At 64.7% G+C, this 54,341-nt stretch carries 61 protein-coding genes and 2 tRNA genes (1 of these 63 only partly in view); 30 read left to right on the top strand and 33 right to left on the bottom strand.

What is annotated here, in order from left to right:
- The first annotated feature begins 52 nt into the window (after positions 1 to 52).
- Positions 53 to 682, top strand: a complete 630-nt coding sequence (gene mspA, locus AC5Y5C_RS20520) for a porin MspA (RefSeq protein ID WP_499976111.1) — start codon at positions 53 to 55, stop codon at positions 680 to 682.
- 26 nt (positions 683 to 708) lie between these two features.
- Here mspA and mscL read toward each other — a convergent pair whose 3' ends face one another.
- The 4 genes from mscL to AC5Y5C_RS20500 all read right to left on the bottom strand — a co-directional run bounded on the left by mscL (position 709) and on the right by AC5Y5C_RS20500 (position 2,847).
- Positions 709 to 1,104 carry a large-conductance mechanosensitive channel protein MscL gene (gene mscL, locus AC5Y5C_RS20515; RefSeq protein ID WP_499975819.1) on the bottom strand — a complete coding sequence of 132 codons (396 nt, stop codon included), beginning with the start codon at positions 1,102 to 1,104 and terminating at the stop codon, positions 709 to 711.
- A gap of 9 nt (positions 1,105 to 1,113) precedes the next feature.
- Positions 1,114 to 1,788, bottom strand: a complete 675-nt coding sequence (locus AC5Y5C_RS20510) for an SAF domain-containing protein (protein WP_499975818.1) — start codon at positions 1,786 to 1,788, stop codon at positions 1,114 to 1,116.
- A 64-nt stretch (positions 1,789 to 1,852) separates the two neighbouring features.
- A complete protein-coding gene (locus AC5Y5C_RS20505; RefSeq protein WP_499975817.1) occupies positions 1,853 to 2,188 on the bottom strand; it encodes an FmdB family zinc ribbon protein in 336 nt (111 codons plus the stop codon).
- Positions 2,189 to 2,277: 89 nt separating this feature from the next.
- A complete protein-coding gene (locus AC5Y5C_RS20500; protein ID WP_499976109.1) occupies positions 2,278 to 2,847 on the bottom strand; it encodes a 5-formyltetrahydrofolate cyclo-ligase in 570 nt (189 codons plus the stop codon).
- An 89-nt stretch (positions 2,848 to 2,936) separates the two neighbouring features.
- Between AC5Y5C_RS20500 and AC5Y5C_RS20495 the strand changes: the two genes are divergently transcribed.
- Genes AC5Y5C_RS20495 through AC5Y5C_RS20485 form a run of 3 tightly spaced genes read left to right on the top strand, consistent with a single transcriptional unit; the run spans position 2,937 to position 5,871 of the window.
- Positions 2,937 to 3,866, top strand: a complete 930-nt coding sequence (locus AC5Y5C_RS20495; protein ID WP_499975815.1) for a UTP--glucose-1-phosphate uridylyltransferase — start codon at positions 2,937 to 2,939, stop codon at positions 3,864 to 3,866.
- 15 nt (positions 3,867 to 3,881) lie between these two features.
- Positions 3,882 to 5,189: a molybdotransferase-like divisome protein Glp gene (gene glp / locus AC5Y5C_RS20490; RefSeq protein ID WP_499975813.1), complete on the top strand. Its 1,308-nt coding sequence runs from the start codon at positions 3,882 to 3,884 to the stop codon at positions 5,187 to 5,189.
- A gap of 28 nt (positions 5,190 to 5,217) precedes the next feature.
- On the top strand, positions 5,218 to 5,871 hold the full coding sequence (locus tag AC5Y5C_RS20485; RefSeq protein ID WP_078325037.1) for a GNAT family N-acetyltransferase: 654 nt from the start codon (positions 5,218 to 5,220) through the stop codon (positions 5,869 to 5,871).
- On the opposite strand, the gene AC5Y5C_RS20480 is transcribed toward AC5Y5C_RS20485, so the two are convergent.
- Positions 5,784 to 6,827, bottom strand: a complete 1,044-nt coding sequence (locus AC5Y5C_RS20480) for a DUF559 domain-containing protein (protein WP_499975811.1) — start codon at positions 6,825 to 6,827, stop codon at positions 5,784 to 5,786. The genes AC5Y5C_RS20485 and AC5Y5C_RS20480 overlap by 88 nt on opposite strands.
- A 269-nt stretch (positions 6,828 to 7,096) precedes the next feature.
- Here AC5Y5C_RS20480 and sepX point away from each other — a divergent pair, with 269 nt between their 5' ends.
- Together sepX and AC5Y5C_RS20470 are read left to right on the top strand one after the other, a co-directional pair.
- Positions 7,097 to 8,107 (top strand): divisome protein SepX/GlpR, encoded by a 1,011-nt coding sequence (gene sepX / locus AC5Y5C_RS20475; RefSeq protein ID WP_499975809.1) that lies wholly within the window; start codon positions 7,097 to 7,099, stop codon positions 8,105 to 8,107.
- Between the two features lie 50 nt (positions 8,108 to 8,157).
- Positions 8,158 to 8,233: transfer RNA gene (locus tag AC5Y5C_RS20470), tRNA-Ala, on the top strand.
- 60 nt (positions 8,234 to 8,293) lie between these two features.
- On the opposite strand, the gene AC5Y5C_RS20465 is transcribed toward AC5Y5C_RS20470, so the two are convergent.
- From AC5Y5C_RS20465 to AC5Y5C_RS20455, 3 genes are read right to left on the bottom strand one after another with little or no spacing between them, the layout of a single operon-like run.
- Positions 8,294 to 8,518, bottom strand: coding sequence for a hypothetical protein (locus AC5Y5C_RS20465; RefSeq protein WP_499975806.1), 225 nt, complete (start codon positions 8,516 to 8,518; stop codon positions 8,294 to 8,296).
- Between the two features lie 56 nt (positions 8,519 to 8,574).
- Positions 8,575 to 8,850, bottom strand: a complete 276-nt coding sequence (locus AC5Y5C_RS20460) for a hypothetical protein (protein WP_499975803.1) — start codon at positions 8,848 to 8,850, stop codon at positions 8,575 to 8,577.
- A gap of 16 nt (positions 8,851 to 8,866) precedes the next feature.
- Positions 8,867 to 9,622 carry an AraC family transcriptional regulator gene (locus AC5Y5C_RS20455; protein WP_499975800.1) on the bottom strand — a complete coding sequence of 252 codons (756 nt, stop codon included), beginning with the start codon at positions 9,620 to 9,622 and terminating at the stop codon, positions 8,867 to 8,869.
- A gap of 88 nt (positions 9,623 to 9,710) precedes the next feature.
- On the opposite strand from AC5Y5C_RS20455, the gene AC5Y5C_RS20450 reads away from it, so the two are divergent.
- The 5 genes from AC5Y5C_RS20450 (at position 9,711) to AC5Y5C_RS20430 (ending at position 13,720) form a co-directional block, all read left to right on the top strand.
- The gene (locus tag AC5Y5C_RS20450; RefSeq protein WP_499976107.1) at positions 9,711 to 10,520 is read left to right on the top strand and encodes a sulfite exporter TauE/SafE family protein; all 810 of its coding nucleotides are present in this window, start codon (positions 9,711 to 9,713) and stop codon (positions 10,518 to 10,520) included.
- Positions 10,521 to 10,530: 10 nt separating this feature from the next.
- On the top strand, positions 10,531 to 11,259 hold the full coding sequence (locus AC5Y5C_RS20445; RefSeq protein ID WP_499975797.1) for an MBL fold metallo-hydrolase: 729 nt from the start codon (positions 10,531 to 10,533) through the stop codon (positions 11,257 to 11,259).
- A 51-nt stretch (positions 11,260 to 11,310) separates the two neighbouring features.
- Positions 11,311 to 11,943 (top strand): sensor domain-containing protein, encoded by a 633-nt coding sequence (locus tag AC5Y5C_RS20440; RefSeq protein ID WP_499975794.1) that lies wholly within the window; start codon positions 11,311 to 11,313, stop codon positions 11,941 to 11,943.
- A 29-nt stretch (positions 11,944 to 11,972) separates the two neighbouring features.
- Positions 11,973 to 12,734, top strand: a complete 762-nt coding sequence (locus AC5Y5C_RS20435) for a phosphatidylethanolamine N-methyltransferase family domain-containing protein (RefSeq protein ID WP_499975792.1) — start codon at positions 11,973 to 11,975, stop codon at positions 12,732 to 12,734.
- 92 nt (positions 12,735 to 12,826) lie between these two features.
- On the top strand, positions 12,827 to 13,720 hold the full coding sequence (locus AC5Y5C_RS20430) for a metal-dependent hydrolase (protein WP_499975788.1): 894 nt from the start codon (positions 12,827 to 12,829) through the stop codon (positions 13,718 to 13,720).
- Between the two features lie 58 nt (positions 13,721 to 13,778).
- On the opposite strand, the gene AC5Y5C_RS20425 is transcribed toward AC5Y5C_RS20430, so the two are convergent.
- Both AC5Y5C_RS20425 and AC5Y5C_RS20420 read right to left on the bottom strand, forming a co-directional pair.
- Entirely contained in the window at positions 13,779 to 14,090 is a 312-nt protein-coding gene (locus AC5Y5C_RS20425; protein ID WP_499975784.1) for a hypothetical protein, read from the bottom strand.
- A gap of 270 nt (positions 14,091 to 14,360) precedes the next feature.
- Positions 14,361 to 14,684, bottom strand: a complete 324-nt coding sequence (locus tag AC5Y5C_RS20420) for a hypothetical protein (protein WP_499975781.1) — start codon at positions 14,682 to 14,684, stop codon at positions 14,361 to 14,363.
- A 96-nt stretch (positions 14,685 to 14,780) separates the two neighbouring features.
- Here AC5Y5C_RS20420 and AC5Y5C_RS20415 point away from each other — a divergent pair, with 96 nt between their 5' ends.
- Entirely contained in the window at positions 14,781 to 15,467 is a 687-nt protein-coding gene (locus tag AC5Y5C_RS20415; RefSeq protein WP_499975780.1) for a DUF5642 family protein, read from the top strand.
- Here AC5Y5C_RS20415 and AC5Y5C_RS20410 read toward each other — a convergent pair.
- Positions 15,464 to 16,075 carry an alpha-ketoglutarate-dependent dioxygenase AlkB family protein gene (locus tag AC5Y5C_RS20410; protein WP_499975778.1) on the bottom strand — a complete coding sequence of 204 codons (612 nt, stop codon included), beginning with the start codon at positions 16,073 to 16,075 and terminating at the stop codon, positions 15,464 to 15,466. The two genes, AC5Y5C_RS20415 and AC5Y5C_RS20410, sit on opposite strands and share 4 nt — an antisense overlap.
- Before the next feature lie 54 nt (positions 16,076 to 16,129).
- Here AC5Y5C_RS20410 and AC5Y5C_RS20405 point away from each other — a divergent pair, with 54 nt between their 5' ends.
- Positions 16,130 to 17,344, top strand: a complete 1,215-nt coding sequence (locus AC5Y5C_RS20405) for an arginine deiminase (RefSeq protein WP_499975774.1) — start codon at positions 16,130 to 16,132, stop codon at positions 17,342 to 17,344.
- Here AC5Y5C_RS20405 and AC5Y5C_RS20400 read toward each other — a convergent pair.
- Complete coding sequence (locus AC5Y5C_RS20400; RefSeq protein ID WP_499975771.1) at positions 17,341 to 18,882, bottom strand: dolichyl-phosphate-mannose--protein mannosyltransferase; 1,542 nt, start codon at positions 18,880 to 18,882, stop codon at positions 17,341 to 17,343. The two genes, AC5Y5C_RS20405 and AC5Y5C_RS20400, sit on opposite strands and share 4 nt — an antisense overlap.
- Positions 18,883 to 18,990: 108 nt before the next feature.
- Here AC5Y5C_RS20400 and rsmI point away from each other — a divergent pair, with 108 nt between their 5' ends.
- Entirely contained in the window at positions 18,991 to 19,824 is an 834-nt protein-coding gene (gene rsmI, locus AC5Y5C_RS20395; RefSeq protein ID WP_499975769.1) for a 16S rRNA (cytidine(1402)-2'-O)-methyltransferase, read from the top strand.
- Here rsmI and AC5Y5C_RS20390 read toward each other — a convergent pair.
- From AC5Y5C_RS20390 to metG, 5 genes are all read right to left on the bottom strand, one after another.
- Positions 19,808 to 21,061: an aminodeoxychorismate synthase component I gene (locus AC5Y5C_RS20390; protein WP_499976105.1), complete on the bottom strand. Its 1,254-nt coding sequence runs from the start codon at positions 21,059 to 21,061 to the stop codon at positions 19,808 to 19,810. The genes rsmI and AC5Y5C_RS20390 overlap by 17 nt on opposite strands.
- Positions 21,062 to 21,191: 130 nt before the next feature.
- The gene (locus AC5Y5C_RS20385) at positions 21,192 to 22,010 is read right to left on the bottom strand and encodes a GNAT family N-acetyltransferase (protein WP_499975767.1); all 819 of its coding nucleotides are present in this window, start codon (positions 22,008 to 22,010) and stop codon (positions 21,192 to 21,194) included.
- 41 nt (positions 22,011 to 22,051) lie between these two features.
- Positions 22,052 to 22,957, bottom strand: coding sequence for an RNA polymerase sigma-70 factor (locus tag AC5Y5C_RS20380; RefSeq protein WP_499975766.1), 906 nt, complete (start codon positions 22,955 to 22,957; stop codon positions 22,052 to 22,054).
- Between the two features lie 2 nt (positions 22,958 to 22,959).
- Positions 22,960 to 24,117 (bottom strand): NAD(P)/FAD-dependent oxidoreductase, encoded by a 1,158-nt coding sequence (locus AC5Y5C_RS20375; protein WP_499975764.1) that lies wholly within the window; start codon positions 24,115 to 24,117, stop codon positions 22,960 to 22,962.
- A gap of 87 nt (positions 24,118 to 24,204) precedes the next feature.
- Positions 24,205 to 25,794: a methionine--tRNA ligase gene (gene metG / locus AC5Y5C_RS20370; protein ID WP_499975763.1), complete on the bottom strand. Its 1,590-nt coding sequence runs from the start codon at positions 25,792 to 25,794 to the stop codon at positions 24,205 to 24,207.
- A 31-nt stretch (positions 25,795 to 25,825) separates the two neighbouring features.
- Here metG and AC5Y5C_RS20365 point away from each other — a divergent pair, with 31 nt between their 5' ends.
- The 3 genes from AC5Y5C_RS20365 to rsmA all read left to right on the top strand — a co-directional run bounded on the left by AC5Y5C_RS20365 (position 25,826) and on the right by rsmA (position 28,789).
- The gene (locus tag AC5Y5C_RS20365; RefSeq protein ID WP_499975762.1) at positions 25,826 to 26,725 is read left to right on the top strand and encodes a TatD family hydrolase; all 900 of its coding nucleotides are present in this window, start codon (positions 25,826 to 25,828) and stop codon (positions 26,723 to 26,725) included.
- 73 nt (positions 26,726 to 26,798) lie between these two features.
- Positions 26,799 to 27,926 (top strand): resuscitation-promoting factor, encoded by a 1,128-nt coding sequence (locus tag AC5Y5C_RS20360; protein WP_499975760.1) that lies wholly within the window; start codon positions 26,799 to 26,801, stop codon positions 27,924 to 27,926.
- On the top strand, positions 27,890 to 28,789 hold the full coding sequence (rsmA, locus tag AC5Y5C_RS20355; RefSeq protein WP_499975759.1) for a 16S rRNA (adenine(1518)-N(6)/adenine(1519)-N(6))-dimethyltransferase RsmA: 900 nt from the start codon (positions 27,890 to 27,892) through the stop codon (positions 28,787 to 28,789). Before AC5Y5C_RS20360 ends, rsmA begins: the two co-directional genes overlap by 37 nt.
- A gap of 3 nt (positions 28,790 to 28,792) precedes the next feature.
- Here rsmA and AC5Y5C_RS20350 read toward each other — a convergent pair whose 3' ends face one another.
- From AC5Y5C_RS20350 to AC5Y5C_RS20335, 4 genes are read right to left on the bottom strand one after another with little or no spacing between them, the layout of a single operon-like run.
- Positions 28,793 to 30,277 carry an amino acid permease gene (locus AC5Y5C_RS20350; protein ID WP_499975758.1) on the bottom strand — a complete coding sequence of 495 codons (1,485 nt, stop codon included), beginning with the start codon at positions 30,275 to 30,277 and terminating at the stop codon, positions 28,793 to 28,795.
- Between the two features lie 19 nt (positions 30,278 to 30,296).
- Entirely contained in the window at positions 30,297 to 31,106 is an 810-nt protein-coding gene (locus AC5Y5C_RS20345; RefSeq protein ID WP_499975756.1) for a serine/threonine-protein kinase, read from the bottom strand.
- Positions 31,107 to 31,152: 46 nt separating this feature from the next.
- Positions 31,153 to 34,110, bottom strand: coding sequence for an MMPL/RND family transporter (locus AC5Y5C_RS20340; protein ID WP_499975755.1), 2,958 nt, complete (start codon positions 34,108 to 34,110; stop codon positions 31,153 to 31,155).
- Positions 34,107 to 34,502, bottom strand: coding sequence for an MmpS family transport accessory protein (locus tag AC5Y5C_RS20335; protein WP_499976104.1), 396 nt, complete (start codon positions 34,500 to 34,502; stop codon positions 34,107 to 34,109). The genes AC5Y5C_RS20340 and AC5Y5C_RS20335 overlap by 4 nt, the downstream gene beginning before the upstream one ends.
- Positions 34,503 to 34,698: 196 nt before the next feature.
- On the opposite strand from AC5Y5C_RS20335, the gene AC5Y5C_RS20330 reads away from it, so the two are divergent.
- Positions 34,699 to 35,361: a TetR/AcrR family transcriptional regulator gene (locus tag AC5Y5C_RS20330; protein WP_499975753.1), complete on the top strand. Its 663-nt coding sequence runs from the start codon at positions 34,699 to 34,701 to the stop codon at positions 35,359 to 35,361.
- Here AC5Y5C_RS20330 and AC5Y5C_RS20325 read toward each other — a convergent pair.
- On the bottom strand, positions 35,358 to 36,278 hold the full coding sequence (locus AC5Y5C_RS20325) for a bifunctional helix-turn-helix transcriptional regulator/GNAT family N-acetyltransferase (protein ID WP_499975752.1): 921 nt from the start codon (positions 36,276 to 36,278) through the stop codon (positions 35,358 to 35,360). The two genes, AC5Y5C_RS20330 and AC5Y5C_RS20325, sit on opposite strands and share 4 nt — an antisense overlap.
- Before the next feature lie 83 nt (positions 36,279 to 36,361).
- On the opposite strand from AC5Y5C_RS20325, the gene AC5Y5C_RS20320 reads away from it, so the two are divergent.
- Positions 36,362 to 37,312 carry a 4-(cytidine 5'-diphospho)-2-C-methyl-D-erythritol kinase gene (locus AC5Y5C_RS20320; protein WP_499975751.1) on the top strand — a complete coding sequence of 317 codons (951 nt, stop codon included), beginning with the start codon at positions 36,362 to 36,364 and terminating at the stop codon, positions 37,310 to 37,312.
- 231 nt (positions 37,313 to 37,543) lie between these two features.
- Positions 37,544 to 39,193: a fatty acyl-AMP ligase gene (locus AC5Y5C_RS20315; RefSeq protein ID WP_499975749.1), complete on the top strand. Its 1,650-nt coding sequence runs from the start codon at positions 37,544 to 37,546 to the stop codon at positions 39,191 to 39,193.
- Here AC5Y5C_RS20315 and AC5Y5C_RS20310 read toward each other — a convergent pair.
- Positions 39,190 to 39,825: a maleylpyruvate isomerase family mycothiol-dependent enzyme gene (locus AC5Y5C_RS20310; RefSeq protein ID WP_499975748.1), complete on the bottom strand. Its 636-nt coding sequence runs from the start codon at positions 39,823 to 39,825 to the stop codon at positions 39,190 to 39,192. The genes AC5Y5C_RS20315 and AC5Y5C_RS20310 overlap by 4 nt on opposite strands.
- Positions 39,812 to 40,711 (bottom strand): alpha/beta hydrolase, encoded by a 900-nt coding sequence (locus tag AC5Y5C_RS20305; RefSeq protein ID WP_499975746.1) that lies wholly within the window; start codon positions 40,709 to 40,711, stop codon positions 39,812 to 39,814. Before AC5Y5C_RS20305 ends, AC5Y5C_RS20310 begins: the two co-directional genes overlap by 14 nt.
- A gap of 78 nt (positions 40,712 to 40,789) precedes the next feature.
- On the opposite strand from AC5Y5C_RS20305, the gene AC5Y5C_RS20300 reads away from it, so the two are divergent.
- Both AC5Y5C_RS20300 and AC5Y5C_RS20295 read left to right on the top strand, forming a co-directional pair.
- Entirely contained in the window at positions 40,790 to 41,416 is a 627-nt protein-coding gene (locus AC5Y5C_RS20300; RefSeq protein ID WP_499975745.1) for a TetR/AcrR family transcriptional regulator, read from the top strand.
- Entirely contained in the window at positions 41,413 to 42,588 is a 1,176-nt protein-coding gene (locus AC5Y5C_RS20295) for a carboxylesterase family protein (RefSeq protein WP_499975743.1), read from the top strand. Before AC5Y5C_RS20300 ends, AC5Y5C_RS20295 begins: the two co-directional genes overlap by 4 nt.
- Here the strand turns inward: AC5Y5C_RS20295 and AC5Y5C_RS20290 are convergent, their stop codons facing one another.
- From AC5Y5C_RS20290 to AC5Y5C_RS20275, 4 genes are all read right to left on the bottom strand, one after another.
- On the bottom strand, positions 42,589 to 43,611 hold the full coding sequence (locus AC5Y5C_RS20290; RefSeq protein ID WP_499975742.1) for a beta-ketoacyl-ACP synthase III: 1,023 nt from the start codon (positions 43,609 to 43,611) through the stop codon (positions 42,589 to 42,591).
- Between the two features lie 30 nt (positions 43,612 to 43,641).
- Positions 43,642 to 44,208 (bottom strand): aminoacyl-tRNA hydrolase, encoded by a 567-nt coding sequence (gene pth / locus AC5Y5C_RS20285; RefSeq protein WP_499976102.1) that lies wholly within the window; start codon positions 44,206 to 44,208, stop codon positions 43,642 to 43,644.
- A 33-nt stretch (positions 44,209 to 44,241) separates the two neighbouring features.
- Positions 44,242 to 44,892 (bottom strand): 50S ribosomal protein L25/general stress protein Ctc, encoded by a 651-nt coding sequence (locus AC5Y5C_RS20280; RefSeq protein ID WP_499975740.1) that lies wholly within the window; start codon positions 44,890 to 44,892, stop codon positions 44,242 to 44,244.
- Between the two features lie 169 nt (positions 44,893 to 45,061).
- Entirely contained in the window at positions 45,062 to 45,946 is an 885-nt protein-coding gene (locus AC5Y5C_RS20275) for an oxidoreductase (RefSeq protein ID WP_499975737.1), read from the bottom strand.
- Positions 45,947 to 45,986: 40 nt separating this feature from the next.
- Between AC5Y5C_RS20275 and AC5Y5C_RS20270 the strand changes: the two genes are divergently transcribed.
- Entirely contained in the window at positions 45,987 to 47,165 is a 1,179-nt protein-coding gene (locus tag AC5Y5C_RS20270) for an erythromycin esterase family protein (protein WP_499975735.1), read from the top strand.
- On the opposite strand, the gene AC5Y5C_RS20265 is transcribed toward AC5Y5C_RS20270, so the two are convergent.
- The 4 genes from AC5Y5C_RS20265 to AC5Y5C_RS20250 form a co-directional block, all read right to left on the bottom strand.
- A complete protein-coding gene (locus AC5Y5C_RS20265; protein ID WP_499976101.1) occupies positions 47,152 to 47,751 on the bottom strand; it encodes an LpqN/LpqT family lipoprotein in 600 nt (199 codons plus the stop codon). The genes AC5Y5C_RS20270 and AC5Y5C_RS20265 overlap by 14 nt on opposite strands.
- A 76-nt stretch (positions 47,752 to 47,827) precedes the next feature.
- Positions 47,828 to 48,814, bottom strand: a complete 987-nt coding sequence (locus AC5Y5C_RS20260; RefSeq protein ID WP_499975733.1) for a ribose-phosphate diphosphokinase — start codon at positions 48,812 to 48,814, stop codon at positions 47,828 to 47,830.
- A gap of 175 nt (positions 48,815 to 48,989) precedes the next feature.
- Positions 48,990 to 50,438: a bifunctional UDP-N-acetylglucosamine diphosphorylase/glucosamine-1-phosphate N-acetyltransferase GlmU gene (gene glmU, locus AC5Y5C_RS20255; protein ID WP_499975730.1), complete on the bottom strand. Its 1,449-nt coding sequence runs from the start codon at positions 50,436 to 50,438 to the stop codon at positions 48,990 to 48,992.
- A gap of 16 nt (positions 50,439 to 50,454) precedes the next feature.
- A tRNA-Gln gene (locus AC5Y5C_RS20250) sits at positions 50,455 to 50,526 on the bottom strand.
- A gap of 151 nt (positions 50,527 to 50,677) precedes the next feature.
- Here AC5Y5C_RS20250 and AC5Y5C_RS20245 point away from each other — a divergent pair.
- The 7 genes from AC5Y5C_RS20245 to AC5Y5C_RS20215 all read left to right on the top strand — a co-directional run bounded on the left by AC5Y5C_RS20245 (position 50,678) and on the right by AC5Y5C_RS20215 (position 53,474).
- Positions 50,678 to 51,271, top strand: a complete 594-nt coding sequence (locus tag AC5Y5C_RS20245) for a TetR/AcrR family transcriptional regulator (RefSeq protein WP_070936308.1) — start codon at positions 50,678 to 50,680, stop codon at positions 51,269 to 51,271.
- A 128-nt stretch (positions 51,272 to 51,399) separates the two neighbouring features.
- Positions 51,400 to 51,579, top strand: coding sequence for a hypothetical protein (locus tag AC5Y5C_RS20240; RefSeq protein WP_499976100.1), 180 nt, complete (start codon positions 51,400 to 51,402; stop codon positions 51,577 to 51,579).
- Positions 51,580 to 51,673: 94 nt separating this feature from the next.
- The gene (locus AC5Y5C_RS20235; protein WP_096499596.1) at positions 51,674 to 51,973 is read left to right on the top strand and encodes a hypothetical protein; all 300 of its coding nucleotides are present in this window, start codon (positions 51,674 to 51,676) and stop codon (positions 51,971 to 51,973) included.
- Between the two features lie 104 nt (positions 51,974 to 52,077).
- Positions 52,078 to 52,341 (top strand): hypothetical protein, encoded by a 264-nt coding sequence (locus tag AC5Y5C_RS20230; protein ID WP_499975725.1) that lies wholly within the window; start codon positions 52,078 to 52,080, stop codon positions 52,339 to 52,341.
- 129 nt (positions 52,342 to 52,470) lie between these two features.
- Positions 52,471 to 52,734: a hypothetical protein gene (locus tag AC5Y5C_RS20225; RefSeq protein WP_499975723.1), complete on the top strand. Its 264-nt coding sequence runs from the start codon at positions 52,471 to 52,473 to the stop codon at positions 52,732 to 52,734.
- Positions 52,735 to 52,816: 82 nt separating this feature from the next.
- A complete protein-coding gene (locus AC5Y5C_RS20220; protein ID WP_499975722.1) occupies positions 52,817 to 53,116 on the top strand; it encodes a hypothetical protein in 300 nt (99 codons plus the stop codon).
- A 34-nt stretch (positions 53,117 to 53,150) separates the two neighbouring features.
- Positions 53,151 to 53,474 carry a hypothetical protein gene (locus AC5Y5C_RS20215; protein WP_499975720.1) on the top strand — a complete coding sequence of 108 codons (324 nt, stop codon included), beginning with the start codon at positions 53,151 to 53,153 and terminating at the stop codon, positions 53,472 to 53,474.
- Here AC5Y5C_RS20215 and lysA read toward each other — a convergent pair.
- Positions 53,471 to 54,341, bottom strand: the 3' portion of a protein-coding gene (lysA, locus tag AC5Y5C_RS20210; protein WP_499975718.1) for a diaminopimelate decarboxylase. The gene runs 476 nt beyond the window's last position; 871 of the gene's 1,347 nt are visible here — the last part of the coding sequence; the start codon falls outside the window, past its right edge; it ends in the stop codon at positions 53,471 to 53,473. The genes AC5Y5C_RS20215 and lysA overlap by 4 nt on opposite strands.

Below are 54,341 nucleotides of genomic sequence, written 5' to 3'. Positions count from 1 at the left end.
AGGGAACTAAATGAGAACAGTTGCCATCTGGCAGGTTATGCACAACACCCTCATGCGAGTGGTACTCGTCGTCGCGGGCGTGGTTGGCCTGGCAGTCATCGGGGCGGGTACGGCGACGGCGGGTTTGGATGATGAGCTGACCCTGGTCGATGGCAAGGGGCGGACGCTTCGGATTCAGCAGTGGGACACCTTTTTGAACGGTGTGTTCCCGCTTGACCGCAACCGCCTGACGCGTGAGTGGTTCCATTCGGGCCGCGCGGTCTATGAGGTGACGGGTCCGGGGGCCGATGCGTTCGAGGGCACGCTGGAGCTGGGCTATCAGGTGGGTTACCCCTGGTCGCTGGGTGTGGGGCTGAACTTCAACTACACGACGCCGAATACCTCGATTCTCTACGGTATTCCGAACGCATTCGGCGGCACCCCGGAAGCTTCGTATGTGCAGACCACGAACTTGTTGCCCTCGGCGGGTATCAACGTTGACCTGGGCAATGGCCCCGGCATCCAGGAGGTCGCGACGTTCTCGGTGGCCATCGCGGGCCCCAAGGGTGCTGTCGCGGTATCCAATGCGCATGGCACGGTGACCGGTGCCGCCGGTGGTGTGCTGCTACGCCCCTATGCACGGCTGATCAGCAGCGCGGGTGACAGCGTCACCACCTACGGCGAAACCTGGGACATGAAATAGCCGCACCGGCGGGCCGGGCAGAAGGGCTAGGACGCCTTCTTCTGCTCGGCCAGCAGGTCGCGGATCTCGACGAGTAGCTCTGCCTCGGTTGCCGCCGCGGGGTCCTCACCGGACTTGGCCAGGCGACTCTTGAGCGTGTTGTACGGCAGCACCACCAGGAAGTAGACGACCGCCGCGATCAGGATGAAATTGATGGTGGCGGTGATCAAGACGTTGAAGTCCAGATACTGCCCACTGCCGATACTGACTCTGAGCGCAGGGTGATCCGAATCAGGGCCGGTGCCAATCCGATTGATCAACGGCTGGATGATGGCGTCGCTGAACTTGGTGACCACCGCGGTGAAGGCGGCGCCGATGACTACCGCGACCGCGAGGTCAATGACGTTGCCGCGCAGCAGGAAATCTCTGAATCCTTTGAGCATGCTCTGACACTAACGCAAGGTCAGCGTTACCGCCTGCACTAGCGCGATTGCAGCGACACGATTTGCCTGTTGTGGCGGCAATGCGACCATTACCACCCGCTGCGTCCCAACGCCTTTGGTGGCGGGTTTCGGTGACACCAACACGACCACCGCGCCGGTTGCCAGGACGGCGGCCTCAGGTGGCGAGGCATCTGTCGCACCCGGGCCGTGGTCGGCCACGGTGAGGATGTCGACGATATCTCCGGTGCGGATCATGTCGAGTGTCGCGGCGTCGCCCAGTGGTACCGGGACGATGCGCGCGTCTGTGCCGGCGGCCGACTCGGCCAATCGCGGCCCGAGCACGCGTAAATCGGTCAGCATTTCCCCGCGACGGACCGGCCCGGCCAGCGTCGCACCCACGACGACTCCTGCATCGGTACTTGCACCGTCGGGAAGAATTGTCGTAGAACGCTTTTCAAGACGCACATCGTCGCCGGTCAGAATCGTGCCGGGAGGGATGTCATGGACGGCTATCACCACATCGGTGCGGCCGTTGGCCGGGTCGGGGCGGAATGCCAAGACCGCCGCGAACAGCACCAAGATAGCCGCGGTGATTCTGCGAGCCAGTGCTGTCCGTGCCCAATCAGGGCGAAGTGCCGCCGATACGCGCTGCAGCACAGTGGGATCGAGGGGCGAACGAGCCATGCCCTCACGCTAGGACGGCAGGTGTCCCCGCGTCACCGGGCAATTCGCCGCTGTGGATAACTCGTCAGCCGGCGGCCGCGGACGCGGTGGCCGCGGATTTTGAGCTGGAGGAGCTGGACGTGCTCGACGCCGCCGACGAGCTGCTCGCTGACGTCTCGGACGAGGAGGGCTTGGATTCGCTCTTGGCACCGGAATCACTCTTCGCGGCGGCGTCCACGCTGCCCGAGCGGCTGTCGGTGCGGTAGAAGCCGCTGCCCTTGAACACGATGCCCACCGAGTTGAACAGCTTGCGCAGCTTGCCCGAGCACTTTTGACACACAGTCAGCGCATCGTCAGTGAACGCCTGGACGATGTCGAACTTGTCGCCACAGTCGGCACATGCATAGGAATAGGTGGGCATGAGGGGTCCTCCAGGAACTGACAAGCCGTGAATGCCACTAGCACTCTACCGTTTGGAGTGCTAGATCCGCCACCGAGCGGCCTGGGGATTCAGCCAAGTGTGACCAATCCGTCGGCGGTCAGCGCGTGAGTCACCGGCACATCGTGTGAACCCGCCGGGATTTCATCGAGTATCTCACCGGCATACAGGGGTGCGATGAGGGCCACGGACGGTGCGGCGAACCCCAGCGATCGGTCGTAGAACCCGGCACCCCGGCCCAGCCGGTTACCCTGCCTGTCCACCGCGAGCGCCGGAATCAACACCAGCTCGGCGTCGGCGAGGGTGGCCGGACCGAACACCGGTGGCGCCGGTTCCCGCAGGCCGAAGGTGGCGTCCACCAGCTCTCCCGGGCGGTACTGGCCCCAGCTCAGCGCCGTCGGAGTCCCTGTCGGGTCGTTGCGCGCGACCGGCAGCAGGACCTGTACGCCCCGGGCCAGCAGGGCGTCGAGCATCTCGACGGACCCGGGCTCGGATCCCACCGGCAAGTAGGCGGCGATCACCGCAAGCCCCGAGGTTGCCGTCACGACATGCGCGGTGAGCGCGTCGTTCTGAATTTCGCGGTCAGCACGCGGCATCGCCCGTCGTGCCTGCACAATCTGTTGCCGCAGGACGTCCTTGATGTTCTCTGGGGTGCTCTGGGGATCGCCGATTCCGTGACGGTACCGCCTTGCCAGCGCAATTCCGTGGTCAGTGGTTAGGGTGAGTGGCTATGACGGCCCCTGACGTGTCCATCCCGCGCACCGCCGTGGTGCCCGCCGCAGGTCTGGGCACCCGGTTTCTGCCGGCTACCAAGACCGTGCCCAAGGAACTACTGCCGGTGGTCGACACCCCGGGGATTGAGCTGGTGGCCGAGGAGGCCGCCGAGGCCGGCGCCGAACGCCTGGTGATCGTCACCTCGGAGGGCAAGGACGGCGTTGTCGCGCATTTCGTTGAGGACTTGGTGCTTGAGGGCACGCTCGAAGACCGCGGGAAGCACGCCATGCTCGAGAAGGTGCGCCGCGCGCCCGGACTCATCAAGGTGCAATCGGTGGTTCAGGCCGAGCCGCTTGGCCTCGGACACGCCGTGGGCTGTGTGGAGCCGGTTCTCGACGACGACGAGGACGCCATCGCGGTGCTGCTACCCGATGACCTGGTGTGGCCGCGTGGTGTGCTGGTGACCATGGCCAAGGTTCGGGCCAAGCGTGGCGGCTCCGTGCTCTGTGCCATCGAGGTGCCGCCGGAGGAGATCAGCTCCTACGGCGCATTCGACGTCGAGATTGTCCCCGATGCTGCCAACCCAAATGTGTTGCGCGTCAAGGGAATGGTGGAGAAGCCGAAGGTTGAGGACGCCCCGTCGAACTACGCTGCGGCCGGGCGCTACCTGCTGGACCGGGTGATTTTCGATGCGCTCAAGCGGATTCCGCGGGGTGCTGGTGGCGAGCTACAGCTCACCGATGCCATCGCGCTGTTGATTGAAGAGGGGCATCCGGTGCATGTCGTCGTGCATCGCGGATCCCGACACGACCTGGGAAATCCCGGCGGCTATCTCAAGGCTGCTGTTGACTTTGCGTTGGACCGCGACGATTACGGTCCGGGCTTGCGGAAGTGGCTGGTCGAACGGCTGGGTCTGGGACCGACCACGCTGCCGGATTCGGAGTAAGTAAGAAAGGCACCAGTGCGTTCGGTCGAGGAGCAGCAGGCCAAAGTGACGGCGGCTGCGGTCGCACCGCGCCCGGTTCGGGTGGCGATCGCCGAGGCCCAGGGTTTGTTGTGCGCCGAGGAAGTGGTGACCGTTCGGCCGTTGCCTGGATTCGATCAGGCTGCCATCGACGGATATGCCGTGCGCAGCGTCGATGTGCAGGCCGCCGGTGGCGTTGTGCGCGTGATCAGCCCGGGTGAGGGCAGTGTTCCGGATGAGGAAGACGACGTAGAGGAATCCAACGGCGAGATCGGAACGGTCGAGCTACCCGTCGTCGGCACGGTGCGGGTGGGGGAGCGCACGCCCACCCGGCTGCAACCCCGTCAGGCAGTGCGGGTGCAGACCGGTGCCCCCATGCCGACATTGGCGGATGCGGTGCTGCCGTTGCGCTGGTCCGAGGGCGGTGAGTCGCGGGTCAAGGTGCTGCGCGCGGTGCGTTCGGGTGACTACGTGCGGCGCACCGGTGATGACGTGCAACCCGGCGATGTCGCCGTGCGGGCGGGCACCATCATCGGTGCGGCCCAGGTCGGGCTGCTGGCGGCGGTGGGACGTGATCGAGTGCTGGTGCATCCGAGGCCGCGGCTGTCGGTGATCAGTGTGGGGGGCGAGCTGGTCGACGTCGATCGCACACCGGGGAACGGGCAGGTGTACGACGTGAACTCCTATGCGCTGGCGGCCGCCGCCCGCGATGCGGGCGCCGATGTGAACCGGGTCGGCATTGTCAGCGCGGAGCCCGCAGCGTTCCGCGAGGTGCTTGAGGGGCAGCTGAACCGGGCAGAGGTTGTCGTCGTCTCCGGTGCTGTCGGCGGGGCCGCTGCGGAGGGTATTCGCGAGGCACTCTCGGCGCTGGGCGATATGGAAGTCGGGCGCATTGCCATGCATCCGGGTTCGGTGCAGGGCTTCGGTCAGCTGGGCCGCGACGCGGTGCCGACCTTCCTGCTGCCTGCGAACCCGGTCGGCGCCTTGGTGGTTTTCGAGGTCATGGTGCGGCCGCTGATCCGGTTGGCGCTGGGGCGCCGGCATGCGCAGCGCCGAATTGTGCGGGCGCGCACCGTGTCTCCTATTACCTCTATCGCTGGGCGCAAGGGTTTTCTGCGCGGTCAGCTGATGCGTGACCAGGACACGGGGGAGTATCTGGTGCAGATTCTGGGTGCGCCGGGTGCGTCCTCGCACCTTCTCGCGACGCTCGCGGAGGCGAATTGCCTCGTGATCGTGCCCGCCGAAGTGGAACAAGTCCGTACCGGGGAGATCGTCGAGGTCGCGTTCCTGGCGCAGCGCGGATGAGCGTCTGGCGCGAAGACCAGGAGCCCGGATGAGCGTCTGGCGTCAGGAGAGTGCGCATCCCGGTTGGCCGATGTCGCTCGGGAAACTGCGTGTACCTGCAGGGGTGGTGTCGGTGCGGCCTATCCGGTTGCGGGATGGGATGGCGTGGAGCCGGGCGCGGCTGGCCGACCAAACGCATCTGCAACCGTGGGAACCGTCCTCGGAGGTCGATTGGATGGCGCGCCATGGCGTGTCCTCATGGCCCGCGTTGTGTTCGGGTCTGCGGGCCGAGGCCCGTAAGGGGCGGATGATTCCGTGCGCGATCGAACTGAATGGTCATTTCGTCGGGCAGCTGACGATCGGCAACATCGCGCACGGTGCGCTGCGTTCGGCGTGGATCGGGTACTGGGTGGTCAGCACGGTCACCCGGCAAGGAGTGGCGACGGCGGCGCTCGCGCTGGGGCTCGATCATTGTTTTGGGCCTGTCACCTTGCACCGAGTGGAGGCAACGGTGCGGCCGGAGAACGGGGCCAGCCGTGCGGTGCTGTCGAAGGTCGGCTTTCGCGAGGAGGGGCTGCTCAGGCGGTACCTCGACGTCGACGGTGCCTGGCGTGATCACCTGCTGGTGGCGATGACGGTCGAAGAGGTGCGGGGTTCGGTGGCCGCGATGCTGGTGCGTTCCGGAAATGCCGCCTGGGTCTGAGCTCGCTCTGTTCCTCCCGTGTCTCCTGTATCTCCCCGCGAGTCTGCGTCTGACGACGCTTTTGAGCGGGAAACCGTCGTGAGGCGCAGACTCGCGATCTGAAGTGCTTCGTCGACGCGGCTGACGATCGTGCCTGGACGGTGCCGAAGCAGCTCCGAGGTCACCCGGATGATCGTCCAGTCTTCATCCGTGAGTGCGGCGGCACGGTCGATGTCCCGGGATCGTTGGCGCGCATCCGTCCAATGTTGCGCACCGTCGAATTCGATACCGACCTTGGCCTCCTCCCATCCCATGTCGACTCGTGCGACGAAGTCCCCGAACCGGTCGAATACTCGGATCTGTGTCTGGGGTTTCGGGAAGCCGCTGCGCACCAGGAGCAGGCGCGTGCGGGTTTCTTGTGGTGACTCGGCTCCCGCGTCGACGAGTTCGAGCACCTCGCGTAGGCGCACGACCCCGCGGACGCCCGGATGGGCGGTCAGCACCGCGTCTACCCCGGATGTGGTCAGGCCGGTCACGTTCATCAGGGCATCGATCCGTTCTACGGCGTGGCTAACAGCCAACCGGCGCCCTAGGTCGAACGCCGTGCGTGCGGCCGTCGTGGTTTTCATGCCGTCGACCTCGGTGATTTCGTTGGCGAGTAACAGATCCCGATGGACCGTCAATCCGGACGGTGTTCGGTAGTTGCCAAACACGAGTTCAGCAGGACGATCGCCGTCGATCCATTTCGCACCGTGCAGTGCAGCTGCCGACAGCCCAGCGACAACACCGCGGCGTCGCGACCAGTGCCAGGCCGCGACGGCCCGCTCGGTTGCGGTGATCTGTGCATCTTTCGGCACAAACACGCCCGGATACAGCTGCCGATACCACCGGCGCAGCCGGCGTTCGGAGATTGCGCCGGATGCGAGTACATCGGCTGATCGGAATGGCCAGGCGGGTAATGCTGGAATCTCCCCCATGACGGCAGCGTCCCACCGCGCTCCGACACCCCCGCCGCGAGTCTGCGTCTCACGACGTTTTCCCGCTCAAAAGTGTCGTGAGACGCAGAATCGCCGGATATTACTGAGACAGATGTGACTATTGGGGCCTGTGATGCTTGCCCCTGTAGAATTACAGGTGTGTAATTGGTATCGGCGCGCCTCATAGCGTGCGCAGATCGCCAACCTAGCCTTGACCTGAGGCTTAGGCGCAAGGCACACCTGACGCGCGCAGAAAGGAGCAGGCCGAGATGCCGAGCATCCCCCAATCGGTGTTGTGGATCGGACTGGTCGTGCTGTGGCTGTTTGTCCTGGTGCCGATGTTGATCAACAAGCGTGACGTGGTGAAGCGCACGAGTGATGTCGCCCTGGCGACCCGGGTCCTCAACGGGAAAGCAGCCAAGCTGCTGCGCCGCACCGGTCCCGCTGCCGGTCACCGCAGCGACCCGGACTTCCGTCGCGAGGACATCGACGAACTCGAGGACGAGGACGACGAAGACTCGACCGGAGTGATCGCGAGTGCGCCCACCGAGGAAGACAAGGACGCGGCGCAGGCCGTGAAAGCCATGGCGGTGCGCAAGGTTCGTCCCGAGAAGGTCGAGACCGACGAGCCCGTCGACGTCGATGTTGTCGACGAGAATGCGACCGCATTGCCCGCCGGCGATGCCGCGCTGTCCGATGACCTTGAGGACTTGGAGGAGGCGCCCAGCGCGCACACCGGAGCCGAAACCAATTCGGGCACCTACGAGTACGTCGACGACACCTCGGGTCTGGCCATCCCCGCCGAACCGACGCGGGAACGCCACCAGGCTCCGCCGGTGTACAGCTCGTCGCGGCGCCGCCGGTTTGACCCGGACACCATGGCCAGGGAGAACGCCCGTAAGTTCGCGTTCCGGAAGCGTGTGCTGATCGGTCTGGTTGCGGCAATGACGATCGCCGGAGTGGTGGCCGCGACCGCGACCAGCTCCGCGTGGTGGGCGTGCGGCGCGCTGGCCGTGATGGCGGTGCTTTACCTGGGCTACCTGCGCCGTCAGACCCGCATCGAGGAGCAGCTGCGCCGTCGCCGTGCGGCGCGCTACCAGCGTGCGCGTGTGGTCGGCGTGGAGAACGTCGCGGACCGTGAGCTCGATGTGGTTCCGCAGCGCCTGCGCCGTCCGGGAGCGGCCGTCCTCGAAATCGACGACGAGGACCCGGTTTTCGAGCACCTGGATTACTACGATGAGCCGCGGCAGTACCGCATGCCGCACGCTGTCGGCCAGTAGGTATCTGATTCGGTCTGGCGCGGGACCGGCTGGTAAGGTCTTAGCGTCTTGGGGCTATAGCGCAGTTGGTAGCGCGTCTCGTTCGCATCGAGAAGGTCAGGGGTTCGATTCCCCTTAGCTCCACCATGAACCCCCGGCTTGCCGGGGGTTTTTCTTTACCGCGACACGCGCGAGACGGAGCCCAATTCAGTCCGTGGATTCGTCGGGTGATTCGGCTTCCGTGCGAGATTTCGCGGTGCGGCCCGGGTTACCGATACGGCGGTTGAGTGCATACACAGGAGCTGCTGCCCGGGCCACCAACGGCGGTATCGCCTGTCGTGCCCTGCGGGTATTGAAGAGCCCAGCGTTCATGCCGATACCGATAAAGGTCATCGCCACGATCACTGCTATCCCGACGAACGTTGTCGTCATACGCCCCACAGTATCGTCAAGCGCTGACCTGTGCTTCGAGGCTGTGGCGTGGGTAGTCAGGACCGCGCGAGGCGCCGAGCACCAAGCCAGCCGATCCCGGCAACCGCCGCCGGGACCCCGAACACCGCCAGCAACACCGGGAGCTCCTCGGCAACGCCATATCCGGCCTCGAAGACGCCCACGCTCATGTTGAATACGGCAACGCTGGCCCAGGCAACCAGGAAATGGGTGACGGCGTCCTGAATTCCGACTCTCTTGACCAGAGCGCCGACGGCGAGGAACACCAGTGCTGCGATAACTCCGACGATGATGATGATCGCGGTCCGGCTCATAGCCGTGAACTCTAGGTCATCGGATCCGCGACGGGGCTATGTCGAACGCTCGGGTGAAGGCGTAGGAGAAGGCGGCGGGTGTGGCATAGCCGAGCCGCCCGGCAACCTGGCTCACCGACTGCTGCCGCAGCAGCGGTACCGCTGCGAGTAGTCGCGCCCGTACCCGCCACGCCGCTGGGCTCATCGCGACCTCATCGCGGAACCGGCGAGTCAGCGAGCGCTCGCTGGTGTTCAGGCGGTGCGCCCATTGAGCATTGGAGACCGAGACATCCGGAGCGTCGAGGTACTCGTGACACAGCCGCGCCAGGTCGGGTGACCGCGGCACATCGACATGCAACGGCAGCGCGGTGAAGGACGCCAGTTCATGCAGCAGGAGTGCGGTAAGCGCTCCGTCGCGTCCCGCGAGGTCGTAGTCGGCGGCCAGATCTGCTGCTGCGCTGAGAAGTTCGTGCATCAATGGGCCGACGTCGACGACCACGCACGATGACGGCCACCACGGAACGGCCGACGGCTCAATATAGAGGCTGCCGGTGCGCACCTCCAGCATTCGCACTCGATGACGGGTGCGCGCGGGGATCATGACGGCGCGACGCGTGGGCACCGTCCAGGTTCCGGCATCGGTGTCGACGATCATCGTGCCGGTGGTTCCGTAGAGGAACTGGGCACGTCGATGCTCGTGCCAATCCAAGAGCTGCCCGTTGGCGTAGTCGGTGCTGATGGGCAATACGTCGTGGGGCAGGTGGTCGACATCGGCGAGCGGTACGTTCCGCATCCCACCAGGATATGGCTGAAACTCGAATGAATTGAGCCAGCATTCGATTGTCTGCACGCGTCATGCCGGTTGGACTGGTCCAATGAGCGTGATCGTGTTGGTGGTGATCGGAGTTCTGACGGGGCTCACCACGGTGCTGTTCGGTTTCGGCGGCGGATTCGTCACCGTCCCAGTGATTGTCTGGGTGGACGGTGCATGGGGTGGGGCAGCGATGCACGTGGCCGTGGCGACCTCGGCGGTCGTCATGGTGGTCAACGCGGCGGTAGCCACCGTGGCGACCTCACGTACTACGTTGGTGTACTTGAGAAGTGCGGTAGCGCTCATTGCCTTGCTGGGGTGCGGGGGTGCTCTCGGAGCGGGACTGGTCAGGCTGGCGCCTCCGCACCTCACCACGTGGGGATTCGTGGCCTATCTGATGATCACGATCGCCGATGTGCTGCTGCGCCCCGGATTCCTGCACCGCCCCACCGTGATTGACGGCCCCCAACGGGAGTTCGCCATCTCGCCCATGTTGGGCGTCCCCATCGGTGCGACCGCCTCATTCCTGGGGGTGGGGGGCAGTGTGATGACAGTTCCCTTGCTCCGCCGCAATGGTCAGCCGATGAATACGGCTACCGCGCTGGCGAATCCGTTGACGCTGGCGATCAGCGTGCCGGCGTTGGCGGTCTTTCTTGGAAGCGCGTCCGCTGCGGTGACGCATGAGCCGTACCTCGTCGGTGCGGTGGATTTCCGCTCTGCCGCTGCGCTTCTGATCGGTGCGCTGCCGGTGGTGGTGTGGCTGCGGCGGCGGCCGCCCCGGCTTCCCGACACCGCGCATGCCTGGGCATATGTCGGACTGCTGATCATGTCGGCCGTTGCCATGGTGCTGTCTCCTGGCGCGTTCTGGCGCGCCACGTAGCGTCGTGGGCATGCCGTCTCTCGACCTGCAGCGGCTCGCGCCCTCGCTCTACCGTCTGCGTATTCCGGGCGGTCGGGCGCATCTACTGAACTGCTATCTCTGGCTGGGGCCCGACGGGGTGACGCTCGTCGATACCGGGTGGCCGGACAGCGCGGCGTTGATCGAACAAGCACTTCACCGTCTCGGTAAGGACCGCGCGGATCTTGCCCGGATCGTGCTCACGCATTTTCACGAGGACCATGTCGGGGCCGCCGCGGAGATCGCCGCCTGGTCGCAGGCCGAAGTGATTGCGGGGGAAGATGACTCACCCTTTGTCGCAGGAGAGGGGCGCGGTCCGCTACCTGTGTTGACCGCCGGGGAGCGGGCCCTGCGTCCGGGGTTCGAGGAGCCGCCGCATGGACCGGCATGCCGCATCGATCATCCGGTGCGGGACGGTGACGTCCTGGACTTCGCGGGCGGTACCCGCGTCATCGTGGTGCCGGGCCACACCCCGGGCAGCATCGCCCTCTACCTGCCCGCGGCCGATGCCGTGCTGACGGGTGATGCGGCGGCCGAGTTCAACGGACAGGTCATCCTCGGTGTCTTCAATACCGATTGGGAGGCCGCGGTGAACTCCCTTGCCAGACTGGCTGCCACCGGAGCGAACATCGCCGGATTCGGCCACGGTGAGGCCGTCCTGCAGAACGCCGCCGCTCAGATTGCCGCGGCGGCGGACGCCTTCGCTCCAGATTTCACCTGATCGACGCCGATCACCCAGGGATTTCCCAGGTTGACCCTCCATAATCTTCAGATGGCGCGGACAGCATGGGTCGGATCAGGCCTTCTCACCCTTGTCGCGGTTGCCGGCTGCTCTCATCCCGTCAGTCCGGTCACGCAAACATCCGCTCCAGAGGTGACCGAGCTCAAAGTCAATGCTGCGGCAGCAGATTCGCTGTTCGCCGGGCTCGATGAGATCAAATCCCTCGGCTTTCCCACGGCAGACAAGACACAGACCGACTCGGCGCCGATCTACGGGCCCGCCGTCGACCCTGGGGATCCGTGTGGGTTGTTGCACGCGACATCACAAGGCGACGTGGGCGATGGCTGGCAAGCATTCCGTCAGCTCAATGTCGGCAGCACGACCGACCCGCATCAGATGCTGCACGAGGTCATCGCGATCTATCCTGACAAGCCCGCTGCCCAATCGGAATTTCGGCGGCTGACAGAGGCATTCACCAAGTGCAGGGCGCAGTCGCCCGATGCGTACACCTTCGGTATGCATAACCCGATCACGATCACGTGGGCCGACAGCACCGGTGCCACGCGCGTGCACACCACGGGCAATGTGGTGTACGGGGTGACCTCCTCGGGCGCCACCGACAACGCCGAGGTCGCCGGTCAGGTTGCCAACCAGTTGAAGACGAACATCATCGACCCTGCTTAGAACCACCGTTCACTCGGTACTGTCCCGGTGTGCTTACCGAGCTGTATCACGGTGCGATCATCTTCTTAGTAATCCTGGCCGTCGTCACCTTCGTCAGTGGTTTCTGGTTCACCAATCCCTACGGCCGGTTCGCCAAACCGGACGAGAGGTTCACCGCCCCCGCGAAGATCGGTTGGCTGATCTTCGAATGTCCGCAGTGGTGGGCGTTCACGGTCACCTTCTGGATCGTCGCGCATCACCACGGTGCACCGGCGCTCGTGCTGTACATCCTGTGGCAGTGCCACTACCTGTATCGCGGACTGATCTATCCGCTCTCCCGCAAGGGCAGCGGAAAACGTTTCCCCTACAGCGGGATCGCGTTCGGCTTCGTCTTCAACGCGGTCAATGGTTTCGCCAACGGATACGCGGTCGCCTTTGCCGCGCATCTGCAGAGCTCCGCCTGGTTCACCGATCCCCGGTTCTTCCTCGGTGCACTTGTCGCGGTCGCCGGCTGGATCGTGAACTTCCAGGCCGACCGCATTCTCATCAACCTGCGATCCGATGGCTTCGAGGGGTACCGCATTCCGTACGGCGGTGCGTTCACATGGGTGTCGGCGGCCAACTACTTTGGCGAGATCATCCTCTGGGCGGGCTGGGCGCTCATGGCGTGGACGCTGCCCGGGCTGGTTTTCGTGTTGTTCTCGATCGCCAATCTGCTGCCGAGGGCGCTGTCGATCCACCGGTGGTATCGCGAGACCTTCCCCGACGAGTACCCGCGCGAGCGCAAGGCCATCGTTCCCGGGCTGCTGTAAGGACCTAAGCCCTTAACTTTTACGCACTACTTCAAAACGTAAGCGTTTCGTGTAACACTGAGTTACACGATCAATGTGGAGGTGTGTGCGAGATGGCTGCTCCGGTAACGGCCTCATACCCGAAGACGCGGCGCATCAGATTTTGGTTTGGTGACCCCGTCCCGATGCGAAGGCACTTCGCCGACAACGACATCGCGTTGAGCCATGTACTGGCGGGCGCCTCCGCGGTGTTCCCGCCTGGGGAGGAGTTCTTCGTCCGATCGGTGCGTCGCTACGCCGACAGGATCACCGAGCCGACGCTCAAGAAACGCGTCGCCGGGTTCATCGGTCAGGAAGTCACTCACGGCCTGCACCATCGCGAGCTCAACGAGAAGCTCACGGAAATGGGTTATCGCAGCAAGATGGTCGAGACAATAGGGCGGCGCTCCGGCAAGGTTGAAGACCTCGTCGACAAGTACCTGCCCAACATGGACCGCCTCAAGTACGTCCGACTGACCATGCTCGCCGCCACCGCAGCGCTTGAGCACTACACCGCGGTTCTGGCCGAGCGGCTGCTCGAGAGCGGGGAGCTGCAAGGCATGGTGACCGACGACGAGGTGCGGAATCTGTTGTACTGGCACGCCATCGAGGAGTTGGAGCACAAATCGGTGGCCTTCGACGTCTACCGTGCGGTCGGCGGGCCCGAATGGCTACGGCGTGCGGTGATGGCCGTCATCTGGACAGGTACGGTGCCATTCGCCACGGCGGGCTCGTGGTTCTCCATCGCGTGGAGTGATCCGGACGGCCGGCGCCAGCCTGGACGGGTGCTCCGCGAAACGGTCGGCCTGGTCCGGGGACCGCTGCTGAACGACGGGATGATCGGCAGGTTGGCCGTCTATATGAAGAAGGACTTCCACCCCGACGATCTCGACACCGAGGCGCTCCTGGACCAGTGGCGCGCCGAACTGTTCGGCGCCGAGGGCGCATTGGTCGATCATCTGAAGTAGAGACAACAATGCCCCGGGCTTGTGGCCCGGGGCATTGTCAGGTTACTGCTGTGTTTGTTCAGCAGCTCAGCGCGACATGCGCGACCTTGCGATCGACCGTCGGCACGGTGGTGGGGTTGTTTCGCACGTCACGTGCTGCTTGCACGTTGTTGACGGGCGACTCCTGTGTGACCGACTCGACGGTGCACTTGGTCAGGTCACCGGCACCCGTCTTGGAGACGATCACTCGGTACCCGTTGGACTTGAGGTCATTGATGACGGCGTTGGCATCGCCCGATCCGCTTGGTCCGGCGAGTGCGACACTTGCCGATCCCAGCGATGCACCGATGATGCCAGCTGCGGCAATACCTGCAAATAACAATTTCTTCACGATTTCACTCCTCTCGCCTCGTTCCCCGTGGCCCACGTGTTACGCAGATGTGTCCGCATACCACACAAAGACCCAATTCCCGACTCGCTGAATCATCAACGTTCGTGAATCTGTCCAGTCCAACGCGGTAATACCCAGATTGATTCCCGGTCGGCGAAATTAACGCCAAATTCACAGCCGGGGCTTCGCGCCCTCTTAGGCGGACCGCGTAACGGGACCTGCGAGCGCGCAGCACTCAGCGAACCGGCAAATCGGGTTAGGTAAGGCTAACTAGACGTTGCAGTTAAGGGATATGTACACCAATTTGTGGTCAAGCACCCGAACCGGCAGCACCAGCCATTTGCCGCTGGGCATCCAGGTGCGCTGATACTCGGTGCGATAGACGTCCTGCCCGTTGCGGATGTTGGACACCGTGCACTTGTTGGTTGGGGCGGAGCCGTTTCGGTCGATGATGACTTGGTAGCCCTGCGACTGGTACTGGTTGATGACCGACTGTGCGTCATCGGCGAGTGCCGTCCCGGGGGTCAGGGTCATCAACGCGCCGACGCCCACTGTCATCAGACACAACCGTGTCAGCCTAACCACCGTCTTCATCTCACACCGTCCTCACAGTTTCTAACTCTTGGCCACACAGACATTGTTCCCTATAGGTGCCATCGATTTTTCGGTCTGAATCGATACAGTGGCCGGGTGTCGAAGCCGGTGACCGTCAAGAGCTGGGGAATCTGGGCCACCTGTGCGCTTGCGCTCGCGGTGCCGGGTTGTAGTCGAACCGTCCAGGATCCCGTCAATCACAATGTCAAGATCGGCAACATTGCCGCGCTGAAGAGTCAGTTCGGGCCGGAGTTCGCCATCAAGACGATGGAACCAGCGGGGATGGATCCCAAGCTGCTCTCGCCCGCGCCGCTACCGGCGGGGATGACGGTGGACCCCGCAGGCTGTGCCAAATACAGCGGCGGCAGTGCCGTACCGGCCGGGCTCAAGGGAAACATGGCCGCGCTCACCGCCACGGGGGCGGGAAATCGGTATGTGGCGGTAGCGGTGGAGACTTCCCAGGAGGTCCCGTTCGATCCTGCCGTGTCGGAGGAATGCAAGAAGGTTGGTTTCCGCGGCAACGGAATCGTGGGGCAGACCGAGGTGGTCGACGCACCCGCCATCGACGGTGCCCGCACGCTCGGCATGAAGCGTGACGTACTCAGTGGTACCTCGGGCAAGGCCGTCGGCCAGGAGGTGCTGAACTACTCGGCATATCTCGGCCGCTACATGGTGGTGGTCACGGTCAGTCCGGTCGCGGTGGGCAATGTGCCGCCCGCGCTGCCGGACGGCAAGCGCGCGTCGGATCTACTGGTCAAGGCGGTAGCCGCCGTCCGTTCTTAGCGCACGTCGCGGGGCCGGTACTGCAGGCTGATCCGCGGACCCACCGGTTTGGACGTCTTCGGGATGGCATGTTCCCACGTTCGTTGGCAGGTGCCTCCCATCACCAGAAGATCGCCATGGCCCACGGCGATGCGGACCGAGTCTCCGCCGAGCCGCGGCCGTAGCGCGAATGTGCGCGTCGCGCCGATGCTTACGATCGCCACCATGGTGTCCTCGCGGAGGCCCCGCCCGATGGTGTCGCCGTGCCAGGCGACGCTATCGGTGCCGTCGCGGTATTGGCACAGGCCCACTGTGGTGAACGGCTCGCCGAGTTCGGGGCCGTACTCGCTGTTGAGGCGGTCGCAGATGGCCTCCAGCACCGGGTGCGGCGGGGGGCCCGCGCTCAGATCGTGGAAGCTGACCAGCCGGGGGACATCGAGGGTGCGGTCGTACATGCGGCGGCGCTCGGCACGCCACGGCACCTGTGCCAACAACTGGCCCAGGAGGTGGTCCGCACGTCCGAGCCATTCATGGTGCACCTCAAGCCAAGCGCCGCCCGCCAATTCGCGGCGCGGGACCGGTGGTGCGCCGAACAGGGATGCCTGCACAGCGTGTGGAGAGGCTGTCACCCACTCATAGTATCGCACACATGTTCGATTTGCCTGACAGGCTAGCGTCTTCTCATGACGGATGCTCCAGTGCTGGGTGCCAATTCAGAGGTGGGGCGGCTGCGGGCGGTCGTGTTGCACCGGCCCGGCGACGAGCTCAAGCGGCTGACTCCGCGCAACAACGACCAGCTGCTGTTCGACGGGCTGCCCTGGGTGGCGCGTGCTCAGGAGGAGCACGATGCCTTTGCCGAGGTGCTGCGTTCGCGTGGTGTGGAGGTGTTGCTGCTCTCCGAATTGTTGCGCGAGGCGCTGGTCAGTGGTGCCGCCCGAGTGCAGGGCATATCGGCGGCGGTCAACGCGCGCAGACTGGGTTACGCTCTGGCGCAAGATCTTTCGGGGCATCTGAGGTCGCTGGAGGCCGCGGACCTTGCCTACGTGCTGATGTGTGGGATGACGTTCGACGAGCTGCCGGTGGGAGGCAAGGTGGCACAACCGTCGTTGGTGCGCACCATGCACCATGGATCGGATTTCGCCATCGAGCCGCTGCCCAACCTGCTGTTCACCCGCGATTCGTCGTTTTGGATCGGTCGCAAATTCGCGATCACCTCGCTGGCTCTTCCGGCGCGGATGCGCGAGACCTCGCTCACCGATCTGATCTATGCGCATCACCCGCGGTTCCTCGGAGTGCGCCGGGCCTATGAGTCGCATTCCGCCCCTGTCGAAGGTGGCGACGTGCTGCTGCTGGGCCCCGGGGTGGTGGCGGTCGGCGTAGGGGAGCGCACCACGCCTGCCGGTGCGGAAGCCTTGGCGCGCAGCCTATTTGACGACGATCTCGCCCACACTGTGCTTGCGGTGCCCATAGCGCAGGAACGGGCGTCGATGCATCTGGATACCGTGTGCACCATGGTCGATGCCGATGCCGTCGTGATGTATCCGGCGATCCAGGATTCGTTGTCGGCATTCACTATTCGCCGCACCGACAGCGGGGTCAGCATCTCGGGTTCAGCTCCATTCGTGGAAGCGGCGGCCGATGCGATGGGCATCGGCAAGCTGCGCGTCATCGATACCGGTCTGGATCCGGTGACCGCTGAGCGCGAGCAATGGGACGACGGGAACAACACCCTGGCGCTGGCCCCTGGTGTGGTCGTCGCCTATGAGCGCAATGTGGAAACCAATGCGCGGCTGGAAGCTTCTGGCGTTGAGGTGCTGGCCATCTCGGCGTCGGAATTGGGTACCGGCCGGGGCGGGCCGCGCTGCATGTCCTGCCCGGTATCGCGTGATCTGCTCTAGCGCCAGCTGGGCAGCCACATCTCCATGTTCCACATGAACGGTGAGATCGCGGCGCCGGTGAGTATGGGATACAGCCACGCGAAGTTGGTGACCACCAGCGCCAGATAGAACGTTGCGATGAACATTCGCAATTTTTTTCGCTCCGGATTGGCAACCGGCTTGCGTAGGAAGTCGCCGATGATGAACGCGATCATCATCACCAGGAACGGCACCATCGGGGTGGCATAGAAGAAGTACATCTGCCGATCGATGTTCCCGAACCAGGGCAGCCATCCCGCGCAGTAGCCGACCAATGCCGCGGCGTAACGCCAGTCGCGCCGAACCACCGTCGCCCAGGTGGCCCACAGCAGCACCGGAACCGCGAGCCACCAGATGGCCGGGGTGCCGACCAACAACACCGCGCGCACACAGGAATTGGCGCCGCAGCCGGGGATGTTCTTGTCCTCGATGGCGTAGAGCAGGGGACGCAGCGACATCGGCCACGTCCACGGCTTGGACTCCCACGGATGATGGTTGCCGTTGGCGTTGGTCAGCGTCGAATGGAATGTGTAGACGCTGTGCGTGTAGTACCAGAGCGATCGGAGGGCGTCGGGCACCCAACCGCCGACCCCGATCTGGCGTCCCTCGGCATGCCGGTTGATGCCCGTCTCGGAGGCGAACCACGACCAGTACGAGGCCATGTATACGACGAACGGAATAACCAGCAGCGCATACAAAGCCGGCCCCAGATCGCGGACCGCGGTGCCGGCCCATGGCCGTTGCACCCCGTACGCGCGCCGTGCCGCAATGTCGAATGCGATGCACAGGACTCCGAAGAACGCGATGAAGTACAGTCCCGACCACTTTGTGCCGCAGGCCAAACCGAGCAGGATCCCGGCGCCGAAACGCCACCAGCGCACTCCCAGACGCGGACCCCATACGGTCTCACCGATACGCCCCTCGAGGTATGCGTTGTACAGCCGTTCCCGTACCTGATCCCGGTCGACGATCAGTGCTCCGAAGGCGGCCACCACAAAGAGCGCCTGATACACGTCAAGCAGTGCGGTGCGCGCGGTGACGAAGCTGACGCCGTCCGCGATCAGCAGCAGCCCCGCGACGGCGCCCATCATCGTGGACCTGCCGATCCGCCGGGCGATTCTGGCGACCAGCAGCACCAGGATGGTGCCCGAGAGTGCGGCGGCGAACCGCCAGCCGAACGAGTTGTATCCGAAGAGCCATTCGCCGACGGCGATCATCTGCTTGCCGACGGGAGGGTGCACGACGAGCCCGTAGCCGGGGTTGTCCTCGACGCTGTTGGTGACGACCTGCCAGCCCTGCGGCACGTAGTGCTTCTCGTCGAAGACGGGGGTGCCGCGGTCGGTGAGTGCGCCCAGATTGATGAACCGGGTGAGAGCCGCGATGGCCGTGATGACGGCGGTCATCACCCAGCCCTGAAACCGGTCGGTAGGGCCGAAGTCTGCGGGCGGTGTCCGGGGCCCGGGCGACTGGAGATCCGACTCGGCTGCCGAGGTCGGCGGCAGGGTTGCGGGCACGGTCACACGGTCGATCGTAAGGGAGAACCCGAGACCGGCATCGTGGTGCGGCGGGCTGGGGCACCTCCCGCATGCGGGGGCGAGCGACGGTGGCGGGGGACTTACTCTTGCGGGATGGGGAACTTGCTGCTGGCGGCGACACCGTTGGGGGAGCCCGGGGATGCCTCGCCTCGATTGCGTGAGGCGCTGGCCAGTACGTCAGTGGTGGCCGCCGAGGACACCCGTCGTGTTCGGGCGCTCGCTAAATCGCTGGATGTGCAGATCAGCGGACAGATCATCAGTTTCTACGACCAGAACGAGGCCAGCCGTATCGAGCCGCTGCTGGCCGATCTGGAGGCCGGGTACGACGTACTGGTGGTCAGCGACGCGGGAATGCCGTCGATCAGTGACCCGGGATATCGCTTGGTCGCCGCGTGCGTGAAACGGGGGATACCGATCACGTGTCTGCCCGGGCCGTCGGCGGTGACAACCGCGTTGGCCGTCTCGGGGCTCCCGGTGGACCGTTTCTGTTTCGAGGGATTCGCCCCCCGTAAGCAGGGGGCGCGGAGGCGCTGGCTTGCCGAGCTTGTGGCGGAGCCCCGCACCTGTGTGTTCTTCGAGTCGCCGCGACGGCTGGCGGAGACGCTGATTGATGCGGTGGAGGTGCTGGGACCGGAACGCCGTGCCGCGGTGTGCCGCGAGCTGACCAAGACACATGAAGAGGTGTTGCGGGGCACCCTGCGCGAGTTGGCCGCCTGGGCCGAGGGTGATGTGCTCGGGGAGATCACGGTGGTGCTCGACGGTGGTCGCCCCGCTGTCCCCGAAATCGACACCCTGGTGGCCCGGGTTGAGGAGCTGATGGACGATGGCATGGGGTTGCGGGAGTCCTGCGCGATGGCGATCGGCGAATCCGGCGCGGCGCTATCGAGGCGCGACCTTTACGACGCGGTGGTCAAAGCGCGGGCTTGAGTGCCGCGATCGCGGTGAGGTCGACGGTGGCGGCCGCCTTGTGTAGACACTCCTGCCATTCGGCATCGATATCGGAGTCGGCGGTGATGCCGCCTCCCACACCGAGCACGGCGGTGCCGTCGGGTGCGATCTCCACGGTGCGGATCGCGACGTTGAGTTCCAGGCCGGCCGCGGGTGAGAGCATGCCGACGGTGCCGCAGTACACGCCGCGGTGATCCGATTCCCATTGGCGCAGTAGTTGGCGTGCACGGGTTTTGGGCGTCCCGGTTACCGAGGCGGGCGGGAACGTGGCCGCCAGTAAGTCTCCGGCGGTCGCCTCCTCGGGTATTCGGGCAGCGACGGTGGACACCAGATGCCACACGCCCGGTGCCGGGTGGATGGCGAGAAGCTCGGGAACGGTGACGGTCCCGGTGACGGCGATGCGCCCGAGGTCGTTGCGCACCAGGTCGGTGATCATGATGTTCTCGGCGACATCCTTGACCGAGTTCAACAGCGCGGCGGGGTCCTCGCTCGCGGCCAGGGTGCCCTTGATGGGGCTGGAGCGGACGTCGACGCCATTGCGCCGCAAGAATAATTCGGGTGACAACGAGGCCACGGCACCCCAGGCGCCGGAGATGAATGCGGCGCGTTCCGGTGCGGTCCGGGTGATCGCGTCGGCGAAGAAGTCCAACGGTTCGCCCGCCAGTGCGCCGCGGAACTGCGTGCACACACAGGCCTGGTATACCTCGCCGGCCGCTATGGCCTCGAGGCAGCGGCCGACGGCAACGCGGTGATGGTCACGGTCGGGGTCCGTCCAGTCGATGAACCACGGGGCGGGATCACGGGGGTGGGACAGTGCCTGGAGTATCCAATCCGGACAGCCCTCATCCAAAAGGCTTTCGTACCACCAGCATTCGTCATTGTCTAGCCGTAGCACCGCATCGGTCCAGCCGCCGGCGGCGGCAGGGAGCCGTCGTGCCTGGCCGCCGGTGGGCAGGTCCGGATATCCGAGATAGCCGATCCAGCCGCCGCCCACAGCGCCCGGTGGAACAAAGTCCACATGAGAAACCTTGCTGCTGAACGCTTGTCGTGGCAACACCGGCTGTGTGTACAGCGATGGGGAGATGATCGCCCGCGAATCGAACCAGGATCCGATCAATGCGGCGGGTGCTGGTCGTGCGGTCGCGCGGGTGGCACCGGCAAGAGCTCGTAGCACGGCCGGCGGCGCACCGAGGTTGCCGAGCTGCTGGACGCGCACGGTGCAGTGCTCTTCGCGCAAGCGGCTCATCGACCCAGTTTCTCTTCGCGCAAGCGGCTCATCGACCCAGTTTCTCTTCGCGCAAGCGGCTCATCGATTTAGTTCCTCTTCGCGCAAGCGGCTCATCGACCTAGTTTCGCAGACCCTTCACCAGGATCGCGCGGGTGTACAGCAGTGAGAAGCCCTGCCGCTGGGTGTTCTGCTGAGACTTCGACCCGGGCTGGGTGGTGACCACCGCCAGGTCCGCGCCGCCGCGGGCGGCCTCGTGAAGCCGGGTGGTCAGCAGTGCCGTCTGGATACCACGCCGGCGGTGTGGGGCGGCGGTCGCCGCACCGTTCAGTTGAGCCACTCCGTCGAGGATGCGCATGCTTGCGCCGCCGGCGACAGCGCCCTCGCGGAGGGCGATGTATCGCTGCTCGCCCTGCACCGTGGACAGTGCGGCGATCGCGTGGGAAAGCACCTCGCGCGGAAATGATTCGTGAGAAGCCACGCCTTGGCCATCGGGCACCGCGAACCCATCGACGACCACGTCGAGCCAGCTGGTCAGTTCATCGGTCCCGCTGTGACGCACCGTGATGCCGTCGGGAATCACCGGCGCTGGGACATCGACCAGGGAAAGTCCGAGGACATCCTCGAAAGACACCAGCAGGTAGCCCCGCCCGGTGAGCAGCTCGCAGATCGCGGGATCGGCCAGGCTCGCGATTTCGGCCTGCACCGGGGCGCCACGTTCAGCGAACTCCCGCTCGACGGCGTCGAGCTCGAATTCGGTTGGTACACCGTTGAATCCGAGTCCGGCGAGTTTGTTCATCGGGGAGTCCGGTCCGGCGTACGACGCGATGCCCTCTGCCAGCGGTATCAGGAGACCGTCCTTGCACCTCGCGGTTCCGGCGGCGATGGTGTCGGCTTCGGCGCATTCAATGCGCGCGGCAGTGTCGATATCACAGAACACGCCGGTGATTGTGTCCGATAAGCCGCCCGGATCGCCACGGGTTATCTGCTGATGTGACGCGCTGTTTCGGCGGTGGCCAGCTTGTCGGGGTTGCGGATCGCGAAAACATGCGCCACCTTGCCGTCCGTGATCGAGACGGCCAGCACGGCGTCGAGACGTCCTTCGGTATAGATCAACAGGGCAGGTGTGCTGTTGTAGGTGCTCAGCTCCATGCGGACATCGGGGAACGAGGCGGCCGCTCGCGACAGCCCGATGGCGACGCGTGCGACTCTGTCTGCCCCGTATACCGGACGCCGTGCGGCGCTGACCTTGCCGCCGCCATCAGATGTCCACACCGCATCGGGGGCAAGCATTTCGACCAATGCATCGACATCGCCACCCGCTGCGGCCAGCAGGAACTTCGTGGTCAGTTCCTCGGCTTGCTGGTCGGTGGGGGTGAACCGGCGTCGGCGCGACTGCACGTGCTCCCGGGCGCGGTGCGCCATCTGGCGCACCGCGGACTCCGACTTGCACACGGTGGCGGCGATTTCGGAGTAGTCGAAGCCAAAGACCTCCCGCATGACGAACACGGCACGCTCATCGGGTGCCAGGGTTTCCAACACCACGAGCATCGCCATCGACACCGACTCGGCCAGGACCACATCGGTCGAGGCGTCCGCGGGGTCGCCCTCGAAGGTCACCCGTACCGGCTCGGGCAGCCAAGGACCCACGTATTCCTCGCGCCGACGGCTGTTGGCGCGCAAGGTGTTCAGTGATTGACGGCTGACGATCTGCGCCAAGTAGGCCTTGGTGTCGGTGACCGTGCTCAGATCCACCTGCGCCCACCGCAGATAGCTCTCCTGCAGTACGTCATCGGCTTCCGTTGCCGAGCCCAGCATTTCGTACGCGATGGTGAACAACAGCGGGCGCAGGTGGGTGAACAGCTCGGCGTGAGTGGCCTCGGACACCGCTAGGCCTGCACCTTGAGGGCTTCGGCGCGTTTGGCGCCCTGCGGCCAGTAGTAGGCCTTCGGATGCTTGGCGGCTTGCTTCAGGAAGTAAACCGTTCCCCGGCAGACCATTTCCTTGATGGCCGCACCGGCCCGGCCGCCGATGAATAACTTGCGCGGAGTGTCGTCGGCCCGTGAGGTCTGGATGACGGCGGCACGGCGTCCGATGCTGACGTTCTGCCCGACGAAGATCTGTCCGCCCTCCACTGGCTGCAGCCCGTCTACCAACGCCAGCACAGTCTTGGCCGCCCGCGCGGCCAGCGGCCCGGCGGCCTGGCAGCTCATCCGCAGCGGCACCCCTGAGGGACTGGCCGCGTCACCGGCCGCGACGATGCGGGGGTGGTCGACGCTCACCAGCGTTTCATCGGTGAGCAGTCTCCCCAGTGGGTCTGTCCGCAGTCCGCTGTCAGTGGCCAGCTGCGGTACGCCAAATCCGGCGGTCCACACCGTCAGCGCACTCGGCAGTTCGCGTCCATCGGCCAGGGTCACCGAATGCTCGTCCACCCGGGTGACAGTGGCGGGCAACAGCGCCTCCACACCGAGTTCGGCCAGCCGCTTGGTAACGGCACGCCGTGCCGGTTCGCCCATGGATGGCACCGCCTGGGTGCCGCAGACCAGGGTCACCCGTCGGCCCGCTTCGGCGAGTTCTCCGGCCAGCTCCACACCGGTAAGGCCCGCGCCGACGACCACGATCGGTGCCTCCGGTGCGAGCCGCTCATAGCGGGCGCGTACCTGCTGGGCATGTTCGAACTCGTTGATGGACAACGCATGTTCTGCCACACCCGGAGTTGTCGAGGTGCTTGCGGTGCTGCCCACGGCGTAGACGAGGTAGTCATAGGGCAGCACTGCACCCGACTCGAGTTCCAGTTTTTGGGCGCCGGCGTCGATGCGGGTGACCTTGTCGATCACGAGGCGGATCGCCGGATTGAGCAGCTGGTCATAGTCGACCGTCGCATCCCGGTTCCCGGCGACCAGCTGGTGCAGGCGGATCCGTTCGACGAAGTGTGGTCGAGGATTGACAAGGGTCACGGTCAGGTTCTTGTTGGCGAGCAATTGGTTGGCCGCCAGAGTTCCCGCGTAGCCCCCGCCGATCACGATCACTGTGGTGTTCTCGGTCATTTCGGTGACTTCCTTTCAGTCGCTGATGCCCTTAAGACACCGGTGCGATGAAATCTGTGACAGACCGTGACCGGGATCACGTGTGCCCTACTTGGGCACCTGATACTTCGGGAACACACCCGTCGGCGCAGGCAGGCTCACGCCGGCCTTCAGCCGGGTCCCGATGGCAGCGAAGTCCCGCTGATCTTCGGACTGGCCCAGCAGGTCCAGCAGTGTGGCCGCGGACTCGGGCATGACCGGCTGCGTCAGCAGCGCGACAATCCGCACCACCTCCAGCGTGGTGTACAGGACGGTGCCGAATCGTTGTTGGTCGGCCGCGTCCTCACTCTTACCCAGCACCCATGGTTCCTGCGCGGAGAAGTAGCGGTTACTTGCGCTCAGCACCTGCCACATCGCCTCTAGTGCGAGATGCATCGCGGGCACCTCGAAGTGTGTGCGCGCCTGTTCTAACAAGCCGTCGGCGGCTGCAAGCAGTTCGATGTCCTCGGCGGTGGGTTCTCCCGGCTCCGGCACGATTCCGCCGAGGTTCTTGGCCACCATCGACAGTGAGCGCTGTGCCAGGTTGCCCAGCTCGTTGGCCAGATCGGCGTTGATCCGCCCGATCAAGCCGTCCTCGGTGTAACTGCCGTCCTGGCCGAACGGAACCTCACGCAGCAGGAAGTACCGCACCTGGTCCAGCCCGAAGGTATCGATGAGGTTGATCGGGTCCACTACATTGCCGATCGACTTGCTCATCTTCTCGCCCTTGTTGGTGAGGAAGCCGTGCGCGAAAACCCGCTTCGGCAGCTCGATTCCCGCCGACATCAGGAACGCCGGCCAATACACGGTATGGAACCGGATGATGTCCTTACCGATCATGTGCACATTGGCCGGCCAGTACCGCTGGAACAGCTCTGAATCGGTATCGGGATAACCGGCGCCGGTCAGATAGTTGGTGAGGGCGTCCACCCACACGTACATGACGTGGTCGGGATGGTCGGGTACCTGCACACCCCAGTCGAAGGTGGTGCGGGAAATGGACAGGTCACGTAGACCACCGGAGACAAAGCTGACGACCTCGTTGCGCCGCACCACCGGGCCGATGAATTCCGGATGCGCCTCGTAATGCGCCAGCAGCTTGTCCTGGTACGCCGACAACCTGAAGAAATAGGAATGCTCCTCGGTCCACTCGACCGGGGTGCCGCTCTCGGTGGCGGTACGGGTGCCGTCGGGGGCGACCGTTGTCTCGGCGTCCGTGTAGTACGCCTCGTCGCGCACCGAGTACCACCCCGAATAGGTGTCTAAATAGATGTCACCGTTGTCGGCCATCCTGCGCCAGATCGCCTTGGATGCCTCGTGGTGATCGGGGTCGGTGGTGCGGATGAACCGGTCGAAGGAGATGTTGAGCTTGCGCTGCAATGCTTCGAAGACGTCGGAATTGCGCCGCGCGAGCTGCGCCGTCGGGATTCCGGCCGCGGTGGCCGCCTGTGCCACCTTCAGGCCGTGCTCGTCGGTGCCGGTGAGATACCGCACGTCGAAGCCGTCCAGCCGTTTGAAGCGGGCGACGGCATCGGTCGCGACGTACTCGTATGCGTGCCCGATGTGCGGTTCGCCGTTCGGGTACGCGATGGCGGTAGTGATGTAGAAGGGGCCAGAAGAGTTCGGCCCTGAAGAGTTCGGAACAGATGATTCAGGCATGGTCTGAGCAACTTTATAGACTGGTGTTCTGATGACGCCCGGCAATAAGAGGCAAGCCCTGCCCGACCGCGTTCGTTCCCGCCCACCCGACCCGCTGCCGCTCGCACCCCTCATCGATGCCCACACCCATCTGGATGCGTGCGGCGCGGTCACCGGCCAGGACGTGCGCGCCATGGTCGACCGTGCCGAGTCCGTCGGTGTGGGGCGCGTGGTGACGGTGGCCGACGATATGGAATCGGCCCGATGGGCAGTCTCGGCCGCTGCCGGAGATCCGCGGGTGTACGCCGCCGTTGCCTTGCATCCGACACGCGCAGGTGACCTCACCGACGATGCACGCGGAGAGTTGGAAAAGCTGGCCGCGCATCCCCGCGTCGTCGCGATCGGGGAGACGGGTTTGGACCTCTATTGGCCGGGCCGATTGGAGGGTTGTGCGGAGCCGTCGGTTCAACGCGAGGCATTTGCTTGGCATATTGAGCTGGCTAAGCGGACGGGCAAGCCGCTGATGATTCACAACCGCGACGCCGATGCCGAAGTGCTCGATGTGCTCAAGTCTGAAGGCGCGCCGGCCTCGGTTATCTTCCACTGCTTCTCATCGGACGCTGAGATGGCCAAAAAGTGTGTCGCTGAGGGCTGGATCTTGAGCCTGTCGGGGACGGTGAGTTTCAAGAACGCGCGAGCACTGCGGGAGGCCGCCGTACTCATTCCCGACGAACAACTGCTGGTAGAGACCGATGCGCCCTACCTGACGCCCCATCCCTACCGGGGTGCGCCGAACGAGCCGTACTGTCTGCCGTACACCGTCCGTGCCCTTGCGGAAATAACCGGGCAACACCCCGAGCGATTAGCGACGGCGTCCACCGCGACGGCACTGCGGGTGTTCAAGATTGTTGATGAGTTGCCTCCGTGCGATGCTTTCGTTACCGTGTCGTGATCAGATCGCCGGGTTTCGTCATTGTTGACTTCCGGTATCGACGCACCGAAACGAACGCAGGAATCTCCTACTCGTGAATGCACTGACGAAGCTCAACGCAACGCGATCGCCCTTGCTACGCGCCCTTGTGGCGGCCCTGCTGGTGGTGATCGGCGCGGGCGGTGGCTACGCCATCGCGGCGCACAAGACCCTGACTCTCAACGTCGACGGAAACGCCATGACGGTCACCACCGTCAAGTCACAGGTATCCGAGGTCCTCGCCGACTACGGATACGCGCTGTCCGACCGTGACGATGTCGCTCCCGCCAAGCACGATTCGGTGCGCAACGGGGACACCATTGTTCTCAAGCGTTCGCGTCCGCTGGACATCTCCGTGGATGGGCAGGGCACCCAGCAGGTCTGGACCACCGCCAACACGGTGAACGACGCGCTGTCTCAGCTGTCGATGACCGACACCGCCCCGACCGCCGCCACCCGCGGCAGTCGTCTCCCGCTGGAGGGCATGTCGCTGGCGGTCGTGAGCGCCAAGACCGTGCAGCTCAACGACGGCGGCACGATCAGTACCCCGCGCATCGCGGCTCCGACCGTGGGGGCGCTCCTGGAGGCCACCGGTAACCCGCTGCAGCAGTTCGACACCGTTGATCCCGCGCCGAGCACCCCGGTGACGGCCGATATGCCGATCACCGTGACGCGCATCCGGGTCACCAAGGTGACCGAGCAGGCGCCGCTGGCCCCGACTCCGCAGAAGATTGAAGACGCCGAGATGAATATGAGTCGCTCGGTCGTCGAAGATCCGGGCGCGCCCGGATCCCAGGACATCGTGTACTCGGTGCTCTCGGTCAATGGCCGCGAGACCGGACGGATGCCGGTGTCCAACAACGTGCTGACACCCGCTCGTGACTCGGTGCTTCGGGTCGGCGCCAAGCCGGGCACCGAGGTTCCGACAGTGACCCGTGGATCGGCGTGGGATGCGCTGGCCTCATGCGAGGCCGGTGGCAACTGGGCCATCAACACGGGTAACGGTTTCTACGGCGGCGTGCAGTTCGATTACGGAACCTGGTTGGCGCACGGTGGCGCCAAGTACGCGCCGCGTGCCGATCTCGCGACGCGTGAGGAGCAGATCGCCATCGCCGAGAAGACGTTGGCCGCGCAGGGTTGGGGAGCTTGGCCGGTGTGCAGTGCGAGGGTTGGTGCCCGCTGACCATCAGGCTGCTCGGCCGCACCGAGATCCGACAACTGGCCAAGGATCTCGATTTCCGACCGACGAAGACGCTGGGCCAGAATTTTGTTCACGACGCCAACACCATTCGGCGGATTGTGTCGGCATCGGGTGTCGGTAAAAGCGATCACGTCATCGAAGTGGGCCCGGGTCTGGGCTCGCTGACGCTGGGGCTGCTCGACAAGGGTTGCACGGTGACCGCGGTCGAGTTGGATCCGGTGCTGGCGCGGCGCCTTCCGGCGACCGTCAAGGAACACTCGCATAGCGAGTTCAACCGGTTCTCGGTGATTCACCAGGACGTACTGAAACTCACCCCCGCCGATATCTCCGGGGAGCCCCCGACGGCGATGGTGGCCAATCTGCCGTACAACGTCGCGGTGCCTGCATTGCTGCGGATTCTCACCGAATTCGACTCGGTGAAGACCATTTTGGTGATGGTCCAGTCCGAGGTCGCCGATCGGCTTACGGCCGAGCCGGGTTCCCGGATTTATGGTGTGCCCAGCGTCAAGGTGCGCTATTTCGGCAAGGTGAAGCGTCTCGGCACGGTATCTCCTGCCGTGTTCTGGCCGATTCCGCGGGTGTACTCGGGCCTGGTGCGCATCGACCGGCATCCGGACGCGATATGGCCTTCCGATGCCGGGTTCCGCAAGGAGCTCTTCGATCTCATCGACATCTCGTTCGCTCAGCGCCGCAAGACCTCTCGTAACGCATTCGCCGAATGGGCGGGCTCGGGTGACGAATCGGCGCGCCGGCTGTTGGCCGCCAGCATCGATCCGGCACGTCGCGGTGAGACGTTGGACGTCGCAGATTTCGCCCGCCTGCTGGAGCGTTCGTCGATCGTCTAGGTGCTATTTGTCGCCGAGGTTGGGCGGGTCGTCCATCATCGGCGTCTCGGCGATCACCGGGTACTGCCCGGTGTAGCCGACCCGCTCACGAGCCAGCTGCATGACGCGTTCCCTGGACAGGTACCAGCCGACGATGAGCAGTGGCGTGAAGATCGCCAGAGCCACCAGGTTCCAATAGTTTTCGTAACACATGAGCGCAAGCACCACCACCAGGAAGACCAGCGTCGCATACCCGGTGTAGGGGGCGCCGGGCATCTGGAACTTGCCGCGCCGCAGGATGCCGCGCTGCGACCATTGGTACAGCCGCAGCTGACAGATGACGATGGTGGCCCACGAGGCGATGATTCCGAGCGCGGCCACATCCAGCGCAGTCTCGAATGCCTTAGCCGGGATGACCATGTTCATGAAGACGCCGACCACGGTGAAGCATGCGGTGAGCGCGATGCCGGCAAAGGGAACGCCATTGGATGTCATGCGGGACAACAGCTGTGGTGCGCTGCCATTCATGGACATGGATCGCAGGATGCGGCCCGTGCTGTAGAGGCCCGCGTTCAGGCTCGATAGTGCGGCGGTCAGCACCACGAAGTTCATGATGTCACCGGCGTAGGGCAGACCCACGCGGGAAAAGAACGTCACGAACGGGCTCTCGCCCTCTTTGTACAGGGTGTATGGCAGTAGCAGCGCCAGCAGAATCAATGAGCCGACATAGAACACGGCGATGCGGACAACCACGGCGTTGATGGCCTTCGGCATGACCTTCTCGGGATTCTCGGTCTCGCCCGCCGCGGTGCCCACCAATTCCACGGAGGCATAGGCAAAGACCACTCCGGAGGTAACCACCACCAGGGCCAGTAACCCGGTGGGAAAGAGCCCACCGTTGTCGGCGAGTATCGAGGGCCCGGTGGCGGCACCCTCGACGGTGAACCGCCCCGCCAAGAACACGATACCGACAATCAAGAATGCCACCAGTGCAACGACTTTGATGAGTGCGGCCCAGAACTCCATCTCGCCGAACAGCTTGACGCTGATCATGTTCATGGTGAGCACGATGACCAGAGCGATCAGCGCGATGGTCCACTGCGGGATGGCCTTGAAGCTACCCCAATAGTGCATGTAGAGGGCGATGGCGGTGACGTCCACGATCGAGGTGGCCGCCCAGTTCACGAAGTACATCCATCCGGCGACGTAAGCTGCCTTCTCCCCGAGGAATTCGCGTGCATACGACACGAAAGACCCTGAGGACGGGCGGTGCAGCACCAGCTCGCCCAGGGCGCGCAGCATGAAGAAGACGAACACGCCGCAGACGGCGTACACGAGCCATAGGCTGGGCCCGGCCTCGTGTAAACGTTTTCCGGCGCCCATGAACAGGCCGGTGCCGATGGCGCCGCCGATCCCGATCATCTGGACTTGGCGGTTCTTCAGGCCCTTGTGATATCCCTCGTCCTCGCGCGCGAGGCCCGACGTATCGTAATTAGCTGGAGATGCCATGGGGCGACGGTACCGGGGATTAGGTCATCGCGTGTGTCAAAAGTGTTATGAACTCTGTACATGTCGGATATCGGCTTAACGGATCCTTGGCCATGGCCTTGGCGACGATGGAATCGAAAGCTCGCGGGATGTGCTTATGGCGGTACGAGATAGGCCAGGGCGTGGCATGGAGATGCAGGTCGGCGAGCTTCATCGCGGTGCGCGCGATGAATGGCGGTTTGCCATCGAACAGCTCAACCGCGGTGCAGGCTAGTGCGTACTGATCCGTGGCCGCCGTGACAGGTTGCCCGCGCAGCACCTCGGGCGCGGCGTAGGGCAGGGAGGTTTGCACGACCGGCCGGCGCGGACCGTCCGCGAGGACGAGTTCCTGGGCGATGCCGAAATCGGTGAGTACGGCGCTACCGGAGTGCCTGCGCATGATGTTGGACGGTTTCACATCGCAATGCACCACCTGGGCGTCGTGGATGAAGTCGAGGGCTCCGGCGATCTGTTGTAGGACAGCGAGTTTGATGGGCACGATCCAGCTCTGATCTGTGCCCACCAAGTCTTTCGCCGAGCCGCCGGGGAGTGCCTCCATGGCCAGCCAGTCCTCACCGCGTTCGTAGACCGTGACGATGCGGGGATGTGAGAACCGTTGGGCCAATTCGAATTCTCGCTGCAACCGGTCGATGTTCTCCGGATTTCGATGCCGTGGATCCAGCACCTTCAGCGCGATTATTGGCGCGTTGTCGTCATCGTCGCGGTGCGCCAGGTAGACCTGTGCCGTCCCGCCACGGCCCGCAAGGGAGTCGATGACGTAGCCGTTGAATTCGCCACCCGGTACAGGCATGCACCGAGGGTGTCACGAGTCGCCCAGGGTGGTGACGAATTTCGGCCTAGTACGCGTGTCTGGGGTATTCCGAAGAGACTCCGGTCACCGGATCTGTTCCCGTACCGACCGGCGCCGGGGGAGGCGGCGGTACGGCTGCTGCCGGCTGTGGTGTCCTCGGCGGCGGCGGCAGCGGCCGGGTGCGCACGTTCAGCGGCCACCAGAACCAGCGGCCCAGCAGGGTCGCGATCGCCGGTGTCATGAACGACCGCACCACCAGGGTGTCGAACAACAGTCCCAGACCGATGGTGGTACCGACCTGACCGATGATCGTCAGGTCGCTGATGGCCATGGCCATCATGGTGAAGGCGAAGACCAGACCGGCAGAGGTCACCACACTGCCGGTACCGCCCATAGCCCGGATCATGCCCGTCTTCAAGCCGCCCGGCAGTTCTTCTTTGAGTCGGGAGACCAGTAGCAAGTTGTAGTCGGAACCCACCGCAAGCAGGACGATGACCGCCATTTGCATGACCATCCAGTGCAATTCCTGCCCCAGGATGTACTGCCAGATGATGACCGACAAGCCGAATGACGCGCCCAGGGATAGCAGCACGGTGCCGACGATCACCAGCGAGGCCACGAAGCTTCGCGTGATGAGCAGCATGATCAGGAAGATCAGGCACAGTGCGGAGATGCCGGCGATCATCAGGTCGTATCGGGCGCCGTCGGACATGTCCTTGAATGTCGCTGCGGTGCCGCCCAGTTCGATCTTGGCGTCCTCCAGAGGCGTGCCCTTGACCGCCTCGATCGCGGCCAGCTTGATGGGTTCGATATGTGAAAGTCCCTCGGGCGAGGTGGGATCACCGCGATGGGAGATGATCATGCGCAGCGTCTTGCCGTCGGGGGACAAGAACATCTTGAGACCACGTTTGAAGTCCGGGTTGTCGAAGATCTCCGGCGGCAGGTAGAACGAGTCGTCGTTCTTGGCCTTGTCGAAGGCCCTGCCCATGGCGGTCGAGTCCTTGCTCGTCTCGTCCTGTAGGTCGTACATGCCCGCCATGGTGCTGTGCATCGTCAACATCATGTTCTGCATCGATTCCATGAGCGGGATCATGTCTCGCATGTCCGCCACCATCTGGGGCATGATGACGTCCATCTTCTCCATGGAGACGACCATGCCGTCCATGTTCTCGGTGAGCTCGTCGATCTTGTCGAGCACCTCGAAGATCGACCGGAACGCCTGACAGATCGGGATGTCGAAGCAGTGCTTCTCCCAATAGAAGTAGTTCTTGATGGGGCGGAAGAAGTCGTCGAAATTCTCGAGGCTGTCCCGCATGTCGTGAATGGTGCCCTGCAGGTGATGCATGTCGCCGATCATCTGGTGCATCACGCCGGTGAGCTCGGTCATGTTGGCCAGCATCTTTTTCATGGTGGCCACCATGAGTCCCATTTGGTCGGCTTGGACCTTCATGTCGGCCATCCGGTCCTTCATCAGCTTCAGATTCTGAACTTGGCCGACGCCTTGGGCGCTGATGAGGAAGGGGATGGAGCTGTGTTCGATCGGGGTGCCCTGGGGGCGGGTAATCGCTTGCACGCGTGCGATACCCGGTACCTTGTAGACGGCCTTGGCCAGCTTGTCGATGACCAGGAAGTCCGCGGAGTTCCGCATATCGTGATCGGACTCCAGCACCAGCATTTCCGGGTTCATCCGGGCCGGGTCGAAGTGCCGGTCGGCGGCCTGGAAGCCCTGATTAGCCGGGATGTCCTTGGGGATGTACTTCTTGTCGTCGTAGCTGGTCTGGTAGCCGGGAAGTGCGGCCAGTCCGATGATGGCGATCGCCATCGAGGCGGCCAGGATGGGCCCGGGCCAGCGCACGATCGCGGCGCCGATGCGGCGCCAGGAGCGAATGCGCATGGCGCGCTTGGGCTCGAATAGCCCGAACTTGCTGCCGATGGTGATCAACGACGGTCCCAGGGTGAGGGCGACGGCGACGGCCGTCAGGACCGCTACGGCGCAGGGCACGCCCATGGTCTGGAAGTAGGGCATGCGCGTGAAGCTCAGGCAGTACATGGCGCCCGCGATCGTCGACCCCGTGCCTACGATGACATGCGCTGTGCCATGGAACATCTCGTAGTAGGCGGCTTCGCGATCCAGCCCGTTGACGCGGGCTTCCTGATAGCGACCGATCAGGAAGATGGCATAGTCGGTTCCCGCCGCGATGACCAGCACCACCAGGAGATTCACCGCGAAGGTGGACAGTCCGATGATGTGGTTGTCGCCGAGTACCGAGATCATCCCGCGTGCGGCGCCCAGTTGGATGCCCACCATGAGGAGCACCAACAGCACGGTGAAGATCGACCGGTAGAAGAACAGCAGCATCACGATGATGACGATGAAGGTCAGTCCGGTGATCTTGATCATGCTGCTGTCGCCGGCATGGGCCAAATCGGTCTGCAGCGCGGCGGGACCGGTGACATAGACCTTGAGGCCGTCCGGCATCGGCTTCGCGTTGCCGTGCTCATCCGTCGTCAGTTTCTTGATGACGTTGCGCACGGACTCGATCGATTCGTTCGCGAGCGTCTCGCCCATGTCGCCGGCGAGGTTCAGCTGGACGTAGGCGGCCTTGCCGTCGGTGCTTTGCGCACCGGACTCGGTGAGCGGATCGCCCCAGAAGTCCTGAACGTGCTGAACGTGTTTGGTGTCGGCGCGCAGCTGCGACACCATCTCGTCGTAGAACTTGTGCGAGCCGGGGCCCAGCGGTTGGTCGCCCTCCAGCACGATCATGGCTGCGCTGTTGGAGTCCGACTCTTGGAAGAGCCGCCCCATGTTCTTCATTGCCTTCATGGACGGCGCGTCGTTTGGGCTCAGCGAAACGGTGTTCGCTTGAGCCACCTGTTCCAGCTGGGGCGCCGAAAGAGCGAGGACGACCACGACCGCCACCCAGCCGATGACGATGGGTATTGCCAGGCGCCGAATCCATTTGGCGATGAAGGTGGGCTCGCCGTTGGCGTGTGCCCCGCTCATGCGGACTTCACAAAGCAGTAGACGTAGGCGCTCACCTCGTTGGTATACCTCTCGTCTTTTACCTCGCCATTGGCCGTGATGCGGCAGCCCAGTTCGTCGGCATTGCGGGTTTGGGCCAGGATGTTTCCCGTCATCGACGGTGCCGTCGTAACGATCTCAATCGACCACGGTAGCGCCGCACCGTTGATCTGGTGGGGCTCCCCTTCTTTGTCGATGTAGTTGATGTCCGCGATGGTTCCGGGCGGGCCGTAGATGTCGTAGACCACGTGCTTGGGCTTGGAGTTGTTTTTGTCGTCGGTCATGCTGCCGGCGTAGGTGGGCAGCTGATGAGAGCCGAAGATGCCGCGAATCCGCCATACCGCGAAGCCTGCGATGGCGAGGACGAGCACCATCACCACTGGGATCCAAGCCCGCTTCAATGCGCTGAGAATCGCAGGACCCCTTCACCCGTTGCTGTCGACCAGATCGATTACCCGAAAATGCATGAAGCCTTCGCGCATACGTATAACGCATAGCGTGTGCGTTACAGCAACCTACCAGCGGGTAAGTGTGCCCGCAAGTCACACGCCGTGCGTTATCTTGAGATGGATGACACACCTAGGTTTCCGGCGCGCGCGTTCCGAGGAGAACAAGCGTCAACGTGCGGCAACGATCGTGGAAGCCGCACGTTCGCTGGCGTTGGAGTCCGGTGTCGCGTCGGTCACTCTCACCGGTTTGGCCCATCGCGCCGGTGTCCACCATTCCGCGGTGCGCCGCTACTTCAGCTCCCATAAGGAGGTGCTGCTGCGGCTCTCGACGGAAGGCATGGCCGCCCTCGCCGAGTCCGTGTGCGCGGCATTGGACGGTTCACCAGAGCGCTCGCCCGCAGACGTCGGTGCGGTGCTGTCGAGTTCTCTCATCGCGGCGCCGCTGTTCTGCGATCTGCTGGGCAGCCAGTATCTGCATCTCGAGCACGAGGTGGAGCTCGACCATGTCCGTGAGGCCCAGCGTGCCAACCAGACGGCCGCGATGACGATCGTCGAGGCAATAGAACGTGCGGTGCCGGAACTCGACCGCAAGGGTGCGCTCGACATCGTCACGTCGGCCTTCGCGCTCGCCGGGATGCTGTGGCAGTTCACGCATCCTCCCGAGGGACTCGAGCACGATTTCGGCGAAGAGCCGGGCTTTCCGGAGGATTGGGACACGGATTTCGCCAGCACGCTCACGCGGCTGCTGACTGCCACGTGCATCGGGGCCGCGAAAAGGCCTTAGGCGTGGAGGCGCTTCTCGAACCAGTGGTGTGCGTACTTCTCGTCGTTGAATGCGGCGATCTCGTCATAGCCTGCCGAGCGGTACATGGCGATCGCCTCGGTGAGCGCCCGATTGGTGTCCAGGCGGACCGCGTGGGCGCCGTGCGTCATCGCCTGCCGCTCCAATTCGGCGAGAATTCGTTTCCCGAGCCCCATGCCGCGGACGCTGGGGGAGATCCATACCCGTTTGATCTCGGCCGTCTCGATGATCTGGCCGGCGTTCCGGAGCAGCTTCAGTCCGCCGCAGCCGACGGGCTCCTCGTGCAGGGTCGCGACGAGAAACAGCCCGGCGGGTGCGGAGAGTTCGGCGTCCCCGGCGGGCAGCGCCAACGCGGGGTCGAACCCGTCTTCGAGCCGGGTGGCAATCTCCTCGAAGTAGGCGCGAATGCAGTACCGGGCCTCGGGTGAGCGGGTGTCCATGACGGCGATCTGAACCTGTGAGGCCACGAAGAGTCTTTCGACCTCGGCCATGGCGTCGGCGAGCCGTCGCCGCTGGTTCTCGCTCAGTGGTTCCAGGATCGAACGTGCCAGGTCATCGGAGCGGTGATCAAGTTCGGACAGTTCGGCGCGGCCGGGCCCGGTCAGGTGCGCGGTACGCACCCGGGTATCGCCCCCGGCCGCGGTCACCTCGATGAGGCCGGCGCCCTCCAGCGCCCGCAACAACCTGCTGAGGTATCCGGAGTCCAGGCCCAGGCGGGCCCGCAGCTCGCGGATGTCGCATCCCCCGGAAAGCCCTGAACTGTTGGCCCCGATCCCCCACAGCACCCGGGACTGCCCCAGCGGACGGTCCCGGGCCAGGTATTCGCTCTCGAGGACGCCTATCCGTTGGGTGACGGTTCTGTTGAAGCTGCGCAGGCCGTCGACCAGGGCATCTGTCATTTACCTGACTTTAGTCAGGTAAAGCCGCGATGTCTTCGTTGTTTGACGGGTAACGGCCAATTGCGCCGTCAGAACGTACCCTCATGGGCGTGTCCGAGACCGTCTCCGATTGGCTGCCCACCGGCGCGGTGACCGTTCGAGCACCCGGAAAGGTCAATCTGTACCTCGCGGTCGGAGACCTGCGTGAGGACGGCTATCACGAACTGACCACCGTTTTTCATGCGGTGTCGCTGGCCGATGACGTCACGGTTCGGGATGCCGATGTGCTGTCGGTGGATGTCGTCGGACAGGGTGAGGGGACGGTGCCCACCGACGAGCGCAACCTGGCCTGGCGGGCCGCCGAGCTCTTCGCCGAGCATGTCGGCCGCGCCCCCGACGTCTCGATTTTTATCAACAAGGACATCCCGGTTGCCGGGGGTATGGCGGGTGGATCCGCCGATGCGGCCGCGGTGCTGGTCGCGATGAACGAGCTGTGGCACGCCGGTGTGCCTCGCCGCGATCTGCATCATCTGGCCGCTCGGCTGGGCAGCGATGTGCCGTTCGCGTTGCACGGGGGTACCGCCCTCGGTACAGGCCGCGGCGAGCAGCTGGCGACTGTGCTGGCGCGCAATGTCTTTCACTGGGTGTTCGCATTCGCCGACGGCGGTTTGTCGACACCGGATGTGTTCCGGGAGATTGACCGGCTGCGCGAGAACGGTGATCCGCCACGGCTTGACGAGTCCGACGAACTGCTCGGTGCACTCGCTGCCGGTGACGCGCGCCGTTTGGCCCCGCTGCTGGGTAACGAACTGCAGGCCGCCGCGGTGAGCCTTAATCCCGGTCTGCGGCGCACGCTCCGGGCGGGGGAGTCCGCGGGCGCCCTGGCGGGGATCGTGTCCGGTTCGGGGCCTACCTGTGCGTTCTTGTGCACGTCGGCCGAGGACGCGCTGCAGGTGGGTGCCGAGCTGGCCGGCGCGGGTGTGTGCCGGACCGTCCGGGTGGCCAGCGGGCCCGTGCACGGGGCCCAGGTCATCCAGGGCCGCAGCGACGGCTAGACACGCCGAGCAACGCGACACGCCGAACGGCCTGATCACAGTGGGTTTGGCCGTTGATTAAGAAAAGCCTAAGATGCTAGCGGACCATAAGAAGGCACCCGAACTGTCACCTGAACGATATGAATCCGCTGCTACCGGCCCTGCGCGCGCCTACCGCGCGTCGCGGCCCCTGTGGCGGACCATCCGATAAGGACGCGTGACTCGCCCAACAGGCCTAGGCCAGGAGGAACTGTGAGCAGGTTTACCGACGAGTTGTACGCCAACGCGCTATCCAGCGCCAAAGGCATGGTCACCGGCGAACCCGATACTCCTGTTCGGCACACCTGGAAGCAGGTGCACGAGCGCGCCAAGCAGCTGGCCGGTGGTCTGGCCGCCAAGGGTCTCGGGCCTGACGATGCGATCGGCATGTTGGTGGGCATGCCCGTCGAGATCGCCCCGGCGATCCAGGCCGTGTGGATGCGTGGCGCCTCGCTGACGATGCTGCACCAGCCGACCCCGCGCACCGACCTCGCGGTGTGGGCCGAGGACACCCTCAAGGTTGTCGACATGATCGGCGCCAAGGCCGTCATCGTGTCCGCGCCGTTCGACGCCGCGGCCCCGGTGCTGGAGGAAAAGGGTGTCATCGTCGTCCAGATCAAGGATCTCTGGGATGCCGATCCGATCGAACCCATCGATGCCGACGAGGACGCCGTCGCGCTCATGCAATTAACGTCGGGGTCGACTGGTTCCCCGAAGGCAGTCAAGATCACTCACCGCAACCTGTACGCCAATGCGCACGGCATGTACGTCGCCTCCAAGTACAAGCCCGAGTCCGACGTGATGGTCAGTTGGTTGCCGCTGTTCCACGATATGGGCATGGTCGGATTCCTCACGGTTCCGATGTTCTTCGGCGCCGAGCTGGTGAAGATCACCCCGATGGACTTCATGCGCGATGTTCTGTTGTGGGGCAGGCTGATCGACAAGTACAAGGGCACCATGACGGCCGCCCCGAATTTCGCCTACTCGCTGTTCGCCAAGCGGTTGCGCAACCAGGCCAAGCCGGGTGACTTCGATCTGTCGACGCTGCGGTTCGTGTTATCCGGTGCCGAGCCGGTGGACCCGGCAGTGGTCGAAGACCTGTGTGATGCCGGAAAGCCGTTCGGGTTCAAGCCCTCTGCGATGGTGCCTGCCTACGGTATGGCGGAAACCGCTCTGGCCGTTTCCTTCTCAGAGGTTGAGGCCTCCGGCCTGATCGTCGACGAGGTTGATGCCGACCTGTTGGCCGCGCTGCGCCGGGCGGTTCCCGCCACTCGTGGAAACCTGCGCCACTTGGCGACGCTCGGCCCGCTGCTGCCCGGTATCGAGGCGCGTGTGATCGATGAGGACCTGAATGTGCTGCCTTCGCGCGGCGTCGGCGTCATCGAGTTGCGTGGTGAGTCGGTGACACCCGGTTACGTCACCATGGGTGGATTCCTGGCAGCGCAGGACGAAAACGGTTGGTACAACACGGGTGACCTCGGGTATCTGACCGAGAGGGGCCACGTCGTGGTCTGCGGCCGCGTCAAGGACGTCATCATCATGGCGGGCCGGAACATCTACCCGACCGATATAGAGCGAGCTGCCGGTCGCGTCGAGGGGGTACGGCCGGGTTGTGCGGTCGCCGTGCGCCTGGAGGCCGGCGTTGACCCCAAGAACCAGCGCGAGACCTTCGCGGTCGTGGTGGAGTCCAACGCATTCGAGAATGCGGACGAGGTTCGCCGGATCGAGCAGCAGGTTGCGCACGAGGTTGTTGCCGAGGTCGACGTGCGGCCACGCAATGTGGTGGTACTCGGACCGGGCAGCATTCCGAAGACGCCGTCGGGCAAGCTGCGCCGTTCAACCTCGGTGGCGCTCGTCATCTAGCTGGCGATTCGTTCCGCGAGCAGTGCGACGCCGTCGCCGCTGAGGTCGCCGAGCATCCTTGGCCGACCGGCCAGGACCGATGCGAGCACGGCCGCCGTGCCCTGGACGGCCGGGCCGGAAGGGCCGTAGCTCCAGTCCGCGTCAGTCGCGCGCAGCCGCAGTCCACGTGCGGTGAAGTAGGCGGGCACGAACGGATTCGGCAGCCCCACTTGGGTGTTTAGCACCTGTATGAGAGCATGCACGGGTATCGAGGGCGTATGGCCGAGCGCGAACAAGATATCGAGTTCGTGGACCACGTGATCACCGAGCAGCAGACGGCGCGGAAACAGCTTGCCCACTCCGCTGGGTTGTTCGATGAACCGGCGGTAGTCGCTCACCAACTCTCCGGGCGTCCGCTCGGCAGCCAGATTCCGTGCTGTACGGGTGTTTTCCCGATCGAAGGACCGCTGACGGATGATGCCCACCGTGATGTCCCGCATCGGGGCGCTGCGCCCGATCACCAGATGCGCCAATACTTCATGATTAGACCACTCGGCGCACAGGCTGGGACGCAACCAGTCCGCGATGGTGAGATCCTGCACGGCCTCGAGGAATCTCAGGTCGTTGGCCCGAAGGATGTTAGCGGCCGACATGTAGATGCTCCCGAAGGAATAGGGTCTGATCAGCGAGGGCGCGTTCCAGCACCGGCGAGTGATAGATGTCGAAATGGTCGGATTCGTAGTGGAACTCGGTACCGCGAGGCGCTCGACGGGCCACCCGCTCGGCGTATCGGGGATTCATGAGTCCCTCGCGGTCGCAGACGCACACCATCAACGGAGCGGTGATCTCTCCTGCGCGCTGAAGGGCGGTGGTGAACACCAGGGTGAAGGCGTCGGCGGCCGCCATCCGATTGTCGAACTCGTAGCCCGGCGGGCAGGTCGACTCCCATCCCGCCAGGGCGCCGTCCACGCTTACCAGCGCCGGGCTCCCAGGCGGTCCGACGATGGGCATATATCGCCGCGGCCGGCGGAATGCCTTGCGCAGCAGATCATCAATGATCGCGGGGCCGAGGCGCAGCATCGACCCAAGGCCGGACCTACGCGCCGCTCCCGGTCCGTGCACGATCGGGCACTGGATGACCGCGGCGGCAAGGTCGGTGCGGGACGCCGCGACCAGTGCTACGTGCATAGAGCCGAGGCTGGTGCCCCACAGCGCGATGCGAGCACGATCGATGTCGGGATGGTTCTGCAGGAAGGCGATGGCGGACTCGACATCGTGGCGCTGCTTGCGCATCGAGAACTGCTGACGCGGGGATCCTTCCGAGGCGCCGGTGTATCGGTAATCGAACGCCAGCGTGGCGATGCCGGCCGCTGCGAAATGCTGCTCATACTGCGGCAACATCATGTCGTGGGTGGCCCCCAAGCCGTGTACCAGCAGGACCGCGGGGTGCGGACCAGGTCCGGTAGGGCGGGTGAGCCAGCCCGTGCACCGGATGCCTCCGGAGGAGAATTTGAGGCGCTCTGTGGTTGATGTGTTCATCGTGAAGACCTTCCATAAGTACGATGTACGTGTACAGTGGAGATTGCAATACGTACGATGTACTTGTCAAGGGGATCGATGAAAGCGCGCTTCACGCGAGACGAAATAGCAGCCACCGCATTGGAACTCGTGGATGCCAGGGGGCTGTCGGCGCTGAGCATGCGATCGTTGGCGACGGCACTGGGCACCGGGCCGATGACGCTCTACAACTACGTCACGGATAAAGAAGGCCTGGAAGAGTTGGTGGTGATGGCCGTGCTTGCCACGGTCCCGGCGCCCGGGTCATCTGCCGACTGGCGCACCGATGTCGAACGGATCGCTCGTGGCATCTGGAGCGCGGTGCGTAAGCATCCCGCCGCCATTCCGTTGGTGCTTACGCGCCGGATGTCCTCGCCTGCGGGGTTCGCCGTGATCGATGCGCTCATCGCTGCCCTGGGGCGCGGCGGGCTCGAAGGGGAAACCAGGCTGGCTGCCTTTCGCGCGGTGTTGGGTTTTGCGCTTGGCTCCGCGCAGGCCGGTCTGGGGGCCGACCCTCAGGGCGCGGCCACGCAGATTGGCGCGGCGGCCCGCGATGACTATCCGAGTGTGGCGGCGCTCGCCGAGGTTGCGCAACAAACCAGTCCTACAACCGAATTCGAGCTAGGCGTCGCCATGCTGCTTGATGGCATCGCACTGCGGGCTACCACGAAACGGAGTCGACGATGATGCGAACAGGTGCCATCCGATATGCGACGGCCAATCGATTCGAGCCGCCGCGGCCGGTCACTGGCGAGAGTCCGTCCAGTGGCGCGATCTGTCCGCAGTCGCCGTCACGGCTGGAAAGCGTTATGGGAGCGTATGGTCCGCGACTGCCACAGAGCGAGGACTGCCTCAATCTCTCGCTCGTCACGCCCGCGTTTGACGCCGCCCGCCGTCCGGTGATGGTGTGGTTACACGGTGGAGCCTTCGTCAGCGGAGGAGGCTTGCAGTCTTGGTACGACGGTGCCCGTCTCTGTCAGGAGCAGGACGTCGTGGTGGTGAGCGTCAACTATCGGTTGGGCGCGTTCGGTTTTCTGTATCTGGGCGGAGTCAGCCCGGGCAATCTGGGGCTACTCGACCAGCTGGAGGCACTGCGCTGGGTGCAGCGTCATATCGCCGACTACGGTGGTGACCCGGCTAATGTCACCGTGTTCGGGCAGTCGGCGGGTGGCCTCTCGACCGCGCTCTTGCTGGGCATGCCCGAGGCGCGTGGACTGTTCCACCGCGCCATCATCCAGAGTGGACCGCTGCTCTCCACCCATCGGCCTCTGCAGGCTGAGGAGTTCGGTCGTGAGCTGGCCGAGGAACTGGCAGCCGATCCACGGTCTGTGAGGCCCGAAGAGCTGTTGCGGGCGACCAGGGCTGTCGTCACGAGCCGTGCGCGATCGCCGTTGTTCATTCCGTTCGCGCCGGTAGTCGGTGTGTATCCGGTGGGCGCGGAACCGTTCACAGTCGACGGCGACGGCCGCGAGGTGATGCAGGGATTCACCCATGATGAGGTGACCGCATTCGGGGTGCCGCTTTGGTTCGCTGCGATGCCGTCGAAGTTGGTCTTGAGCAGACACGTGCGCCGATTTCGGGACCGGCTGGCGGCCACCGGGTCCCGGGTGTTCTCCTATCGGATCGATTGGCAGCCGTCCGGGTCGCCGTTCGGCGCAACGCATTGCATCGAACTGCCCCTGCTTCTTGGCGACCGCGAGTCTTGGGGTGCGTCTCCGATGCTTGGCGACACTCCATGGGACGAGGTGGACCGCTTCGGACGTGCGATGCGTGCGGCGTGGGCGTCGTTCGCACGCAACGGAACCCCTGATATCGACGAGTTGGCCGGCTGGCCGATCGCGCTCAGGCGCGAGAAGTAATCACTCGAACGGGACAGGTGGCATCCTGACCACCTGGGCGGCGTAGCTCAGTCCGGCGCCGTATCCGATGAGTAGGGCCAGGTCACCCGGCTTGGCGGCGCCGGTCGACAGCAGGCCCTCCATGGCCAGCGGAACCGAAGCCGCAGAGGTATTGCCGGTGTGCTCGATGTCGTTGGCGATCACCGCATCCGAACGTAGATGCAGGTTCTTGGCGAGCAACTCGTTGATCCGGCTGTTGGCTTGGTGCGGGACGAAGACGTCGATATCCTCCGGGCCCACCTTGGCCGCTTCCAGGGCGCGCTGCCCCACCTTGCCCATTTCGAATGCGGCCCAACGGAATACCGAGGTTCCTTCGATGCGCAGATACGGGCGCGGGCCCTCCGGATCGGGTGCCGCCGCGAAGTCCATCCAGTCGATGTCCTGACGAATGGCGTTGGCCTGACTGCCGTCGCTGCCCCATACCGTGGGTCCGATGCCCTGCTCGGCGGTCTCGCCGACGACGACGGCGCCGGCCCCGTCACCGAAGATGAAACAGTTACCTCGGTCCGTCATATCCAGTGCGGGGGAGAGCTTTTCCGAGCCGATGACCAGTACCTTGCTGGCGCTGCCACCGCGGATCATGTCGCCCGCCACGCCCACCGCGTATCCGAAACCGGCGCAGCCTGCGGACAGATCGAACGCCGGGACGCCCTGAGCCCCCAAAGCGGTGGCGACGGCCGGTGCGGACGCCGGGGTCTGCAGGTAGTGGGTGCTGGTGGCGACGATCACGGCGTCGATTTCCGCGCCGGTCAGCAGGGCATTCGCGATGGCCCTACGTCCGGCCTCGATGGATAGGGTTTGGGCGGATTCGTCGTCGGCGGCGAACCGGCGGGTCTTGATCCCGGTGCGGGTGTAGATCCACTCGTCCGAGGACTCGATGTGCTCGCAGATCTCTTCGTTGGTGACGACGCGTTCGGGACGGTACGCCCCCAGGCTGAGCAGGCCGATCTTGTTGACGCCGGTGATCTCCGCGATGTCGGTCATGAGGAGACCATAGCGGCACCATCCGGGCGTCTAGGTCCAGGCATGCACCTGATTCTGTGCGGCCTCCAGGCCCAGGCGGATCAGGAGCTCGGTGGCATCGATGCCCTGCTCACACAGGAGGGGAACCTGCTCGGTCTCCGCCTTGGCGAAATTCTCCAGCACGTACGTGGCCGGGTCCTTGCGGCCGGGTGGCCGCCCGACGCCTAGGCGAATCCGCAGATAGTCCTTGGTGCCCAGTGACTGAGACACCGAGCGCAGTCCATTGTGGCCGCCCTCGCCGCCGCCGAGCTTGAGCCGCACGGTTGCGAAATCGAGGTCCAGCTCGTCGTGTATCACGATGACGTTCCCCGGGGGAACCGAAAAGAACTTCGCCAGCGCGGCCACCTGGGGGCCGGAAGTGTTCATGAACGTGCGCGGCTTGGCCAGATTCACGGCCCGGCCGCCGAGGCGAATCGTTGTCGCCTCGGCGCCGGACTTCTTGTGCGGCTTGAATGTTGCGCCGTCCTTGGCCGCCAGTAGGTCGGCGACCATGAATCCGAGATTGTGCCGGGTCTTGGCATAGGCCGGCCCGGGGTTGCCCAGGCCGACCACCAGCACGGCATCGTCGGATAGGAGCACGGACTAGTCTGCCTACTCTTCCGTGGAGCCCTCGGCGGCCTCGTCCGCGGCGGGAGCCTCGGCACCTTCGGTGCCGCCACCCTCGGCGTCCATCTCGCTGGCGGTCGGTGCCGCGACGACGTTGACGACCAGGGTCTCGGGATCCGAGATCAGGGTGGAGCCCTTGGGCAGCTCGATCGCTCCGGCGGAGATCTGGGTGCCTGCGGCGAGGCCCTCAACCGACACGGTGAGGAACTCGGGGATCGACATGGCCTCGGCCTCGATCTCCAGGGTGTTGGCGTCCTGAGCCACCAGGGTGCCGCTCTCGGCTTCGCCCTCGACATGGACGTTCACCTCGACGACAACCTTCTCGCCCTTGCGCACGACCAGCAGGTCGGCGTGCAGCAGGTTGCGCCGGATGGGGTGAATCTCGATGGTCTTGGTGAGGGCGAGTTGCTCGCGGCCCTCGATGTCCAGCGTCAGGATGGCGTTGGTGCCGGTGTGGCGCAGCACAGCTGCGAAATCACGAGCAGGCAGGTTCAGGTGCTCGGGGGTGGTGCCGTGGCCGTACAGGACTGCGGGAACCAGGCCGTCGCGGCGCGCGCGGCGCGAGGCGCCCTTGCCGGTGTCCGTGCGGACGGTGACGGCGAGGTTATTGCTGGTGGGGGTGTTCTTCTTGGACATTTGGTCAACTCCTTGCGTTTCGTTAGGCACGGCGCAGGGAGGACATTCCGGGGCGGAGGCCCCGATAAGTACAAGATTCCCGTCGATAACGGTGGGAAGACCCACCCTCGCCGTGACAGCCCGCTCAGAGTAGCCGAGCGCGAACCCGAAAGGCCAATCAGCTCGGGGGTCAGAAAGGGAATGACACCCCGGTGAGCTGCTCGGACAGGTCCCACAGGCCCCTTGCGCTCGCGGCGTCCTGCGCTCTGCGGCTGCGGCCCACGGGCTTGGGGTAGCCCTTGGCCTCGAATGGACCGTCCGGTCCGATGTACGTGTCACCCGGCAGGTCTTGGGACGCGGCGTACAGCGTCGGCAGGGCGCCATGCGCGGCGTCCTGTGCGAAGAGGTTGCCGGTCTTCAACGCGATCTCGAAGATCGGGTTCCCGCTGTGCGACTGCAGCTCGGTGGCGGCGACACCCGGATGGACGGTCAGCGCGCGAACCGGCGATCCGGCCGCGTCGAGGCGGCGCTGCAACTCCTTCGTGAACAGCAGATTGGCGAGCTTGGATGCGCCATACGATCCGGCACGGGTATACCGGCGGCGCTCGTAGTTGAGGTCGGCGAGGTCGACCTTCCCGGCCCGGTGCGCGACGGACGACACCGCGATCACCCGGTCGGTGATCTTGGGCAGCAGCAGATTGGTGAGCGCGAACGCGCCGAGGTGGTTTGTGCCGATTTGGCTTTCGAAGCCGTCGGCGGTCTTGGCCTGCGGCACCATCATGATGCCGGCGTTGTTCACCAGGATGTCGGCGCCCTCGACGGTGTCGGCGAAGGCGCGCACCGAGGCGAGGTCGGCCACGTCGACCTGACGTACCTCGGTGCTTCCGGTGATGGTTGCCTGGGCAGCCTTTCCCTTCCCGGTGTTGCGTACCGCCATGACGACATGGGCGCCCACGCGGGCCAGCTCGCGCGCGGTCTCCAGCCCGAGTCCACTGTTGGCTCCGGTGATGATGACGGTGCGGCCTTCGAATGACGGCAGCTCCGCGGCACTCCATCTGGCATTCGACTTGGTCACGGGAGCTGACCTTAATCGCCAAGGCGGATACCGTCGAGGTGTGACTTTCGAGGCAGACGTCGACGCCTTCCTTTCGGGCTTGAACATCCCGCCCCGCCTACTCGGTATCGGAGAACCCACCCACGGGCCGCAGGAGTTCGGGTATTTGCGCAATCGACTGCTTCGTCACCTTGTGGCCGAGCGTGGTTTCCGGTCGGTGGCGGTGGAGAGCGATGCCGTGGCCGGGTTCGCCGTCGACCGGTACGTGACGACGGGGGAGGGGGCTCTCGAGGACGTGCTCGACGCCGGTTTCAGCCACGGGTTCGGTGCCTACCCCGCGAGCCGCGAGCTCATCGAATGGTTGCGTCATTGGAACACCGATCGCGACCCTGGCGAGCAGGTACGGTTTTACGGTTTCGATGCCACCACCGAGATGATGGCCTCACCGAGCCCGCGCGACACCCTCCTTGCTGTGCACAGGTATCTGTCGGCGAATGGTGCCGCCCTGCCGTATTCGGAGGAGGTGATCACCGATCTGGTGGGTGACGATGCCGCCTGGTCTCATCCGGATGCGATGTTCGATGCCGGCGCCTCGATCGGACGATCGGCTCCGGCACGTCAATTGCGGCTGATCGCCGATGAACTCGTGATCGCATTGGAGATGCACGCCCCGGCGTTGCGTGCTTCGACCTCGCCACAGCAGTTCTGGCGGATGTGCACCATCGCCCGTGCGGCGGTGAGCCTGCTGCGCGCACATTTCGCGATGGCCGACCCTGGCCCGTCCCGCATGTCCACCATGCTGGGCGTCCGGGATGCGCTCATGGCCGAGAATCTGGAGGCGATCGCCGAGGCCGAAATACACAGGGGCCCAACGTTGGTGTTCGCCCACAATGGGCACCTGCAGCGACATCGGACCACGGTGTCCATGGGCCCGGTGCTCTCGAGCTGGTGGTGTGCCGGCGCACTGGTTGCCTCGGCGGGCCGGGTCCCGTATGCGGTCATCGCGGGCGACTTCGGCACTCATGAGGCCACCAACATCGGTGTGCCACACGTTGCCACCTTGCACGGATGGATGTGGAGCTGGGACGGCGACCGGATTCTCTTTCCCGTCACCGAGATTCCCGACGGATTGTCGGCCCGGCGGGACGTGCCACCGCAGTCCGGTTGTTACCCGATCGATCCTGCGCACCTGGAGGGCGTCGACGCCATCGCGTTCGTTCGGAGCCTTACCGCTTTGTGATCCGTAGGCCCTCGGTGAGCGTGGCCACGTCCTGGGACAGTGCCGTGGCCTGCACCTCGGTGGTGGTCACCGTGAGCTGCACGAGGTAGTGCAGCGGCCCGTCCGGCACAATGACATCGCGGTTCCAGGCGTGCACGCGCACGTTCTGGTTGTCGTAGATGCCCTCGATGGCAGCCGACGGGTATCCCTGGAAGTCGTCCAGGGATGAGCTGATCTTCTGAAAGTTCGGGGTGTTCTGCGCGTCGGTGAACCCGTGTTCGGTGATCGCCTTGCGGGCGTCCAAGGGGCCCTCCAGCTTGATCAGATACACCACCGCGCTCGGTGTTCGCCCTTGGTCTGCGCCGGCGGGTTTGTCGGTGATCAGGTAGGCGGGATCGAGTGCGCCCAGGTTCTCCCAGCCCTCCGGCAGTGGTACTTCGACACGAACGTTCGCCGGGCTCTCCGGTGATATCGGGGTGACCGTGACGCCAAGGCCCTGCAGATACTCGTTCATCGACATCGGATTGGCGGCGCCGGGCGCCGGTGAGCTACTCGGCGCTGAGCTACTCGATGCTGAACTGTTTGATGCCGAGCTGTTTGATGAAATAGCTTGTGGTTCCGGTTGTTTCGCATCGCATCCGGCCGTCGCGAGCGCCATGAGGCACCCGGCGACCAGCGCGGCGCTACGCATTCCCGTCGAAAAGTCCTGTTACCGAACCGTTTTCGAAGACCTCGCGGATGGTGCTGGCCAGCAGCGGTGCGATCGACAGCACCGTCAGCTGCGGGAAGCGCTTCTCGTCCCCGATGGGCAGCGTGTTGGTGACGAGCACCTCCCGAGCGCCGCAGTTGGCCAGGCGCTCCGCGGCGGGATCGGACAGCACGCCGTGGGTGGCGGCGATCACGACGTCCTTGGCGCCGGCCTCGTGGAGCAGCCCGACCGCCCCGGCGATGGTGCCGCCGGTGTCGATCATGTCGTCGGTGATGACGCAGGTCTTGCCGGTGACGTCACCGACGACGCGATTGGCCTTGACCTGGTTGGGCACTCGCGGGTCACGGGTCTTATGGATAAAGGCGAGGGGAACGCCTCCTAAGGAGTCGGCCCACTTCTCGGCGACGCGCACACGGCCGGAGTCGGGGGAGACGACGACGACATCTTCGCCGTTGCTCACATAGTGCTCGGCGATATAACCGCACAGCAGTGACTGCGCGCGCATGTGGTCGACGGGTCCGTCGAAGAAGCCCTGGATCTGATCGGTGTGCAGATCGACGGTGACGATGCGGTCGGCTCCCGCGGTCTTGTACAGGTCGGCAACCAGGCGGGCCGAGATCGGCTCACGGCCGCGGTGCTTCTTGTCCTGACGGGCGTAGGGATAGAACGGCAGGATCGCGGTGATGCGTTTGGCACTGCCCCGCTTGAGGGCATCGATCATGATCAGCTGTTCCATCAGCCAGGTGTTCAGCGGTGCCGGATGCGATTGCAAGACAAACGCGTCGCAGCCGCGCACCGACTCCTCGAACCGCACGAAGATCTCGCCATTGGCGAAATCGCGGGCGGTCTGTGCGGTCACCTGGACATCGAGTTCCTTGGCGACCTGTTCGGCCAGTTCAGGGTGCGCGCGACCCGAGAACAGCATCAGATTCTTGCGGTTATCCGTCCAGTCGGTGCTCACGGCGCAGCTAGTCCTCTTGGTTAGGGTCTTGATGGGCTACTGACGGGTACCGCCCCGTCGGGGTAATGGTACGGACCTTTCCCCGGTGGCTGGGAGCGGGTTGCCGGAATTTGAACACGAGATGGCCAAACCCGGTATTCGCCGGGCGTGAAAAGCGGTGTGCACGCCCGGCGGGTCAGGAATTCTTGGACGCTTCCTCGGCGGCCTTGGCCGCATCGCTTCCCGGGCGTTTCTGTGCCACCCAGCCTTCGATGTTGCGCTGCTGACCGGCCGATATCGCCAGTGCGCCCGGTGGCACGTCCTCACGCACGACCGTCCCGGCACCGGTGTACGCGCCGTCGCCGACGGTTACCGGGGCCACGAACATGGTGTCCGATCCGGTCTTCACATGCGAGCCAATTACGGTGCGCCGCTTGGTTTCTCCGTCATAGTTGACGAACACGCTGGATGCCCCGATGTTGCTGTGCTCGCCGATGTCGGCATCCCCCACGTACGTCAGATGCGGCACCTTGGTGCCGCGGCCCACTGTGGAGTTCTTGACTTCCACAAACGCGCCCAGTTTGGCGCTCTCACCGGTCACCGTGCCCGGCCGCAGGTAGGTGAATGGCCCGATCACCGATCGCGCACCGATGGTGGAACCCTGGCCATGGGTGCGGATGACGGTGGCCGAGTCGCCGACCGTCACGTCGATCAGGGTGCTGTCGGGGCCGATGTGGCAATGGCTGCCGATGACGGTCTGCGAGTGCAGTTGGGTACCGGGCGCGATGGTCGCGTCCTGACCGATCCGGACGTCGACATCGATCCAGGTGCTCGACGGGTCGACGATGGTGACTCCGGCGCGCTGGTGGAAGCGGATGATCCGCCGATTCAGCTCGGCGCCCAATTCGGACAGCTGTACGCGATCGTTGACACCGGCCACCAGTGCGCTGTCGTCAACGTGGTTGGCGTGCACCACTTTTCCGCTCTGGCGGATAATGGATACGGCATCGGTGAGATACAGCTCGTGTTGCGCGTTGTTGGAGCGCAGCTGAGACAGCGCGGCGTGCAGTGGCCCGATATCGAAGGCGTACACGCCGGCATTGACCTCACCGATGGCACGTTGACTGTCGGTGGCGTCGGTCTGCTCGACGATCGCGATGACCTCGCGGTCCTGGGTGCGCAGGATGCGTCCGTAGCCGGTGGGATCGGCCAGGGTGGTGGTCAGCAAGGTGGCGGCGGCGGGTTCGGCCTTGTGCCGGCTGATCAGCCCGGCCAGCGTTTCCCCGTCGAGCAGCGGGATATCGCCGGAGGTGACCACGACGGTGCCGGCGAAGTCCGCAGGCAGCGCCTGCAGGCCGCACGCCACGGCGTGCCCGGTGCCGAGTTGCTGTTCCTGGACTGCGACACCGATCTCACGGTGGAGCGATTCGGCGAGGATGTCGACTGCAGTGGCAATGCGTTCGCGGTCGTGTCCCAGCACGATCACCAAGTGCTCGGGATTGACGCTGGCCGCAGCATGCACCGAGTGCGCCAGCATCGAGCGGCCGCCGAGGGTATGCAGCACCTTGGGGATGTCCGAACACATACGGGTGCCGGCACCCGCGGCCAGCACGATTACTGCAGTCCCAGCGGAATTGCCTGGCATTTCCTACTCCCTACTGCTCCGTCGCCAGGACTCGAACCTGAACTATCTGAACCAAAATCAGAGGTGCTGCCGATTACACCACGACGGACTGTTACAGAATGAAGACTGTAGTCGACCAAGGAGCGAGGCTTGCCCGAGCGACATTAGGTCCACGAGCTCGGTTCTGCGACCGAGGAAAGTGATGGCACATGGCGGTACCTGGTAGGCCGGAAGTCCCGGCGCGGACTCCTCGCGTCCGCATGGCCGGCACGGAGCGCCGCCGCCAGCTCATCGATGTGGCGCGGTCGTTGTTCGCTGAACGCGGGTACGAGGCCACTTCCATCGAGGAGATCGCTCAGCGTGCCGGGGTGTCGAAACCGGTCGTGTACGAGCATTTCGGCGGCAAGGAGGGTCTTTATGCCGTCGTGGTGGACCGCGAGATGTCGGTGCTGCTCGACGGCATCACCTCGTCGTTGACGAGTTATCGCTCGAGGGTGCGGCTGGAACAGGTGGCCCTGGCTTTGTTGAGCTATATCGAGGACCGCACAGACGGGTTCCGGATCCTGATCCGTGATTCACCGCCCGGTGTCAGCTCGGGAACGTATTCGAGTCTGCTCAACGACGCGGTCAGTCAGGTGTCGAGCATCCTGGCGGGCGACTTCCAGCGCCGTGGTCTGGACGCTGAGATGGCACCGCTCTACGCGCAGGCGTTGGTGGGGCAGGTATCGATGACGGCCCAATGGTGGCTCGATGCCCGTGAGCCCAAGAAGGAAGTGGTGGCCGCGCACATCGTCAACCTGTGCTGGCATGGTTTGAAGCACCTGGAAGCAGATCCGCAGCTACATGAGGAATGACTCGTCAGGCAGGAACATCTGCCCGGCCCGCACCGTTTGACATAACGAGTGGTTCGCGCAGGAGGTGGTCGACGGTGACGGTGATTCGCCTCGTTCTTGGCGTGGCAGCCGCCGTCGCGGTCGCCGTGATGAGCGCGCCCGTTGCGGCCGCGGACAACTGCAGTGGCCCGCTGACCGCGCGGGTATGTGTGAAGCCGGGCAATGCCGAGTTGCATTCCACGCCGAACCGGGAGTTCATCCCGGAGGTCCCCCAGGCCTCGCCGTGGCTGGTCGTCGGCGGTACCGGCTCGGGTATCTGGATCCCATGACAGACCGCCGCAGCCGGGCCGAACCAGTGCGTGACATGCGCCGATCACCTAGAATTTAATGTGTTGGGGTTGACCACAGGATGAGGTGTTTGTCATGACGTCAGTAGTTGTGCGATGGGCAGTGGTCGGCGCCGCCGCGGCAGCATTGGGCGCCTTGCCCGTGTCGCTGGCCTCGGTTGCCGCGGCCGATCCGCAGTGTGCGGATCCGGCCATGTGTCAATCGGAGCCGCCCAACCCCGAGAATTGCAACGGCGGACCCGACGACATGGTGTGCACCCGTGCGGGGGACGCTGAACTGCACTCTTCGCCGAATCCGGCAGACATCCCGCCGGTGCCGCAGGCCGAGACTCCGCCCTGGATGGTTTTCGGTAACCCCGGTATGGGCGGCCACTAACCGGTAGACACCGGGGCAACGCCGTCCTCGACGGTTGCTTTCAGATCCTCATGAGTCTAATTTTGATTCGTTAGGAAATCTAAGCATTAAAGGGGTGTTGTTCCATGCCTGGCCTTCGATACGCCATGGCGGTGGTAGCGACGGGTCTGCTGACGGCGGTTCCTGTTGGTTGCGACGTGACAAGTTCGGTGCGTGCTGCCCACGGCGGCCATGGGCCGGGACATGGGCCCGGCCATGGGCACTGTACGCAGCCGCGGACGGGTTCTGAGGTGTGCATAACCCCGGGGGACGCGGAGCTCCGGTCCTGGCCGGATCCCGCCGATCTGCCGACGCCGCCGGATGTCCCGGTGCGGCCCGACAATCTTTGACATAGCCACCGCGACAGGCGCGCGCGCAACCCTGGCCGATAGCATTGAAAATGCTGTGAACTAGCTGTATGGCGTGCGAAAAACGCCTAAAGTCAAACCTGGGGTTGATCGATAGGCGAGGTGCGTGTCATGACGTCAAGAATGATGCGATGGGCGGTGGCAGCCGCGGCCGCGCTGGTCGTCATGCCCGCGGTACCGGCCCCTGTGGTGGGGGCGGAGCAGCCGTGCGCGGATCCGGCAATGTGCCAGGCCCCGAGCCCGGCGGCTCCGGTGCACGAGGACGCCGAATTGCACTCGAAGCCGAACCCGGCCGATGTCCCGCAGGTTCCGCAAAGTGGCATGCCGCCGTGGCAGATGATCAATGCTCCCGGTGAGGCGCGTAATCACCCCTGAGCCGCTGGCAGTTGGCTGTGAACTGACTGGGAAGAATGCCGGTCGGATGGCACCATGAGGTGGGCGGACTTATCGTCGTCTCATGATGTTTGTGCTGGTACGGCGTGCGGCGCTGCTAGTGGCCGCGGGTGTCGCCATTGGTATGCCGTTGGCCTTGGGGGTATCCCACGCTGATCCCCCGTGTGCACCGGGTGCCGCCGCATGCGCGCTGCCCACCGCGGTCGTCCCGCCGGCGGGAGCACATGAAAAGTGCAGTGCGCCAAAACCGGGTGAGGAGGTCTGCTCCGAACCTGGTGATGCCGAGCTGCACTCGACCCCGACGGCCCATATCCCGGCACCGCCGTTGACGGTTGCCCCGACCAAGGGCGGTGCCGCGCTCTAGACGAACATGCCTCCGGGCTTCTACCGTGGGAGTCATGCGGTTGTCGCTTACGCGCGCCGTGGTGCCAGCGGCAGTGACGGGCCTCGTCATTGGAGGCTCGGCGGTGGTGGGCGTTTCTGGTGCGAATCAGACCGCCGACCCGTGCGCACCGGGTGCGGCTACGTGTTCCTTGCCGACGACTTCGGTGACGCCGTCGGCAACTATCCGCCCGAGCTGCCAGGAGTCCGCACCCGGCCAGCAGAAGTGCTCAAAACCGGGAAACGCGGAGATTTACTCGACTCCGGACCCCGAGCACGAGCCCACCCCGCCGTTGACGGTCGAGCAGACCAAACCCGCGCCCACCCCACACTGGCCCTAACGCGCGCCGCAGTCCCGCGAGAGTAGATCGGCGATCGTCTCGCGGCGTACAAGTTCGCGCACCCGTCCATCGCGAACCCCGAGCACCGGGGGCCGCCCGACCAGGTTGTAGGACGAGGCCATGCTGTGGTTGTACGCACCGGTGCAGGCCACGGCCAGCACGTCGCCGGGCCGCACATCGGAGGGCAGGCTGACATCGCGGGCGATCTCGTCGCCGGATTCGCAGTGCCGCCCGGCTACGGTGACCAGCTGTGGTGGCGCGGAGGGATGCCGATTGGCCAGCGCGACACTGTATTTTGCGTCGTAGAGCGAGACGCGGGGGTTGTCGCTCATGCCGCCGTCGACGGCCACGAAGGTGCGTCCGCCCGGCTGCGTCTTGACCGACACCACTCGGTACAGCGTGACGCCCGCGCGCGCGGAGATGGCACGACCGGGCTCCACCACGACGCGCGGCCGCGGGAATCGCTCAGCCGCGCAGGCGGCGTCGAGGGCGTCGTCGATGAAATCCGCCAGTTCGGCGAGATCGAGTTCGGGGTCACCCGAACGGTAGGGCACACCGTGGCCGCCGCCGATATTGAGTTCACCCAGGATCACGCCGTGCTTGGCGCGGATATCGGCCATCACGGCGATCATGCGGCGGATGGTCTCGCCGTAGAGCGCGCAGTCGGTGACCTGTGAGCCGATATGGCAGTGCAGGCCCACCAGGTTGAGTAGAGGTTGGTCAAGAACACGGCGGACGGCCTCGGTGGCATGCCCACCCTGGAGCGGGAATCCGAACTTCTGGTCGGTGACACCCGTCGTGACCGCGGAATGTCCGTGGATGTCGATATCGGGGGTCACGCGCACCAGCACCCGCTGGCGCTTGGAC

It is taken from the genome of Mycobacterium sp. NGS15 (assembly GCF_059813245.1).
This window is presented reverse-complemented; position numbering and strand designations above follow the sequence as displayed.

Bases quoted from the DNA above. Each gene is read 5' to 3' on its own strand.
- mspA (WP_499976111.1), top strand. From the start codon at position 53: ATGCGAGTGGTACTCGTCGTCGCGGGCGTGGTTGGCCTGGCAGTCATC.
- mscL (WP_499975819.1), bottom strand. From the start codon at position 1,104: ATGCTCAAAGGATTCAGAGATTTCCTGCTGCGCGGCAACGTCATTGAC.
- AC5Y5C_RS20510 (WP_499975818.1), bottom strand. From the start codon at position 1,788: ATGGCTCGTTCGCCCCTCGATCCCACTGTGCTGCAGCGCGTATCGGCG.
- AC5Y5C_RS20505 (WP_499975817.1), bottom strand. From the start codon at position 2,188: ATGCCCACCTATTCCTATGCATGTGCCGACTGTGGCGACAAGTTCGAC.
- AC5Y5C_RS20495 (WP_499975815.1), top strand. From the start codon at position 2,937: ATGACGGCCCCTGACGTGTCCATCCCGCGCACCGCCGTGGTGCCCGCC.
- AC5Y5C_RS20485 (WP_078325037.1), top strand. From the start codon at position 5,218: ATGAGCGTCTGGCGTCAGGAGAGTGCGCATCCCGGTTGGCCGATGTCG.
- AC5Y5C_RS20480 (WP_499975811.1), bottom strand. From the start codon at position 6,827: ATGGGGGAGATTCCAGCATTACCCGCCTGGCCATTCCGATCAGCCGAT.
- sepX (WP_499975809.1), top strand. From the start codon at position 7,097: ATGCCGAGCATCCCCCAATCGGTGTTGTGGATCGGACTGGTCGTGCTG.
- AC5Y5C_RS20465 (WP_499975806.1), bottom strand. From the start codon at position 8,518: ATGACGACAACGTTCGTCGGGATAGCAGTGATCGTGGCGATGACCTTT.
- AC5Y5C_RS20460 (WP_499975803.1), bottom strand. From the start codon at position 8,850: ATGAGCCGGACCGCGATCATCATCATCGTCGGAGTTATCGCAGCACTG.
- AC5Y5C_RS20455 (WP_499975800.1), bottom strand. From the start codon at position 9,622: ATGCGGAACGTACCGCTCGCCGATGTCGACCACCTGCCCCACGACGTA.
- AC5Y5C_RS20445 (WP_499975797.1), top strand. From the start codon at position 10,531: ATGCCGTCTCTCGACCTGCAGCGGCTCGCGCCCTCGCTCTACCGTCTG.
- AC5Y5C_RS20440 (WP_499975794.1), top strand. From the start codon at position 11,311: ATGGCGCGGACAGCATGGGTCGGATCAGGCCTTCTCACCCTTGTCGCG.
- AC5Y5C_RS20430 (WP_499975788.1), top strand. From the start codon at position 12,827: ATGGCTGCTCCGGTAACGGCCTCATACCCGAAGACGCGGCGCATCAGA.
- AC5Y5C_RS20420 (WP_499975781.1), bottom strand. From the start codon at position 14,684: ATGAAGACGGTGGTTAGGCTGACACGGTTGTGTCTGATGACAGTGGGC.
- AC5Y5C_RS20405 (WP_499975774.1), top strand. From the start codon at position 16,130: ATGACGGATGCTCCAGTGCTGGGTGCCAATTCAGAGGTGGGGCGGCTG.
- rsmI (WP_499975769.1), top strand. From the start codon at position 18,991: ATGGGGAACTTGCTGCTGGCGGCGACACCGTTGGGGGAGCCCGGGGAT.
- AC5Y5C_RS20375 (WP_499975764.1), bottom strand. From the start codon at position 24,117: ATGACCGAGAACACCACAGTGATCGTGATCGGCGGGGGCTACGCGGGA.
- metG (WP_499975763.1), bottom strand. From the start codon at position 25,794: ATGCCTGAATCATCTGTTCCGAACTCTTCAGGGCCGAACTCTTCTGGC.
- AC5Y5C_RS20365 (WP_499975762.1), top strand. From the start codon at position 25,826: ATGACGCCCGGCAATAAGAGGCAAGCCCTGCCCGACCGCGTTCGTTCC.
- AC5Y5C_RS20350 (WP_499975758.1), bottom strand. From the start codon at position 30,277: ATGGCATCTCCAGCTAATTACGATACGTCGGGCCTCGCGCGCGAGGAC.
- AC5Y5C_RS20345 (WP_499975756.1), bottom strand. From the start codon at position 31,106: ATGCCTGTACCGGGTGGCGAATTCAACGGCTACGTCATCGACTCCCTT.
- AC5Y5C_RS20340 (WP_499975755.1), bottom strand. From the start codon at position 34,110: ATGAGCGGGGCACACGCCAACGGCGAGCCCACCTTCATCGCCAAATGG.
- AC5Y5C_RS20335 (WP_499976104.1), bottom strand. From the start codon at position 34,502: ATGGTGCTCGTCCTCGCCATCGCAGGCTTCGCGGTATGGCGGATTCGC.
- AC5Y5C_RS20330 (WP_499975753.1), top strand. From the start codon at position 34,699: ATGACACACCTAGGTTTCCGGCGCGCGCGTTCCGAGGAGAACAAGCGT.
- AC5Y5C_RS20325 (WP_499975752.1), bottom strand. From the start codon at position 36,278: ATGACAGATGCCCTGGTCGACGGCCTGCGCAGCTTCAACAGAACCGTC.
- AC5Y5C_RS20320 (WP_499975751.1), top strand. From the start codon at position 36,362: ATGGGCGTGTCCGAGACCGTCTCCGATTGGCTGCCCACCGGCGCGGTG.
- AC5Y5C_RS20310 (WP_499975748.1), bottom strand. From the start codon at position 39,825: ATGTCGGCCGCTAACATCCTTCGGGCCAACGACCTGAGATTCCTCGAG.
- AC5Y5C_RS20305 (WP_499975746.1), bottom strand. From the start codon at position 40,711: ATGAACACATCAACCACAGAGCGCCTCAAATTCTCCTCCGGAGGCATC.
- AC5Y5C_RS20300 (WP_499975745.1), top strand. From the start codon at position 40,790: ATGAAAGCGCGCTTCACGCGAGACGAAATAGCAGCCACCGCATTGGAA.
- AC5Y5C_RS20295 (WP_499975743.1), top strand. From the start codon at position 41,413: ATGATGCGAACAGGTGCCATCCGATATGCGACGGCCAATCGATTCGAG.
- AC5Y5C_RS20290 (WP_499975742.1), bottom strand. From the start codon at position 43,611: ATGACCGACATCGCGGAGATCACCGGCGTCAACAAGATCGGCCTGCTC.
- AC5Y5C_RS20280 (WP_499975740.1), bottom strand. From the start codon at position 44,892: ATGTCCAAGAAGAACACCCCCACCAGCAATAACCTCGCCGTCACCGTC.
- glmU (WP_499975730.1), bottom strand. From the start codon at position 50,438: ATGCCAGGCAATTCCGCTGGGACTGCAGTAATCGTGCTGGCCGCGGGT.
- AC5Y5C_RS20245 (WP_070936308.1), top strand. From the start codon at position 50,678: ATGGCCGGCACGGAGCGCCGCCGCCAGCTCATCGATGTGGCGCGGTCG.
- AC5Y5C_RS20240 (WP_499976100.1), top strand. From the start codon at position 51,400: ATGAGCGCGCCCGTTGCGGCCGCGGACAACTGCAGTGGCCCGCTGACC.
- AC5Y5C_RS20235 (WP_096499596.1), top strand. From the start codon at position 51,674: ATGACGTCAGTAGTTGTGCGATGGGCAGTGGTCGGCGCCGCCGCGGCA.
- AC5Y5C_RS20230 (WP_499975725.1), top strand. From the start codon at position 52,078: ATGCCTGGCCTTCGATACGCCATGGCGGTGGTAGCGACGGGTCTGCTG.
- AC5Y5C_RS20225 (WP_499975723.1), top strand. From the start codon at position 52,471: ATGACGTCAAGAATGATGCGATGGGCGGTGGCAGCCGCGGCCGCGCTG.
- AC5Y5C_RS20220 (WP_499975722.1), top strand. From the start codon at position 52,817: ATGATGTTTGTGCTGGTACGGCGTGCGGCGCTGCTAGTGGCCGCGGGT.
- AC5Y5C_RS20215 (WP_499975720.1), top strand. From the start codon at position 53,151: ATGCGGTTGTCGCTTACGCGCGCCGTGGTGCCAGCGGCAGTGACGGGC.